Annotated in this window: 41 protein-coding genes and 4 tRNA genes (1 of these 45 only partly in view); 16 read left to right on the forward strand and 29 right to left on the reverse strand. The window is 31.8% G+C overall.

Annotated features, from left to right (window positions below):
* Both JI750_RS19680 and JI750_RS19685 read left to right on the forward strand, forming a co-directional pair.
* A protein-coding gene (locus JI750_RS19680) for a TetR family transcriptional regulator C-terminal domain-containing protein (protein WP_202006138.1) crosses the window boundary here: on the forward strand, positions 1 to 210 show its final stretch. The gene continues 450 nt to the left of window position 1, outside the view; only the last 210 of its 660 coding nucleotides appear in the window; its start codon lies beyond the left edge, outside the window; it ends in the stop codon at positions 208 to 210.
* A complete protein-coding gene (locus JI750_RS19685) occupies positions 210 to 1,514 on the forward strand; it encodes an ABC1 kinase family protein (RefSeq protein WP_202006139.1) in 1,305 nt (434 codons plus the stop codon). Before JI750_RS19680 ends, JI750_RS19685 begins: the two co-directional genes overlap by 1 nt.
* An 80-nt stretch (positions 1,515 to 1,594) precedes the next feature.
* Here JI750_RS19685 and JI750_RS19690 read toward each other — a convergent pair whose 3' ends face one another.
* From JI750_RS19690 to JI750_RS19725, 8 genes are all read right to left on the reverse strand, one after another.
* Positions 1,595 to 2,890, reverse strand: coding sequence for a cryptochrome/photolyase family protein (locus JI750_RS19690; RefSeq protein ID WP_202006140.1), 1,296 nt, complete (start codon positions 2,888 to 2,890; stop codon positions 1,595 to 1,597).
* An 89-nt stretch (positions 2,891 to 2,979) separates the two neighbouring features.
* On the reverse strand, positions 2,980 to 3,447 hold the full coding sequence (locus JI750_RS19695) for an SRPBCC family protein (protein WP_202006141.1): 468 nt from the start codon (positions 3,445 to 3,447) through the stop codon (positions 2,980 to 2,982).
* Between the two features lie 42 nt (positions 3,448 to 3,489).
* Positions 3,490 to 3,930, reverse strand: a complete 441-nt coding sequence (locus JI750_RS19700; RefSeq protein ID WP_202006142.1) for a sterol desaturase family protein — start codon at positions 3,928 to 3,930, stop codon at positions 3,490 to 3,492.
* Positions 3,931 to 4,189: 259 nt separating this feature from the next.
* The gene (locus tag JI750_RS19705) at positions 4,190 to 5,029 is read right to left on the reverse strand and encodes a phytoene/squalene synthase family protein (RefSeq protein WP_202006143.1); all 840 of its coding nucleotides are present in this window, start codon (positions 5,027 to 5,029) and stop codon (positions 4,190 to 4,192) included.
* Positions 5,030 to 5,031: 2 nt separating this feature from the next.
* Positions 5,032 to 6,498 carry a bifunctional phytoene desaturase/3,4-desaturase gene (gene crtID / locus JI750_RS19710; RefSeq protein WP_202006144.1) on the reverse strand — a complete coding sequence of 489 codons (1,467 nt, stop codon included), beginning with the start codon at positions 6,496 to 6,498 and terminating at the stop codon, positions 5,032 to 5,034.
* A gap of 39 nt (positions 6,499 to 6,537) precedes the next feature.
* The gene (locus tag JI750_RS19715; protein WP_202006145.1) at positions 6,538 to 7,437 is read right to left on the reverse strand and encodes a MerR family transcriptional regulator; all 900 of its coding nucleotides are present in this window, start codon (positions 7,435 to 7,437) and stop codon (positions 6,538 to 6,540) included.
* A gap of 210 nt (positions 7,438 to 7,647) precedes the next feature.
* Positions 7,648 to 8,148: a tetratricopeptide repeat protein gene (locus JI750_RS19720; RefSeq protein ID WP_236673107.1), complete on the reverse strand. Its 501-nt coding sequence runs from the start codon at positions 8,146 to 8,148 to the stop codon at positions 7,648 to 7,650.
* A 198-nt stretch (positions 8,149 to 8,346) separates the two neighbouring features.
* A tRNA-Lys gene (locus JI750_RS19725) sits at positions 8,347 to 8,419 on the reverse strand.
* Between the two features lie 575 nt (positions 8,420 to 8,994).
* On the opposite strand from JI750_RS19725, the gene JI750_RS19730 reads away from it, so the two are divergent.
* Positions 8,995 to 9,546, forward strand: coding sequence for a GNAT family N-acetyltransferase (locus JI750_RS19730; RefSeq protein WP_202006146.1), 552 nt, complete (start codon positions 8,995 to 8,997; stop codon positions 9,544 to 9,546).
* 76 nt (positions 9,547 to 9,622) lie between these two features.
* On the opposite strand, the gene JI750_RS19735 is transcribed toward JI750_RS19730, so the two are convergent.
* From JI750_RS19735 to JI750_RS19745, 3 genes are all read right to left on the reverse strand, one after another.
* Positions 9,623 to 9,705: transfer RNA gene (locus JI750_RS19735), tRNA-Leu, on the reverse strand.
* A 42-nt stretch (positions 9,706 to 9,747) separates the two neighbouring features.
* Positions 9,748 to 9,820 (reverse strand) — tRNA-Lys (locus JI750_RS19740).
* Positions 9,821 to 9,860: 40 nt separating this feature from the next.
* Positions 9,861 to 9,933 (reverse strand) — tRNA-Lys (locus tag JI750_RS19745).
* A 126-nt stretch (positions 9,934 to 10,059) separates the two neighbouring features.
* Between JI750_RS19745 and JI750_RS19750 the strand changes: the two genes are divergently transcribed.
* Positions 10,060 to 10,578, forward strand: coding sequence for a shikimate kinase (locus JI750_RS19750; protein WP_202006147.1), 519 nt, complete (start codon positions 10,060 to 10,062; stop codon positions 10,576 to 10,578).
* Here the strand turns inward: JI750_RS19750 and JI750_RS19755 are convergent.
* Together JI750_RS19755 and JI750_RS19760 are read right to left on the reverse strand one after the other, a co-directional pair.
* Positions 10,570 to 11,070 (reverse strand): phosphoribosyltransferase domain-containing protein, encoded by a 501-nt coding sequence (locus JI750_RS19755; protein ID WP_202006148.1) that lies wholly within the window; start codon positions 11,068 to 11,070, stop codon positions 10,570 to 10,572. The two genes, JI750_RS19750 and JI750_RS19755, sit on opposite strands and share 9 nt — an antisense overlap.
* A 136-nt stretch (positions 11,071 to 11,206) precedes the next feature.
* Positions 11,207 to 11,605 (reverse strand): RNA-binding S4 domain-containing protein, encoded by a 399-nt coding sequence (locus JI750_RS19760; protein ID WP_202006149.1) that lies wholly within the window; start codon positions 11,603 to 11,605, stop codon positions 11,207 to 11,209.
* Positions 11,606 to 11,684: 79 nt separating this feature from the next.
* Between JI750_RS19760 and bamM the strand changes: the two genes are divergently transcribed.
* On the forward strand, positions 11,685 to 12,776 hold the full coding sequence (gene bamM / locus JI750_RS19765) for a BamM family beta-barrel-assembly machinery protein (protein WP_202006150.1): 1,092 nt from the start codon (positions 11,685 to 11,687) through the stop codon (positions 12,774 to 12,776).
* A gap of 241 nt (positions 12,777 to 13,017) precedes the next feature.
* Positions 13,018 to 13,974 carry a hypothetical protein gene (locus JI750_RS19770; RefSeq protein ID WP_202006151.1) on the forward strand — a complete coding sequence of 319 codons (957 nt, stop codon included), beginning with the start codon at positions 13,018 to 13,020 and terminating at the stop codon, positions 13,972 to 13,974.
* Positions 13,975 to 14,051: 77 nt separating this feature from the next.
* On the opposite strand, the gene JI750_RS19775 is transcribed toward JI750_RS19770, so the two are convergent.
* The 3 genes from JI750_RS19775 to JI750_RS19785 all read right to left on the reverse strand — a co-directional run bounded on the left by JI750_RS19775 (position 14,052) and on the right by JI750_RS19785 (position 16,480).
* Positions 14,052 to 15,005 carry a transketolase family protein gene (locus JI750_RS19775; RefSeq protein ID WP_202006152.1) on the reverse strand — a complete coding sequence of 318 codons (954 nt, stop codon included), beginning with the start codon at positions 15,003 to 15,005 and terminating at the stop codon, positions 14,052 to 14,054.
* 76 nt (positions 15,006 to 15,081) lie between these two features.
* Positions 15,082 to 15,933 carry a transketolase gene (locus JI750_RS19780; protein ID WP_202006153.1) on the reverse strand — a complete coding sequence of 284 codons (852 nt, stop codon included), beginning with the start codon at positions 15,931 to 15,933 and terminating at the stop codon, positions 15,082 to 15,084.
* Positions 15,934 to 16,183: 250 nt separating this feature from the next.
* A complete protein-coding gene (locus tag JI750_RS19785; protein WP_202006154.1) occupies positions 16,184 to 16,480 on the reverse strand; it encodes a hypothetical protein in 297 nt (98 codons plus the stop codon).
* A 253-nt stretch (positions 16,481 to 16,733) separates the two neighbouring features.
* Between JI750_RS19785 and tgt the strand changes: the two genes are divergently transcribed.
* The 10 genes from tgt to JI750_RS19835 all read left to right on the forward strand — a co-directional run bounded on the left by tgt (position 16,734) and on the right by JI750_RS19835 (position 27,004).
* Positions 16,734 to 17,864: a tRNA guanosine(34) transglycosylase Tgt gene (gene tgt, locus JI750_RS19790; protein WP_109190358.1), complete on the forward strand. Its 1,131-nt coding sequence runs from the start codon at positions 16,734 to 16,736 to the stop codon at positions 17,862 to 17,864.
* A gap of 98 nt (positions 17,865 to 17,962) precedes the next feature.
* Positions 17,963 to 19,051, forward strand: a complete 1,089-nt coding sequence (locus JI750_RS19795) for an LptF/LptG family permease (RefSeq protein ID WP_202006155.1) — start codon at positions 17,963 to 17,965, stop codon at positions 19,049 to 19,051.
* Positions 19,038 to 19,928 carry a DMT family transporter gene (locus tag JI750_RS19800; protein WP_202006156.1) on the forward strand — a complete coding sequence of 297 codons (891 nt, stop codon included), beginning with the start codon at positions 19,038 to 19,040 and terminating at the stop codon, positions 19,926 to 19,928. Before JI750_RS19795 ends, JI750_RS19800 begins: the two co-directional genes overlap by 14 nt.
* A gap of 112 nt (positions 19,929 to 20,040) precedes the next feature.
* The gene (locus JI750_RS19805; protein ID WP_202006157.1) at positions 20,041 to 20,994 is read left to right on the forward strand and encodes an acetyl-CoA carboxylase carboxyltransferase subunit alpha; all 954 of its coding nucleotides are present in this window, start codon (positions 20,041 to 20,043) and stop codon (positions 20,992 to 20,994) included.
* Between the two features lie 140 nt (positions 20,995 to 21,134).
* The gene (gene dnaB / locus JI750_RS19810; RefSeq protein WP_177212315.1) at positions 21,135 to 22,679 is read left to right on the forward strand and encodes a replicative DNA helicase; all 1,545 of its coding nucleotides are present in this window, start codon (positions 21,135 to 21,137) and stop codon (positions 22,677 to 22,679) included.
* A 135-nt stretch (positions 22,680 to 22,814) separates the two neighbouring features.
* Positions 22,815 to 23,183 (forward strand): hypothetical protein, encoded by a 369-nt coding sequence (locus tag JI750_RS19815; RefSeq protein WP_202006158.1) that lies wholly within the window; start codon positions 22,815 to 22,817, stop codon positions 23,181 to 23,183.
* 2 nt (positions 23,184 to 23,185) lie between these two features.
* Positions 23,186 to 23,815 carry a hypothetical protein gene (locus JI750_RS19820; RefSeq protein ID WP_202006159.1) on the forward strand — a complete coding sequence of 210 codons (630 nt, stop codon included), beginning with the start codon at positions 23,186 to 23,188 and terminating at the stop codon, positions 23,813 to 23,815.
* 15 nt (positions 23,816 to 23,830) lie between these two features.
* Positions 23,831 to 24,622, forward strand: a complete 792-nt coding sequence (locus JI750_RS19825) for a sensor histidine kinase (RefSeq protein WP_202006160.1) — start codon at positions 23,831 to 23,833, stop codon at positions 24,620 to 24,622.
* Positions 24,623 to 24,738: 116 nt separating this feature from the next.
* Positions 24,739 to 25,404, forward strand: coding sequence for a response regulator transcription factor (locus JI750_RS19830; RefSeq protein ID WP_202006161.1), 666 nt, complete (start codon positions 24,739 to 24,741; stop codon positions 25,402 to 25,404).
* 340 nt (positions 25,405 to 25,744) lie between these two features.
* The gene (locus JI750_RS19835) at positions 25,745 to 27,004 is read left to right on the forward strand and encodes an asparagine synthetase B (protein ID WP_202006162.1); all 1,260 of its coding nucleotides are present in this window, start codon (positions 25,745 to 25,747) and stop codon (positions 27,002 to 27,004) included.
* Position 27,005: 1 nt separating this feature from the next.
* Here the strand turns inward: JI750_RS19835 and JI750_RS19840 are convergent, their stop codons facing one another.
* The 13 genes from JI750_RS19840 to thrS all read right to left on the reverse strand — a co-directional run bounded on the left by JI750_RS19840 (position 27,006) and on the right by thrS (position 40,604).
* Positions 27,006 to 27,809: an endonuclease/exonuclease/phosphatase family protein gene (locus tag JI750_RS19840; protein WP_202006163.1), complete on the reverse strand. Its 804-nt coding sequence runs from the start codon at positions 27,807 to 27,809 to the stop codon at positions 27,006 to 27,008.
* Between the two features lie 66 nt (positions 27,810 to 27,875).
* Complete coding sequence (locus tag JI750_RS19845; RefSeq protein WP_202006164.1) at positions 27,876 to 28,043, reverse strand: hypothetical protein; 168 nt, start codon at positions 28,041 to 28,043, stop codon at positions 27,876 to 27,878.
* A 146-nt stretch (positions 28,044 to 28,189) separates the two neighbouring features.
* Complete coding sequence (locus tag JI750_RS19850) at positions 28,190 to 28,858, reverse strand: response regulator (RefSeq protein ID WP_202006165.1); 669 nt, start codon at positions 28,856 to 28,858, stop codon at positions 28,190 to 28,192.
* A gap of 8 nt (positions 28,859 to 28,866) precedes the next feature.
* Complete coding sequence (locus tag JI750_RS19855) at positions 28,867 to 30,672, reverse strand: tetratricopeptide repeat-containing sensor histidine kinase (protein WP_202006166.1); 1,806 nt, start codon at positions 30,670 to 30,672, stop codon at positions 28,867 to 28,869.
* The gene (locus tag JI750_RS19860; RefSeq protein ID WP_202006167.1) at positions 30,672 to 32,423 is read right to left on the reverse strand and encodes an ATP-binding protein; all 1,752 of its coding nucleotides are present in this window, start codon (positions 32,421 to 32,423) and stop codon (positions 30,672 to 30,674) included. The genes JI750_RS19855 and JI750_RS19860 overlap by 1 nt, the downstream gene beginning before the upstream one ends.
* A gap of 27 nt (positions 32,424 to 32,450) precedes the next feature.
* Positions 32,451 to 34,199, reverse strand: coding sequence for an ATP-binding protein (locus tag JI750_RS19865; protein ID WP_202006168.1), 1,749 nt, complete (start codon positions 34,197 to 34,199; stop codon positions 32,451 to 32,453).
* Between the two features lie 2 nt (positions 34,200 to 34,201).
* Entirely contained in the window at positions 34,202 to 35,929 is a 1,728-nt protein-coding gene (locus tag JI750_RS19870; protein WP_202006169.1) for a tetratricopeptide repeat-containing sensor histidine kinase, read from the reverse strand.
* A 169-nt stretch (positions 35,930 to 36,098) separates the two neighbouring features.
* Positions 36,099 to 36,533 (reverse strand): carboxymuconolactone decarboxylase family protein, encoded by a 435-nt coding sequence (locus tag JI750_RS19875; protein WP_202006170.1) that lies wholly within the window; start codon positions 36,531 to 36,533, stop codon positions 36,099 to 36,101.
* A 79-nt stretch (positions 36,534 to 36,612) separates the two neighbouring features.
* Entirely contained in the window at positions 36,613 to 37,185 is a 573-nt protein-coding gene (locus tag JI750_RS19880) for a Crp/Fnr family transcriptional regulator (protein ID WP_202006171.1), read from the reverse strand.
* A gap of 143 nt (positions 37,186 to 37,328) precedes the next feature.
* Complete coding sequence (rplT, locus tag JI750_RS19885) at positions 37,329 to 37,673, reverse strand: 50S ribosomal protein L20 (RefSeq protein ID WP_008464948.1); 345 nt, start codon at positions 37,671 to 37,673, stop codon at positions 37,329 to 37,331.
* A 100-nt stretch (positions 37,674 to 37,773) separates the two neighbouring features.
* A complete protein-coding gene (rpmI, locus tag JI750_RS19890; RefSeq protein WP_026727505.1) occupies positions 37,774 to 37,971 on the reverse strand; it encodes a 50S ribosomal protein L35 in 198 nt (65 codons plus the stop codon).
* Between the two features lie 115 nt (positions 37,972 to 38,086).
* Positions 38,087 to 38,641, reverse strand: a complete 555-nt coding sequence (gene infC / locus JI750_RS19895) for a translation initiation factor IF-3 (RefSeq protein WP_095931668.1) — start codon at positions 38,639 to 38,641, stop codon at positions 38,087 to 38,089.
* Between the two features lie 16 nt (positions 38,642 to 38,657).
* The gene (gene thrS, locus JI750_RS19900; RefSeq protein WP_202006172.1) at positions 38,658 to 40,604 is read right to left on the reverse strand and encodes a threonine--tRNA ligase; all 1,947 of its coding nucleotides are present in this window, start codon (positions 40,602 to 40,604) and stop codon (positions 38,658 to 38,660) included.
* Between the last annotated feature and the right edge of the window lie 671 nt (positions 40,605 to 41,275).

The raw sequence follows: 41,275 nt of genomic DNA on the forward strand, positions 1-41,275 counted from the left end.
CAAGAAAAAGCTATTCAAGAATCTTCTTGGTTGCAATTAATGCTAACCATTAAATTCTGGATGGAAGATGAATCTCCTGCTTTTGAGAAAACAGATATTTTTATTGAAAAATCAGTAAATGCTTCATTCGAATTGATGAATGTCGCACCAATGAATCATCTGATAGATTTTGGAAAATTTTTGTTCAAAGAAAAAGTATACAGCAGATAATGAAAACAATAGACTATATCCCAACTTCTAAAATTGAAAGGGCGGGAAAATTGGTTCAAACTGGTGCTAAAATTGGCGTAAACTATGTAAAACATTATGCCGAAAAAATGGTAAACCCAGATTTAACCCGTGATAAACTAAACGAGAACAATGCTGAAGATATTTACGACGGACTAAAAAGCTTAAAAGGTAGTGCCTTAAAAGTGGCTCAAATGCTGAGTATGGACAAGAATTTTCTGCCTCAAGCTTATGTTGAGAAATTTTCTTTGTCACAGTTTTCTGTTCCGCCGCTTTCTGCTCCATTAGTTTTAAAAACTTTCAAAAGTAATTTTGGAAAAACACCATATGAGATTTTTGACGAATTCAATCCAAATTCTGTAAATGCGGCTAGCATTGGTCAGGTGCACTTGGCAAAGAAAGGCGATAAAAAACTGGCGGTAAAAATTCAATATCCAGGAGTTGCCAATAGCATTTCGTCAGATTTGGCTTTGGTTAAGCCTATTGCGATAAGAATGTTTAATCTGCAGGGAAAAGATTCTGATAAATATTTCAAAGAAGTTGAAGATAAACTGATAGAAGAAACAAACTATTTGTTAGAATTAAAACAAAGTCAGGAAGTTGTTGATGCTTGCAGTAAAATTGAAAATATCAATTTCCCAAATTACTATCCTGAGTTTTCATCAGAGAAAATCATAACAATGGATTGGATGACGGGAATTCATCTTTCTGAATTTACAGCCATAAATAAAGATCAAGAAGCGGGTGATAAATTGGGTCAGGCACTTTGGGACTTTTATATGTATCAAATTCATGTTTTAAGGAAAGTACACGCAGATCCACATCCAGGCAATTTTTTGGTTGATAACCAAAACCAATTGATCGCTCTAGATTTTGGCTGTATGAAACAAATTCCAAATGATTTCTATACTCCATATTTTGAGTTGATCAATAAAAATGTGATTACTGATGAAAAGCTTTTCAACCAGAAATTATTCGAATTAGAAATTCTTCGTCAAGATGATACGCCAGAAGAAATAGAATATTTCACCGAAATGTTTCATGATTTGCTCTCGCTTTTTACAAAACCTTTTCAAAACGAAACTTTCGATTTTGCCGATGAAGAATTTTTCAATGCAATCGCACAATTAGGAAAACGATTCTCAGAAGATACCAACTTGAAAAAAATGAACGGTAATCGAGGATCTAAACATTTTATTTACATGAACCGTACTTTCTTTGGTTTGTACAATTTAATGTTTGATTTGAAAGCGAAAATTGTCGTTGATAATTATCTGAAATACTAATTTCAAAATTTTTAATATTTAAATTCCAAATTCCAATTGAATCAGACATTGGAATTTGGAATTTTTTAAAATAGGGTATTTTATTTAATGATTCCCTTCTTATAAGTAGCAATCGCTCGATCTCTCGCAAAAGCATGATCAACCATCGGTTCGTTATAGCCTAAATCAAATTCAGGAATCCATTTACGGATGTATTCTCCTTTTGGGTCAAACTTTTTTTGCTGGATTTCAGGATTAAAAACTCTGAAATAAGGTGCAGCATCGCATCCTGTTCCTGCCGCCCATTGCCAGTTTCCTACGTTTGAAGCTAATTCAAAATCTAAAAGTTTTTCTGCAAAATAAGCTTCGCCCCATTGCCAATTGATAAGTAAATGCTTGCATAAAAAACTCGCCACAACCATACGCACGCGATTGTGCATATATCCGGTTTCGTTTAACTGTCTCATTCCCGCATCAACCATAGGATATCCTGTTGTTCCAGCACACCAACGTTTGAAATCCTCTTCGTTATTTCGCCATTGAATTCCGTCATAATTAGATTTGAAATTATGATTGACACAATTCGAGAAACTAAACAGAATCTGAATAAAGAATTCTCTCCATATTAATTCGCTTAAAAAAGTCTGATTTTTTCGGTTTGCCCAATTTACCAATTTTCGAATGCTTACCGTCCCGAAACGTAAATGTGGAGAAAGATAAGAAGTGCTGTCTAAAGCAGGAAAATCTCTGGTTTCTTTATAATTGGCAATTTGTGTTAAGTTATGCGGAAGAACTTTTATAGAACTTCTTTCGAAACCTATTTCAGCTAAATCTGGAAACTTGAATTTATTTTTAGCAAAATTAGATTGATGTGAAGTAGAATCATGTTCTGCGGCAGAACCTAAAAAATTATACTTTTCTAGCCATTTGTTTTTATATGGAGTGTAAACCGTATATGGCAGTCCATCAGCTTTTGTGATTTCTTTTTCTTCAAAAATGACATGGTCTTTATAAAAGAAAGTTTCAATGTTGTTTTCTTTTAATAAAGCAGTTATTGCCGTATCGCGTTTGATTGCAAAAGGTTCGTAATCTTTATTAAAGAAAACCGATTGAATATCAAATTCTTCAATAAGCGATTTCCAAACGTCTGTAGTTTTTCCTTTTTTAATCAAGATAGAAGAATCAAGTTTATTCAATTCTGAGTTTATCTTTTCTAATGAATCGTAAATGAAAGTTACTCTGGCGTCGTTTTTTGGAAGATGTTCTAAAATTTCATAATCAAAAATAAAAAGAGGTACGACAGGAAAATCTGATTGCAAAGCATGAAATAATCCTGTATTGTCTTCTAAACGCAAATCACGTCTAAACCAGAATAAAGTAACTTTTTGTTTTGTCATTGGTTTGTCTTATATAAAGTAATTTTAAAGAGCCTTTGCAAATAAAAAATTGCGGCTTAGCGTCTTCGCGAGATTCAAAAATCTGTGGCTTATTTTTTAGAATTGAATAATTCTTCGATTTTATTAAATCTATAATCGAAAATACTTTTAAGTTTGTTTTTTACGACTAATCTATTCATGATTCGACCTAAGATTCCGAATGGGAGAGCGTAATGGACAATATCTGTCATTTTGGTTCCTCCGTCTGGTGTCGGTTCAAAGAAATGTTTGTGATGCCAAATTTTATAAGGCCCGAATTGCTGAATGTCTACAAAATACTCATTTTCTTTACAAGCCGTAATTTCGGTTACCCAAGAGACTTTGATTCCTAAAAGAGGTTTTAAGGTGTAGGTAATGATTTGTCCTTGATACATGCGCTTGCCATCGTAATCCTGAATTTGGAAATTCATATTATCGAGCGTAATGGTCTGCAAATTTTTTGGACTTGAGAAAAAATCCCAGCAATCTTCTACACTTGCATTGATATGTTGTACGGTAACTATTTTGTATAATTTCATAATGACAATCTTTCTTTGAACTACTCAAATGCCCAAATAATGCTACATTTTATAATATTTGAATGGTACGAACAACATTCCGAAACATTCTCCCTTTTCTTTTTGTAAATGTTTGTGGTGTATTTTATGAGCTTTTCTGAGTCCGATGAGGTATTTGTTTTTAGTGTTTTTAAACCATTTAAATCGCTGATGGATTAAAACATCGTGAATTAAAAAATAACAAGCGCCATAAAGGGTAATTCCGCATGCAATAAAAAATAAATAATTAAATCCGCCTTCAACGCCAAAATAGAACAATATAATGCTCGGAGTGGCAAAAATGACGAAGAAAATATCGTTGCGTTCAAAGGTGTTTTCGTATTTGGGCTGATGATGATCGGCATGAAAATACCACATAAAGCCATGCATAACATATTTGTGCGTCAGCCAAGTTACACATTCCATAAAAAGAAAAACGCCTAAAAAGATTAAAAAAGAAAGCATTTTATAAATGTTTAGATTTAAAATTATCGTTTTATTGTTTTTGAGTTTAGCTTTAGATTATAAAAGATTGACTCAAAAAGATTCACTATTTGGTTTTAAGTCTGCGATTCTCTCAATCTTGTCATTTCGACGAAGGAGAAATCTTCGCAAGTAGCTCCTCAACAGTATGCCAATCTTTGTGGAGTTTCTCGCGGTTCTTCGACTTCGTTCAGAAAGACAAACCGTTGGTTTAATGATAACAACTGAACGATGAACGAATTTATACCAACTTCAATTTATAAGTCACAAATGACTGAGCCAAAAGTCCCGCTTTGGTATAATTAGAAACCCGAATTCTCGAATTTCCAATTTCGTAATATGGTGTGTTTTTTAGTTTTTTGAGTAATTTTTTGTAATAAACATAAGCGGTGTAAACTCCAAATTTGGCTTCGATAGGCAACTTTACAATTCCTTGATAAGCAATTCTAAAATCTTCTTCAATTTCTTTGATAATCTGATTTTTTGAATCTTCGTTGAAATTGTTCAGATTTACGCCTGGAAAATATGCTCTGTTCAAGATCGTGTTATCGTCTTTTAAATCTCTTAGGAAATTTACTTTCTGAAAAGCCGATCCCAAACGCATGGCTTCATTTTTCAATTGCTCGTATTTATGTTCTTTTCCAGAAACAAAAACTTTTAAGCACATTAAGCCTACAACATCTGCAGAACCGTAAATGTAATCGATGTATTCGGTTTGAGTCTGATAATTGGATTTTATAAGATCCATTTTCATGCTTTTTAGAAAAGCCTGAACTAAATCGTCGGTGATGTTATATTCTTTTACAGTTTGTTGAAACGAATTCAAAATCGGATTTAAGCTAATGCCTAATTGCATTGCTTTGTAATATTCTTTTTCAAAATCTTCAATAAGATATTCTTTTTCATAATCATGAAAGGAATCTACAATTTCGTCAGCAAAACGAACGAATCCGTAAATACTGTAAATGGCATCGCGAATGCTCGGTGAAAGCATTTTTACGGCTAGCGAAAATGAAGTACTGTAATTTTTGGTTACCAGTTTGCTGCATTTGAAAGAAACGGCGTCGAATAGTGATTTCATTTTTAAGATCTAAAAGATTTTTGAATTAATTCAGCTGCTAGTTTTCCTGAAATTAAAGCAGGCGGAACACCTGGGCCAGGAACAGTTAATTGTCCTGTAAAATATAAATTCTTGACTTTTTTGCTTTTTAATTTCGGTCTTAAAAAAGCCGTTTGCAATAAAGTATTGGCCATTCCGTAAGCATTTCCTTTGTAGGCGTTATAATCGGTTACAAAGTCATTTTTACAGAATGATCTCTTAAAGATAATGCTATTTTTAATCTTTTGCTTTGTAAGTGATTCGAAACGAGCGATGATTTTTTCAAAATATTCTTCTCGTAAGATTTCGTTATCTTCTATTCCGGGTGCTAACGGAATTAAGAAAAATCCAGATTCCATTCCGTCTGGTGCTGCAGTCGCATCTGTTTTGGATGGGAAATTGGCATAGAACAATGGAGCTTCAGGCCATTTTGGATTATCGTAAATATCTGCAGCATGCTGATTGAAATCGACATCAAAAAATAAAGCATGATGCGAAATGTTTTCTATTTTTTTATTGATGCCAACAAAAAATAGGAGAGAAGATGGAGCGAAAACTCTATTTTTCCAATATTTTTCAGAATATGCTCGGTGTTGTTTTTCGAGTAAAGTTTCGGAATGATGATAATCGGCACCGCTTAAAACAATGTCAGCTTTTAGGATTTCACCATTAATTACGATTCCTGTTGCAATTTTATTTTCAACGATTATTTTATCAATTGGAGAATTAGTTTTAATGGTAACGCCAAGTTCCAGAGCCAATTTTTCGATTCCGCGAATAACATCAAACATTCCAGTTTTAGGATGCCAAGTTCCTAAACCAAAATCAGCATAATTCATAAAATTATAAAACGAAGGCGTTTTAGTTGGTTTTGCCCCAAGAAATAAAACCGGAAATTCTAGAATCTGAATTAATCTTTCATTTTTGAAATTTTTCCGAATATCTGTGCTTACATTCTTAAAAAACTGATTAAGCTTTAATGCAGTTTCTTTAGTAATTAATTCAAGAGGAGAAATCCCTGGACGATAAACCAAATTTTTAATTGCAATGTCATAGTTGCTTTTGGCTTGATCAATAAAGTTTTGCAGTTTTTGACCGCTTCCTTTTTCGATGGTCTCGAAAGTGTATTTTATTTCTTCAAGATTATCATAAATACTGATAAAATCATCCATTCCAAAATAAACTCTATAGGCCGGATTTAATTTTATCAGTTCGTAGTAATCGGAAGGTTTTTTATTGAAATCTTGAAAAAAGCGTTCAAAAACATCTGGCATCCAATACCAGCTTGGCCCCATGTCAAAAGTAAAACCATCTTCTTTAAATTGCCTAGCGCGCCCACCAATTGTACTGTTTTTTTCGTAAACAGTAACTTTATTTCCTTGTTGAGCAAGGTAACATGCGGCCGCCAAAGAAGAGAAGCCTGAGCCTATTATTTGGATAGTTTTTCTCATTTGTTTAACAAATATAATAAAAACTTAAACAAAAATAAATTAAAGCATGTTAATAGTTTCTTCCATCGAATCAAAAACTCGAATTCTGTCTGTTAGAACTTTCTCGTCTATGTATTCAACCATTTTACCCATAAGCCAGATTTCGTTGTTTTTCTGTAATAATTTCTGCCCCATAGATTTTACATATTGATTAATCACGCTTCGATCCGGCTGAACAGTCATAAAAGAAATAAATGTAATGTTTTCAAAATGTTTGGTTAGATCCTGTAGGTTTTCAATTGGCATACTTTCTCCTAGATAAATGGTTTTGTAACCTTTATCAAGGATTTCGTATTGCAGGTATAATAATCCGATTTGGTGAATTTCATTTAACGGAAGCGATAGAACAAAAATTCTATCGGTTTTGATGGGTTTTCTAATTTGAAGACTTTCCGTATAAATCAATATTTTCTGCTTTATTAAATGACTCATGAAATGCTCATTTGCAGGAGTAATTGTTTCAGACTGCCATAATAATCCCAACTCTTTTAAAAGAGGCAAAAAATGTTCTTTAAAAACTTCTTTAAACGTTTTTTCGGTAATAAGCCAATCAAATGTGTTGAAGAATAATTCTTGGTCAAAGTTCATCATCGCCATTTTGAAAGAAGTGATGGCGTAGTTTTGAGAATTTTTCTTTGAAATTATTTCGCGTACCAGTTGCGGTATCTTTTCTTCAGGATATGTTGCAATTTTAGAAATCTTATAGCCGTATTCGTGCAGCAACGTAATGTTTAAAAGTTTCTGCAGGTTTTGAAGATTGTAAAATCTGATATTGGTATCAGTTCGCATAGGTTCAAGGATGTTGTATCTCTTTTCCCAGATGCGTATGGTATGCGCTTTTATTCCAGATAAGTTCTCAAGATCTTTAATGCTGAAAACAGTTTTTATATTGTTTATCATTTTTTGCGATTAAGTCAACAAATGTAAAATAAAATCTTAGATTCGGCCTTAAAACTACATTAAAAAGATAGAGAATTAGGGGTTTACGTATTTAAAATATATTTTTTACCTAAAATCAGGTATATAATTCTTAAGAAATATATTACTTTGATAAAAAAGAACGGTCTGCATACTTTTAATATGCAGACCGTTTTAAGTTTTTGAGTTTTGTTATTTACAAAAAGTAGCTTTGTTTTTTATAGCACTCTGACTTCCAAGTTCAATTGCTTTAGAAAAATCTTTGCAAGAGTTTTTCTTGTCGCCGATTTTGTTATAAGCTAATCCTCTTAGATTGTAAGCAATGTAATCTTTCGGATTTAAACCTAGAGAAGCTGTGCAATCGTCAATTGTTCCCTGATAGTTTTGTAGTTTGTAATTGACATTTGCTCTACCAGTATAAGCATCTGCATTCATGTCGTCTAACTCGATTGTTTTGCTAAAGTCTGCTTGAGCACCTTTTAAATCATTTAGTTTGAATTTTGCGACGCCACGATTCTGATAAGCTTCAACAAATTTAGAATTCATGCTGATGGCTTTAGTGTAATCGGCGATTGCGCCTTTGGTGTTTCCGGCTTCAGCTTTTTTCATGGCTTTGTCAAAATAGCCAGTTGCAGATTGTGCCCAGATAGAGCAAGTCATCATCATTAATGATGCTAATAGTAGGTTTTTCATAAAACTAATTTGGGATTAGTGATTTTGTTATTCGTCAACGAATTTAAGAAAGTTTTTATCTTGTAGGAGAATTTCTTTATCTAAATGAAGAAATAATAGGAGAAAACAAAAGAAAGATTTTTTAAAGTCCTGTTTTTGAGATTTGAATATTTCTTAAAAACTAAAAAGGCCAAGTAAAATAATTACTTGACCTTCTTGTGACCCGACTGGGGCTCGAACCCAGGACCCCATCATTAAAAGTGATGTGCTCTACCGACTGAGCTATCGAGTCTTCATTTCTTCAATGAGGGTGCAAATATAAGGACTTATTTTAGTTTTTTAGCTCTTTTTTGAAAGGAATTTTAAATTAATTTTAAGAAAAGTTGTAAAACATTATTTTACAGTAAAATAGATATTGTCTTTTCTTTGCAACAATGTAGATGTGAAATTCGAAGCGGTGATTTTTCTTAATTATTTATTTGATTAGCTTTTCAAGTCTTTGCATTATTTCATTTTTTTCTCTCGACATGCGCTCGTACTAAACTATTTTTTCTTCATGAAGAGAGATCAATTTTTTAATCGAATGAAAATTGATTGTTCCATAATGAGTGTTGTTTTCTAAAAGCTTAAAGATAAAGCCGTACAGGTTGAAAAAATATGATTACCAAAGATCCTGCAAATTATTTTTTTTGTTAGATATTATGTCTGTTTTTATTATTATATATTTGATAATAATAAATCCTGATATTTATGAGATATATCTGCTAAATATTGGTTAAATATGACTGATGGCTTTAGTAGTGCTCGCTTGTTAGTGGTAACAAAAAGTCAAAATTTTGCATGAAAAATTAATCAAAAAAATACAGAATGGAATTGAATTTTAAAGATTTTCCCATACTAATAACCGAAAGATTAATATTAAGAAATATTAAAAACACTGATGTTATTTTAATCCATAAATTACATTCTGATACAATTGTAAATGCTTTTGTTGGAAGAGAGAGTTCATCAAGCTTAAAAAAAGCAGAAGAATACATAATTAAAATACAAAATTTAATAGCCAAAAATGAATGCATCTATTGGGTTATAGCCGAAAAAGAAAATAACAATCTAATTGGTTCAATTTGTTTATGGAATTTTGATGTTGAAAATGAAATTGTAGAAATAGGATATGAAATGTTGAGTGAATTTCAAGGTAAAGGAATAATGACCGAAGCAATCAAAAAAATAATAGAATATACATTTGAAAAAATAAAAGCAAAAATAATAACTGCTTTTCCGTCTTCTGATAATATTAATTCTGTATCAATATTAAAAAAAATGAACTTTGAATTGGAGAAGAAAAAATATAATAATACCCATCAGAATATAAAAAATCTGGTAACTTACACTTTAAGAAATGGTCAAATTAAGAACTAGAAGAAAATATTAAAAATTTTCGAACCATAAAAAAAGCCTGCAAAAGATATACTTTGCAGGCTTTTATTTTTTATAGTGACCATGGAGGGATTTGAACCCTCACGCCCTTGCGAGCACCACCCCCTCAAGATGGCGAGTCTACCGTTTCTCCACATGGCCTAAAAAGAAAAAGGCCGAGTAAAATAAATTACCCGACCTTTGTGACCCGACTGGGGCTCGAACCCAGGACCCCATCATTAAAAGTGATGTGCTCTACCGACTGAGCTATCGAGTCATTGCTTTCAAGAAATTTAATTTGTTAATCACAAAATTTGTGACCCGACTGGGGCTCGAACCCAGGACCCCATCATTAAAAGTGATGTGCTCTACCGACTGAGCTATCGAGTCATTTAATTTCTTGAATGCGGGTGCAAATATAAGGAGTTTTTTTTGAAGTTTCCAAGCTATTTTATCATAAATTTGTCTTTTTTTTGGAAAAATCTCCAATTGCTTAGTTTATAAGGTTTTATTAATATGAAAAAAATTGTACTGTTAGGTTACATGGGTTGCGGAAAGTCAACAATTGCCCAAAATTTGTCAAAAATTACAAATATTCCGTTCTTAGATTTGGATAAATGTATCGAAGAAAGAGCAAGTTTATCCATAAATGAGATTTTTGAGAAGCACGGAGAAGTGTATTTTCGAAAATTAGAACACGAAATGTTTGTAGAATTGCTGCAATCTTCTGAAAATAATATTATAGGTTTAGGAGGAGGAACTCCATGTTATGCCAATAATCATGAATTATTAAAAGGAGATGATGTTGTATCTATATATTTAAAAGCATCAATTGATACATTATATAGTAGATTGGTGCATAACAAAAGCAAACGTCCTTTGATTGCTAATATGAATGAGGAGGAAATGAAAGAATTTATCGCGAAACATTTATTCGACAGAAGTTATTATTACAATCAAGCAAAACATAAGGTTTCAGTAGATGATAAATCTGTCGAAGAAACGGTTCAGGATATTTTAGAAATTTTAGCTTAAAAAAGCATAATCGCCGTTTTCTGAATTGAAAACAACTTGAACGTGCTCTAATAATGATGTTGAAAGCGAAATACCTTTGAAATCTGCCTTTACAGGGTATTTTTTATGATTTCGGTCAACAAGTACTGCTGTTTTGAATTTTTTAAGTGGAACGTCTAAAAAATGACGAACAGCATAAATTAATGTCGTGCCTGAGTTTAAGACATCATCAACAAGTACTAGTCCTTTGTTTTTGTATTCTTCAGGGCTTAATGAAGTTTGTATCGCTTCTTGCGGATTTTGTTTGTTTATTTTGACTTCGCAGATAGAAATCTTTAAGGTAGAAATACCGTTTAGTGCCGAAGCAATTTTCTCGGCAAAAACAAATCCGTTAGAAGCAATTCCTGCAATAACAACTTCATCTTCGTCTACAAAAGTCTCGTAAATTTGGTAAGCGATACGTTTTATTTTATGTTCGATTTCTTGATTGGTCAAGATTATATTGCTGCTCATAGTCTATTTTTTTGCTAAGGTAAATAATTTTAAACTCCAATTTTAAAAATTTCAAATTCCAAACTTTGTGAAGCAAGAACGAAATTGTGAAATTCAAATTCATCATATTTGGAATCTTGGATTTGGGATTTGAAATTTAATTTTCATCATGGTCTTCCTCGTCATCATAAAAATCATCTCCGTAATCGTCAATATCTCTTCTGTCTTTTTTGGTTGGACGTCCAGCGCCGGTTCTTCTAGAGTGTTCTTTTGACAGTTTTAGCATTTCCAAATGTGCAAAAGCTTCTGGTGGAGTTTCATTTTTTTGATAAATATCTACCAGCTTTGCTCCGACACGATTTTGCGGAATGTCTAAAACCGTGATGATTTGTGTAATTTGATCTTTTCTAAAAGTAATTCGGTCTGTAGGAAAAACTTCTTTTGACGGTTTTGCAATTTGCCCATTTACAGTAATCTGATTCTTTTTGCAAGCTTCAGTTACCATGTTTCTGGTCTTGTAATAACGAACGCACCACAAGTATTTATCTATTCTCATAATTTTTCTAAAATCCAAGTTAAATTCTTTACAAAAATAAATCAATATTGTATCTTGCGCACCTAAAAAAATGCTAATAATGAATAAATTTAAATATTATTTTGTTTTATTGCTTGCTGGTCTTGCCATCGTTTCTTGTAATAAAAAGGATGATGATGAAGTAGTAGTTGTTCCTGTGAGGGATTATAAAGAGCAGTATAAAGCAGATAATGATTCGATTGAAAAATATTTAAAAAATAATTACATTAAAAACGTAACTGCAGATTTTGATATCACATTTGAGAAAATTACAGATCCAGCAACGCAGGTTTCTATTTGGGACCAGCAAGAATATCCTTTAGAGCATAGAGATGTTTACAATCGTGATGTTACATATAGAGTATACTATTTAACATTGAGAAAGGGTACAGGAGAAGCACCTTGTAATTTTGATAGTGTGTCAGTATCTTATACAGGTAATCTTTTGAACGGAACTCAGTTTGATAGCTCTTACGGTTTAGCTCGTGAGTTTAATCTGGATATATATGCAAATAATATTATTGAAGGATGGGGTGAAATTATGCCTAAGTTTAATGTAGGTACACAAAGTGCTCCTGGCTCAGACGGAACAATTACTTACGATAATTATGGTGCAGGGGTAATGTTTTTGCCTTCTGGTTTAGGGTTTTATGCAAATGTTCAACCAGATATTCCTGCTTATTCACCAATCATGTTTAGTTTTAAATTGTTTGCATTGAAAAGAGCTGACAGTGAATACAATATTTCGAATGGTACAAATATAATTGTCGGAGATGGTGTGCCAACTTACAAGGAAGATATCAATGGTGATGGATATGTTTATGATCATAGAGATAAAGTAAGGTTTCCTAATATGCCAGCGAGTTTAATAGACGATACAGATGGAGACGGAATTCCTGATTTTTATGATTTTGATGATGATGGTGATGGCTATACAACAAGATTTGAAGTTACAAAGCCGGCTGATGCACCTGTAACGGGTATTAGTCTATATTATCCTTATGACCCAATTCCTGATAATCCTGCTACACCAAATGTCGATGAAAGTGAGACATGGGGTATTCCAGCTTTCTCAGCGACAGGGAATCCAGATTATACTAGTCCAGGAAGATTAAGAATTCATGTTGATAAAGACCATCATAGCGCTAAGTAAGATTTAATTATCAATATAAAAAAAACCTCGAAATGTAAATTTCGAGGTTTTTTTTATGTAAAATTCTAAGCTATATGCGTTTGTAAATAATTATTAATGATATGTTAAAGATTGTTTTTAATATACTCTGTATCATTTAGTTGGATTTATTGTAAGAATTATCATTTTGTTTTACGGAATCACGTAAGTAATTTATTTCTTTTGTTTGTAGATTTGAAAGAATAATATTAAAATTTACAAAATGAAAAAATTAATTGCATTATTTTTAGGGCTTACTATTTTGTCATGTAGTAGCGAAGATCAAGTAACTCAAGACACAGTTTCTTCAAAAGAAACTTCAGCTCCAGTTTTAGATGGTAAAATGTTATCATTTAAAAATGAAGAGTCTTTTGTAAAGGAATATTCTAGTTTGGCATTATTAAATAGTGAAGAGCTTAAAAAATGGGCTTCCTCTAAAAAACTAAATTCATTACTCGAATCATCAAATAACTCGGATGGTTTAGAAGAAGATGTTGTGCCAGAATCTAGATTGGTGTATTCTGATGCTTTAAAAACAGTTTTAAACTCTGATGCTAAAGTGAAAATTGGAGATAAAATTGTATGGCTAAATGAACTCACTTTTTACATGCTAACTGAAGAAGATAAAAATAAATCATCTGAAGAACTTTTAAGCCTTAAAAATAAACTTCAAGTTTATGGGCAAATAACAGGGTTTTCAAAATCAAATGAAAGTTTAACTGGTAAAAATTTATTTCCTAACGAAAATAGAATTAAAACTTTTGCATCTGAAGAAATGAATTATAGTGGAAGCAGACTTAGACATGTTGTAGATTTATTTAATGAAACAATTTATCTTAATGATAAACTTCAATCTAGTAAAATGTTTATTCGTTCTATTTTACAATACAGATCATGTTCTACTTGGAGATGTACTTGGAAAGAGGCAGCTAATCAGCGAAATTTGACTAGTGATTTCTCTTCATCACCTGCTAGTGTAGCTTGGTCAGCTCCTCATATATATACTTATACAGCGATAAGTGGAACTCAAACAATTCTACTATCAAGTTGGTCTCAACCACCTACTCCGACTAATCCTGATTTCTGGTATCCGAATTTTGCTATTTCAGGACCATTGGTGTGTACTCTAGTTGTTGTAGCTCCAGCACCTTCAGTATCTATTAATTTGTCTTGGTATTAAGATTGTAATAAAAGCAAAATAAAAAGCCTCGAAATGTAAATTTCGAGGCTTTTTTTATAAAGTAAGAAAACTTAAAATTATTTTCTTTTAATAACTCTTTCTACAGCTTCAACAATTGCTTGATTGTTTAATTTGTATTTCTCCATTAATTGCTCTGGAGTTCCAGATTCTCCAAAACTATCTTTTACCGCTACAAATTCTTGCGGAGTTGGATTGTTTAAAGCTAATACTCCAGAAACACTTTCTCCAAGACCTCCTAGGTAATTGTGTTCTTCTGCGGTAACAACACATTTTGTTTTAGCAACGGATTTTAGAATTGCTTCTTCGTCAAGAGGTTTGATAGTGTGAATATTGATTACTTCAGCAGAAATTCCTTTTTCTTCTAATTTTTCAGCTGCGATAAGAGCTTCCCAAACTAAGTGTCCTGTTGCAATGATAGTAACATCTGTTCCTTCGTTTAACATAATTGCTTTTCCGATTACGAAAGGTTCGTCAGCAGGAGTAAAGTTTGCTACTACTGGACGTCCGAAACGTAAGTAAGCCGGACCGTGATGATCTGCTAATGCAATAGTTGCAGCTTTAGTTTGGTTGTAATCACAAGTGTTGATTACAGTCATACCTGGCAACATTTTCATTAAACCGATATCTTCTAAGATTTGGTGAGTTGCTCCATCTTCTCCTAAAGTTAAACCAGCGTGAGAAGCACAGATTTTTACGTTTTTGTCTGAGTAAGCAACAGATTGACGAATTTGGTCGTAAACTCTTCCTGTAGAGAAGTTGGCAAAAGTTCCTGTAAAAGGAATTTTTCCTCCAATAGTTAAACCAGCAGCGATTCCGATCATGTTTGCTTCAGCAATTCCGATTTGGAAAAAACGTTCTGGGTGGTTTTTCTTGAATTCATCAAATTTTAATGATCCAATTAAGTCAGCACATAATGCAACAACATTTTCGTTTTTTTGACCTAATTCAGTCATTCCCGCTCCAAAACCAGAACGAGTATCTTTACTTCCTGTATTTGTATATTTTTTCATTTTTGTTCTTTTGCTGTACGCAGTAGGCTATATGCAATAGGCTTAAAGCTTCATGCTTATAGCTTAAAGCTATTTTTTAGTAATCAACTTGATCTTTAGAGTAGTTTTGAGCTAATGCATTTGCTAGTTGCTCATCATTTGGAGCCTTACCGTGCCAAGCATGAGTGTGCATCATGAAGTCTACACCGTTACCCATTTCTGTGTGTAACAAGATACAAACAGGTTTTCCTTTTCCTGTTCTTGATTTAGCATCAGTTAAACCAGCAATGATAGCATCAATGTTATTTCCTTCAGTGATTTCCAAAACATCCCAGTCAAAAGCTTCAAATTTTGCGCGTAGGCTTCCCATTGCTAAAACTTCATCAGTTGTTCCGTCGATTTGTTTTCCGTTAACATCAACTGTAGCAATAAGGTTGTCTACTTTTTTAGCAGAAGCATACATAATAGCTTCCCAGTTTTGACCTTCTTGTAACTCTCCGTCTCCGTGTAAAGTATAAACTAAGTGTTTGTCTCCGTTTAATTTTTTTGCTTGAGCTGCTCCTAAAGCCACAGATAAACCTTGTCCTAATGAACCAGATGCCATACGAACTCCAGGTAGACCTTCGTGAGTTGTTGGGTGTCCTTGTAAACGAGAATTTAATAATCTAAAAGTAGCAAGTTCTGAAATGGGAAAGTAACCGCTGCGCGCTAAAACGCTATAGAATACTGGAGAAATATGACCATTTGAAAGGAAAAAGATGTCTTCTCCAATTCCGTCCATATCAAAACCTTCTTTGCGGTCCATAATATTTTGATATAGTGTAACCAAAAATTCAGTACAACCTAAAGAACCACCTGGGTGTCCAGAGTTTACAGCATGTACCATTCTAAGAATATCTCTTCTTACTTGGATCGTTAAATCGCTTAATTGTTGTGTGTTAGGCTTCATTTTATATGTAAAAGTTAAACTGGAGCAAAAGTAATCGTTATTTTGCGGGGAGACAAATGATTTTTTGCTTTAGTTTTATAGCAATTGTTAAATTTTGCTATTTTTTTTACATTATAAAGAAAAATGTAACGGCTGTTTTGCTTTTTAATCTTGTATAAATGTGGTTTTTACAATTTATGTTAAAGCGCAAAAAAAAAGTCTTGCATTTCGCAAGACTTTAGAGTGTGTGTTATATGATAAATAGTAGTGTTTATTCAGTATCACCTTCACTATAATAATTGTTTTCTTCGTCTTCTGATCCTATTTCTTCTTGTTCGTCATCTAGTTCAGCGCCAGGAATATCCAAATCATTTCCAATTTTATCGCTGTTTTGTTTCCATTCATTGTCGTTTTGAGTAATGGTTTGGTCAGTTGAAATATTTTCTGGATCTACATCTTCTGATTTTTCTTCGCGATTGTAAATATCCTCATTTGATGGATAATTTAGATTCTCCAGATTTTTCTCGATTTCATTTTCTTTTGGATTTTTGTCTTCTGAATTTATCATGATGTCAATGTTAAGATTATTAAACAGATAATTTTGTTTTATAAAGTTATAAAATTCTGATAATTTGATCTTTATATTTTTGCAGATAAAAAGTTTTAGCATTTACATTTTTTAAAATCTATCTAAATTTTAAGGTTTAGAATCTAAAATCAAAAATTAAGAAAATATTAGCTAATTTTCTAATTGACAAATTTTCTAATTCATAAAATTTCCCTGAAATTAAACTATCTTTGCGCTCTGAAAAAAGAAACAGATGAAGTTTGATTTATTACAAAAAGATCCGCAGTCTAAGGCAAGAGCGGGAAGTATTACCACAGATCACGGAGTTATAGAAACTCCTATTTTTATGCCAGTTGGAACTGTTGCTTCTGTAAAAGGAGTGCATCAGCGTGAGCTTAAGGAAGAGATTAATCCGGATATTATTCTTGGAAATACCTATCATTTGTATCTGCGTCCGCAGACAGAAATTTTAGAAAAAGCTGGTGGTCTTCATAAGTTCATGAACTGGGATCGTAATATTTTGACAGATTCTGGAGGATATCAGGTATATTCTCTCTCTTCAAACAGAAAAATTAAAGAAGAAGGAGTAAAGTTCAAATCGCATATTGATGGTTCTTATCACTTTTTTACACCAGAAAATGTAATGGAAATTCAGCGCACAATTGGTGCTGATATTATTATGGCATTTGATGAATGTACACCTTATCCTTGTGATTACCGTTATGCACAGCGTTCTATGCATATGACGCATCGTTGGTTAGATAGATGTATCAATCATTTAGAAAAAGTACCTTATAAATATGGTTACGAACAAACATTCTTTCCAATTGTTCAAGGAAGTACTTATAAAGATCTTCGTCGTCAGTCGGCTGAATATATTGCTAATGCAGGACAGCAAGGAAATGCAATTGGAGGGCTTTCTGTAGGAGAGCCAGCTGAAGAAATGTATGCGATGACCGAAGTGGTTTGTGAAATTCTTCCTGAAGATAAACCTCGTTATTTAATGGGTGTTGGAACCCCAATTAATATTTTAGAAAATATTGCGTTAGGAATTGATATGTTTGACTGTGTTATGCCAACTCGTAATGCTAGAAATGGAATGTTGTTTACAGCAAACGGAACTATCAATATCAAGAATAAAAAGTGGGAAGCAGATTTTTCTCCAATTGATGAAATGGGACACACTTTTGTTGATACAGAATATACAAAAGCATATTTACGCCACTTGTTTGCGGCTAATGAATATTTAGGAAAGCAAATTGCAACCATTCATAATCTTGGTTTTTACATGTGGTTGGTTCGTGAAGCTAGAAAACATATCTTAGCGGGCGATTTTAGACCATGGAAAGAAATGATGGTTAAAAATATGAGTCAGCGTCTTTAAGAATTTAAAGTTTCAAGTTTCAGGTTTCAAGTTCTCTGCAGAAAGAAATCCAACAACTTGAAACCTGAAACTAAAAAAACTTGAAACAATAAAACTATATGCTTTCAATAATAGATAAATACATCTTAAAAAGATATCTGGGAACTTTCTCTGTGATGTTGCTTTTATTTGCACCAATCGGAATTGTAATTGACGTTTCTGAAAAAGTAAATAAAATGCTCGAAAACAAGATTCCGTTTGGAGATATTGCTTTCTATTATTATAATTTTACAATCTACTTTATTAATTCGCTGTTTCCGATATTTTTGTTTTTATCGGTAATTTGGTTTACTTCAAAGCTGGCAAATAATACAGAGATTATTGCGATTTTAAGTTCAGGAATTTCATTTACGCGTTTCTTAAGACCTTATATTATTGGTGCAACTATTGTCTCAATTTTTGTATTGCTTATGGGATTTTTTATTGTTCCTGCAGCCAGTGAGGGCTACAATAATTTTAGATATACTTATCTGAAAGGAAACGGAAAAGAACTCATGCGAGGTGAAAACACCAATGTTTTCAGACAAATCAACGATCATGATTTTATTTTTGTAAACAGTTTTAATGAAGAATCAAAAACAGCTTTCAATTTTTCATTAGAGCATTTTGAAAAAGAAAAACTAACTTATAAAATTACTGCAAGCCGTATTAAATGGGATCCAAAAAAGAAGATTTACGTTTTATACGATTATACTAAAAGAACAGTAGGAGAGTTAAACGACGTATTAGAAAAAGCTCCTGAAAAAAACGTTGCTTTCAAATTTGAATTGGCAGATTTAACGCCAGTAGTTTATATTGCCGAAACATTGACTTTAGGCAAATTGATAGATTTTATTGAAAAAGAAAGAAAAAGAGGTTCAGGAAATATTAATACCTATTTGGTTGTTCTTTATAAAAAATACAGCATACCAGTTTCAGCATTTATTTTAACGATTATCGCGGTTTCGGTTTCTTCTATGAAACGCCGTGGCGGAATGGGAATGAACCTTGCTATCGGAATTGCGATTGCATTTTCATTTGTATTCTTTGATAAAATCTTTGGTACACTTGCCGAAAAATCTACATTTTCACCTTTATTAGCTGTTTGGTTCCCGAATATTGTTTTCGGAATTTTAGCAGTTTACTTATTACGTAATGCGAAACGATAATTTAAAAAGTTATTTAAATCTTCACTTAATTGTTTTTATCTGGGGTTTTACAGCCATTTTGGGCGCTTTAATTACAATTGATGCCGAAAATCTGGTTTGGTACAGAATGTTAATTGCAATGATTTTTCTTGGCGGATTTATTGCGTTTAAAAAACAGTCTTTTCAAGTCCCGATAAAAGAATTTTTCAAATTAATTTTTGTCGGATTATTGATTGCGCTTCATTGGATTTTCTTTTTTAAAGCAATTCATGTTTCCAACGTTTCAATTACACTTTCCATATTTTCATTAGGAGCATTTTTTGCCTCTTTGTTAGAACCATTATTTTACGGAAGAAAAGTGCTTTGGTATGAAGTTCTTTTCGGACTTGTAATAATTGCTGGTTTAGGACTTATTCTTCAGGTTGAAATAAAATATCTCGAAGGCGTTTATTATGCCTTAGCTGCAATCATTTTAGGTGTTTTATTTACTTTGATGAATGGGAAATTGATTTCAGATCACGAACCTTCAGTAATTACATTTTATGAATTTGGAGCGGGAGTTTTCTTTATTACGATTTATTTTTTATTTCAAGGGAAATTCACAGCCGATTTCTTCCAAATGTCTTTAAATAACTGGGTTTTATTATTGATTTTAGCTTCAATCTGTACAGCTTACGCCTTTACAGCATCAGTAAAAGTAATGCAGAGATTGACACCTTATACTGTAATGTTAACCACCAATTTAGAGCCAGTTTACGGAATAGTTTTAGCTTATTTCATATTAGGAGGAAAAGAAAAAATGAGCGTTGAATTTTATATAGGGGCTGTCATTATTATTATAACAGTTATTCTAAATGGTGTTTTCAAGCATTATCAGAACAAGAAAGAAAACTTGTAATAGTTTCCTTATTTTTAAATTGCATTTTTATACTTTAAATAACAATTAACTTCGCCAATGATATAATATTTTTATATTTGCGGTTCGATTTACAAACAAAATTCAAAAATCCATGGAATATTTAGATTTTGAGCTTCCAATTAAAGAACTTGAAGAACAGTTAGAAAAGTGCGTTATTATTGGAAAAGAATCTGACGTTGACGTAACGCCGACGTGCAAGGAAATCAACAAAAAATTAGTAGAGACTAAAAAAGAAATATATAAAAACCTTACGGCTTGGCAGAGAGTACAATTGTCAAGACATCCAAATAGACCTTATACTTTAGACTACATTAGAGCAATCTGTGGAGACACTTTCTTAGAACTTCATGGAGACAGAGGTTTTAAAGATGACAAAGCAATGGTTGGTGGTCTTGGTAAAATAAACGGACAGTCGTTTATGATTATCGGTCAGCAAAAAGGTTTTAATACAAAAACACGTCAATACCGTAATTTCGGTATGGCTAACCCAGAAGGATACCGTAAAGCTTTGCGTTTAATGAAAATGGCTGAGAAATTCGGAATTCCAGTTTTAACTTTGGTAGATACTCCGGGTGCATATCCAGGACTTGAAGCTGAGGAAAGAGGACAAGGAGAAGCTATTGCTAGAAATATCTTCGAAATGGTTCGTCTGCAAGTGCCAATCATTACGATTATTGTAGGTGAAGGTGCTTCTGGTGGAGCTTTAGGAATTGGTGTTGGAGATCGTGTTTATATGTTAGAAAATACTTGGTATTCTGTAATTTCTCCAGAATCTTGCTCTTCTATTTTATGGAAAAGCTGGGAGTACAAAGAACGTGCAGCAGAAGCTTTAAAACTGACTTCTTCTGACATGAAAAAACAAAAACTTGTTGATGATGTAATTCCTGAACCACTAGGTGGAGCGCATTATGACCGTGAAACAACTTTTAAAACTGTTGCAGAATACATCACTAAAGGATATAATGAATTGAAAGACTTATCAACAGCTGACCTAATTGCCCAAAGAATGGACAAATACAGTAATATGGGCGAGTATAAAGAGTAAATTCATAAAAAAAGACTTAAAATCCGAAGCCTTACAGTTTCGGATTTTTTTTTGGTTATGAACAAATCAGAATTATTTATAAACAATTATTAGTTATAACTAGATAGCAGATTTTTTTTAAATTTTGCTACTTTCGCTATATGGAAAATTTCAAAAACTTAAACCCTGTTAAGGTCGACAAAACCACAATTATCAACTTAGAAAAAGGAAAGTTGCCACCTCAAGCTCTTGATTTGGAAGAAGCTGTGTTAGGTGCGATGATGATTGATAAAAAAGGGGTAGATGATGTAATTGATATTTTGCAGGCTGAAGCTTTTTACAAAGATGCACACAAACATATTTTTGAAGCGATTTTGCAACTTTTTACTGAAACTCAGCCAATCGATATCTTAACAGTTTCGACTCAGTTAAAGAAAAATGGAAAGTTGGATTTGGCAGGTGGAGATTTTTATTTGATTCAGCTTACGCAGAAAATTGCTTCTTCAGCGCATATTGAATTTCACTCGCGTATTATTCTTCAGAAATTTATTCAAAGAAGTTTGATTAGAATTTCTTCAGAAATTATTGAAGCATCATATGATGAAAGTGCAGACGTTTTTGATTTATTGGATCAAGCTGAATCTAAATTATACGAAGTTACACAAGGAAATATCAAGCGTAGTTCCGAAACTGCTCAGAGTTTAGTTTTACAAGCTAAGAAGAAAATTGAGGAGATTTCTAAAAAAGAAGGATTAAGTGGGGTAGAAACTGGTTTTCATAATTTGGATAAGCTAACGTCTGGATGGCAGCCTAGTGATTTAATTATTATTGCGGCCAGACCAGCGATGGGAAAGACGGCATTTGTACTTTCTATGGCAAGAAATATTGCTATTCAATATGGACATGGAGTAGCTTTGTTCTCTCTAGAGATGGCATCTGTTCAGTTAATTACAAGGCTTATTTCTTCTGAAACAGGATTGTCTTCAGAAAAATTGCGTACAGGTAAATTAGAAGCTCATGAATGGACAATGTTGAGTACTAAAGTAAAAGATTTAGAGAAAGCGCCTTTATTTATTGATGATACACCATCACTTTCTATTTTCGATTTAAGAGCAAAATGCCGTCGTTTAGCTTCGCAGCATGGTATTAAAATTATCATTATAGATTATTTGCAGTTGATGACAGCGGGAGGAAATGCTAAAGGAGGAGGAAATCGTGAGCAGGAAATTTCAACAATTTCTCGAAACTTAAAAGCTTTGGCAAAAGAACTTAACGTTCCGGTTATTGCACTTTCTCAGTTGTCGCGTGCTGTTGAGACGCGTGGTTCTAGTAAAAGACCTTTGCTTTCGGATCTTCGTGAATCTGGAGCAATTGAGCAGGATGCCGATATCGTTTCGTTCTTATACCGACCAGAATATTATAAAATTGAGGAATGGGATGATGAAGAAGCTTCGCCAACTGCTGGCCAGGCCGAAATTATGATCGCTAAACACCGTAATGGTGGTATTGAAAATATTCGTTTGAAATTTTTAGGTCACTTAGGAAAATTTGATAATCTTGATGAATTTTCTGGCAGCTACGATGATTTGCCTTCAAAAATGAATCACGATGATAATCCGTTTATTACTAATAATTTGCCTTCAGCTAATGAAGCCTTCGGAAGTAATTTAAATGACGACGATGACGACAGCGATGTTCCATTTTAAAAGTTAAAAAGCCTTATTATTAAGGCTTTTTTTATGTTTAAGTGTTAATTTTCTAATAAAAATCAGTAGTTTAGCTGAACCAATTACAAACTATTAGTTTTTTTAAATCATTAACCAATAAACAAATTTTAAATTATGAGTGAAGAATTAAATTCAGAAAGTATTAAAATTTCTTTGTCTGAAGGTATTACATGGGCAGATAATTACCGTAAGGATAGAGGAATTGAAGAAGGAAAAAGAAAAAAAGTTGACGGTTTCTTAATTCCATTAGAAACTTTAAAATTAGTATTAGATCAGGATATTCAAGCTGTTCGTGCTTATAACGGAATTAATAATTATGGAGAACAGACTTTAATATTTGTTGGTGCAAAATGGGATCCTGAAAAGAAAATTTATGTTGATGTTTTCAGAAATGACGGATTATTAACTGGTGGAGATGTTGTTTATGATGGTGCTCGCCCAGTTCCTCCTTATGGTGACCCAGATAGCCCATTAAACCCATAAGAATGTTTGATTTTTTTATATACTTAGGCTATTTTGTTTTAACGATAGACCTAATTTTATATACATATAGCTTTTTTCGAAAGAAAAAAGCTAATGTTTTTTTTGTAAGTTACCTTGCATTTTCTTTTGTAATGCAATTTTCAATGGAAGTTATGTATCATCTTCGCATGAATAATTTATTTCTAGTGAATATTTTTATCATCGGGCAAATGATTCTATTGGGGTTATTCTATAAATCTATTTTTAATTTAAAAAGGCAAAAGAACTTTGTGCTGATTAGTATTGTCGTAGCACTATTAATACTCGCGGTTCAATTTATAATAGACTGGAATCAGTTTTTACGTTTCAATTTGTTCGAAATAACTTTGACTTCTCTATTAGTTGTAATTTTTGCCTTAATTCATTTTTACAACATGCTTACAGAAAGCAAAGAATACTATTACATTAGTATTGCTGTTGTGTTCTATTTGTTGACCAGTACAGTATTGTTTTTAATTGGTAATTTAACTCACAACCTAAGTAAAGAGTTTAAATTTTTAAGCTGGCAGTTAAATTCTATTTTGCTAGTTATGTATTATGGATTTATTTTGTATGATTGGAAAAAGAATTTATCAAAGGATGTTGCTAATTAATGTTGCTATATAAAGATGACTGTACATGCATTGCCAGAAAAAGAGATTGTTGCAATTATTTTGTATATCTCTATGTTTCTTATGATTCTAGCAGTTGTATTAATCGTATTTTTTTACTTTTCTAGAAAAAAAATTATTCAAAAAGAATTAGAGAAAATAGATTTAATACTTCAATATCAAAAAGAACAACTACATGCCATTATTGTAACACAGGAAGAGGAACGTAAAAGAATTGCACAAGATTTGCATGATGATATTAGTTCAAAATTAAATATAGTTTCCTTAAACAGCCATTTGCTTACAGCGCCAAACTTAACTGAAGCTGAAACTGCAGAAATTACAGAAAATATAATCGCTTTGACAACAAAGGCATTAGATAATTCTAGAAAGATTGCTCATAATTTGTTGCCGCCAGTTTTTGAGAAATTCGGATTACATGCTGGTATAGAAGAATTATGTGAAGAATTTGAAAGCAGTAAGTCGGTAAAAACGCATTACAAGAACGAAATTGATTTTGATGAAAAAGATATAGATAGACATTTACATGTTTTCAGAATTTTGCAGGAACTTATGAATAATTCGATTCGTCATGGAAAAGCAACAGAAATATGGATCTCGTTTGCTAGTATAAACGGAATTAATACTTGCGATTATAAAGATAATGGTGTTGGTTTTGATAGTTCAAATGCAGAAAATCAGAAAGGTTTAGGAATGAAAAATATAGACAGCCGAATATCATTTTTACAGGGAACAATAGAAATTAACTCTGAAATTAATAAGGGTATTGTTGTGAATTTTACTTTTTAGGTAAAAATATATGTTTTATTAAGGTTTTTGGTTCAATAAAATGGGGTATTTAGACTTTTTCTAGATCATATTTTGTAATTTCGATAAACCAAATTAAACGACCAAAAACAAATAAGATGAATGCTGCTATAAAAATTGCCCTAGTCGACGATGAAATTTTGTTTCGAAAAGGAATTTCTTTTTTACTACAGAGAGAAGAAAATATAGACGTTATTTTTGAAGCTTCAAACGGAGAAGAACTTATTTCTCAATTAAGCGAGAGAGAAATCAAGCCAGATATAATAATAATGGATTTAAAGATGCCGGTCTTAAACGGAGTCGAAGCCACTAAAATTATAAAAAAACTCTTTCCAGATATTAAGATTATTGCATTGACCAGTTACGATACCAAATCTTTTATAGCAAATATGATTCAAGTTGGTGCCGTAGCGTACTTAATTAAAAATACGACTCCAAAAGATTTAATTCATACAATCAACGAAGTAGCAAAAAAAGGATTCTATTATAACGAAAATGTTTTAAAAACAATACAAGAAACAATAGTTTCTCCTAAAAATTCAAGGGGCGGTTTAGAGACAAATTTTCTTTCGCCTCGTGAAATTGAAATTTTGCAATTAATTTGCCAGCAGAAAACTACCGCAGAGATTGCAGAACATCTTTTTTTAAGCCCAAGAACCATAGAAGGACACAGAAATAACTTATTACTTAAAACAGAATCAAGAAATATCGCTGGCTTGGTTGTTTATGCTATCCAAAATGAATTAGCTGTTTTAACAATTTAAAATTATGCTGTCAAAAATTGAATTGACAATACATAATACAGTATAATTGTTATCACTAGAACACATAAACCTATTTTCTGAATGATATTCAGACCCTTTTGTTGGTTATTACTTTCATTAAACTTCATAGTTGGTTATTTTTACAGCGATTAGTTTTATGAACTTGGGATAGCAAATGTATGTAGAATATTCTTCCTAATTATAGGTGTTTTTACCTGTTTTTTAATTGGTAAAAGTTCTTTTTCACGGTTTTTTATTTAACATTCTGTTATGTTAGAAAAGGTTGTAAGCATTCTTTTTTTGTTGTAGCCTTTTATATCTTTACTAAAATAATTTTCTGATGAATAAAAGTTTATTCTACATTTTTATACTATTCGCTACATTTAATGCAAGAGCATCATTTATCTTACTTCCGATGGATGAATCTACGCAGCAAAATCATTTAAAAGCATACGGAATTACTTATTGGTGTTTGAGCAGAGATTATAAAGCAAGTTGGCTTTTAAATTATCGTGGTGGTTCTTTTTTACTTCCTGATGCAGATGAAATTAGAAAAGAATGTAAGATAAGAGGAGTTAGTTTTGAAGTTATTTCAGATAGTGAACAAACCTCTATTTTAAATGAAATTTCGAGCCCTTCCCAAAATATGGAATCTGTGATTTTGGAAAAAGCGCCTAAAATTGCTGTATATACTCCAAAAGGAAAACAACCATGGGATGATGCTGTAACTTTGGTTCTAACTTATGCCGAAATTCCTTTTACTCCAATTTATGATGAAGAAGTTTTAAGTGATCAGTTACTAATGTACGATTGGCTTCATTTGCATCACGAAGATTTTACTGGACAATATGGGAAATTTTATGCGGCTTATAAAAATACGCCTTGGTATATTGACCAAAAAAGAGATGCAGAAGCTTTGGCAGCAAAATTAGGATATGCAAAAGTGTCTCAGGAAAAAGGAGCAGTTGCCAAAAAAATTAGAGATTTTGTAATTGGTGGCGGTTTTATGTTTGCAATGTGTTCGGCAACAGATAGTTTTGATATTGCACTTGCTGCAGATGGCGTAGATATTTGTGAAACTATGTTTGACGGAGATCCGAGCGAATCTAATTATCAGTCAAAATTAAACTATAACAACTCTTTTGCTTTCAAAAATTTCACTTTAGAAAGAAGACCTGAAGTTTATGAGTTTTCGGATATAGATATGACGACGAAAAGACGGATTATAATGGAGAAAGATTATTTTACATTAATGGAGTTCTCTGCAAAATGGGATCCAATTCCGAGCATGTTATGCCAAAACCACACACAATTAGTGAAAGGTTTTATGGGGCAAACAACGTCATTTGATACCTCATTGATTAAATCAAATATTTTGATTATGGGTACATGCGAACTAAATGGCGAGTCTAGATATATTCACGGAGAAAAAGGCAAGGGAATGTTTACTTTTTTTGGCGGACATGATCCAGAAGATTTTCAACATCAGGTAGGAGACCCGCCAACAGTTTTAGACTTACATCCTAATTCGCCGGGATACAGATTAATTTTGAATAATGTTTTGTTTCCTGCTGCACGAAAAAAGAAGCTTAAAACGTAAATTAGTTTAAAGAAAACTCAAACCAAATCGGAATATGGTCGGATATTTTTCTTGCACTCTGTAAGGAGTCAAAATCTTCGTAAAATTTGATAATACCAGAATTAATGACTTTTAGGTTTGATGTTTTATAAAAAATATTGTCAAATTCAGATGCAAGACAAATATTGTTTTTGCATTTATGTTTAAGAGTTGTCTTTTGGTTTTTTAATATAGAACTATACCCCATTTTTTTTAACGGATTAAAAACAGAGTGTTTTTCGGGACAATTAAAGTCGCCTAAGAAAACGAGATTTAAAGATGGATATTCGTTTGGTAAAAACTTGAAATATTTGATTTCGGTTTCAGGTTGCTTCTTTTGTGTTATAGCATGAAAATTGACGAGAGTAACAGTTTTTCTGTCAATTTCAAACGTGGCAAAATAAGGTTCACGGTCAATTTCTGTGTTAAATTTTTTCTCTAGCCAAGGTTTGTTTTTTAATTTGACCTTGTGGGTTTTCCAAATAAATGCATAGCGCTCGGTTTTGTAACTGCTGCTAGAAGTTGGATCGCTTATTATGTAGTCCCACTTATTCCCTTTTTGATTAAGTAATTCTGTAAGCTTTGCAACAGTTTGAGCGCCGCCGTTTCCAGCAACAACTTCTTGAATAGCAATTATATCGTATGTGGAAACTGTTTTTGCAATATGATTTAGATGGACGTCTGATTTGGATTTTCCAAAGTTTTCAATATTCCATGACAAAACTTTGGTTTGTGCAAAAGATAAAAATGTAAATAATAGTAAGACTAGGCGGAGAGTTTTTTTCATGTACAATTAATGAAGCTGATATGAATCTTCCTTTCCAGCAATAATTAAGCCCTTCTTGAAAATTAATTAATGTTTTTTATATCGATTTTTTAAAGCTGTTCCAATAATTATAATTTGCAATACTAATAATGCTGGAATAAATATTATTTTCCAATCAATTTCAAGCCAGCCGGTTTTTTCAGAAATAATAGCAAAACTTAAAGATAAAAAAAGACAGAGTAACATTGTTTTCATAATAATTTTATTTTGTGTAGTATTAATTTTTGAGAATATAATACTAGCTTTACTTTTTGGTTTCATTGGGTTAATTAATAGAGTATCACAAATGTAGCAGTATCAGATGTGCAATCCTTACGGGAAACCGTAAAGCATTATAAAAATTACACCAATCCGAAATCTTTTGCTATTGCAATCAAATGCACATTATTGTTAGCCTTAAAATATATTTTTAGTTTATTGATTCTTTTTTCTATACTGCTTGTTCCGTTAGGAGTTATAGATAAATCTTTAAACTCTTTTGAAATACTTTCTAAAATATATCCTTGAGATAAAAGTTTTAAAATCGAAATATCATACGATTCAATTTCAATTAATGCTTTATCATTGAAATTAAAAGATAGATCTGAAGAAAGTATTTTTTCTTCGTTGTTAAATGTGCTTTTAATGGCATTTCTTAACTCAGAAATACTATTTCTTCCTTTAGAAACATAAGCATTGATCCCTAACTCGTTAAAAAGAGTTTTAATTCTGTAGCTTTTGTCTTCTATTGAAAAAACAATCTTTTTAATGTTTGGCTGAACTTTGTTTATAGCTTCAATAAGTTCATCACCAGTATTTAAATCTACTTTTCTATGATCAGATTTAAATGATAAATCTGTAATCAATAAATCATAAGGTTCTTTGTCTGCCATTGCCTTTTTTACTTTAAGCAAACCTTCATCGCAATACTTTACATGATGGATTACGGGAACTTTAAGCTCTTCAAGTACTTGAACAACTGCAATGCTGATACTATCTAAATCTTCGGCAACTAAAACTTTTTTAAACATATATTGGGTTATATAGGAAATTTGAAACTTATTTTAAAACCACTTTCTGAATTTGAGTCAAAATTAAATGTTCCTTTTATTGTTTCAATACGGTTTTCCACATTTTGTAGTCTTTTTTCTAAAATACCGTATTTTTGCCTGATTTTATGGCCATTATCAGCGTACAGTATTACAATATTTTCTTCTTCTTTTTTAAATATTAGACTTATTAATGTGGCATCGTTAAGTGTTTTCATTTGGTTAAAAATTTCCTGGATAGCACGAAAAACAACAATTTTTTTTGCTCGATCAGTTTTAGCCCATGAGAAAGTATTTAAACCATTTATTATAATGTTTAAATTTGGAGAAATGTATTCTGAAATCATTTCTTTTAAAGCACTTTCAAAATTTTCATCAGTGAGTATTTCACTATTTTCTCTAGATATATTTCTTGTTGTTAAATAAATGTTGTTTAAATGGGATAACAGTTTTTCTTTGTTTTCTTCTTTTTCTAAATCGCTCTTTGCCGTAAACAGTAAAATCTTATCGATGTCTTTTTCTAGCTCATGCTCTAATTTTTCGGAAATACGTTTTTCATTTTTAAAGATTTCATTGGTTCTTTCTCTTTTTCCTTTTTTGGTTATATAAAAAACTATAAAGACTAGACTTATAGCGCTAATAGAAATTACAACATAAGAAATAAAGCTTCTGTTTTTGTGTCTTTGAAGCTGTAATTCATGTTCTGCTTTTTGATTTTTAAGCTCTAGGTTTTCTTCTTTATCTTTCTTTGAATTATAAATAATATCGGCAAATTGATTTTTTGCTCTTTCTCTGGCAGTCATTAGACTATCTGTTTTTCTTATATAAATTTTCAAATGGTTTTTTAAACTTTCCGTATTGTCAATATTTTCGTCATTTTCTGCTTTGATCAAACAGCCTAACATACTAATCTCGTAAGGTTTAGAATTTGACTTTTTAGCATAATAATAAGCTTTCTCAATATTCTTTTTTTTGAGTTCAGGATTATTGTATATTTTATAATATTTATAAAAGGCATAATAGCAGGTAATTAGTTCATAGTCATCATTTAAAGTAAGTGCTACTTTTAGACTTTCATTAAAGCAGTTAAAAGCTTCTTGCTTATGGCCTCCAAGATAAAGGTAGGAAAGTCCCAAATTATATAATTTAGCGGTACGTTGAAAACCAGTATTTGAAGGAGTAATTTTGTCTTCGATGTTCAGCCAAGCTATCGGTTCTAGTAGATCTACAGCCTCCTGATATTTTCCTTGTTGCATGTAAACAAATGCAATTTCAGATATTATACGTGATTTTCTAAATGTAGAGAAGGCCTTTTTTAATGCTTTTTTATGATAATATAATGCTTTTTCATAGTCATAAGTAGAATGATAATTATAAGCCATAAATGTATAAGCATTAACGGCATACTTAACATTAGTTGTCTTGTCTAAGTACGGAAAAGCTTTTACGAGTGTATTTTCTACTTCATAATAATCACCATGTCTTTGTAAGATTTCTGCAATATAGTTTATAGATTCCACATAATAATCGGCATAATTCTCTTTTGGTTCACATAGTAATCGAGTTTTATTAAAATAAAAATAGGCACTGTCACCTTTTCCAGTGTCCCAAAAAGCATGTGCCTTTTCCAATGTTTGTTTTATTTCTGGTAAACGATTGGTTTTGATAGGACTTAAAGGTAGTTTTTTAGTGTCCGAAAATTGCATAGAAAAAAGGGCAATTAAAATTGCACAACAGAGTAGCAAACAAAAAAGAATGTATTTTTTTTGAATAAAATAGAGTAAGTCTCTAATCATTACAGCGGAAATTTAATTAAAACTTTAAAGCCTTGATTTTGGTTTAAAGAGACATTAAAAATCCCTTTTACCAATTTAAGACGGTTTTCAATATTAGCAAATCTCTTGTTTAAATTATTTTGATTTTGAATTTCGGTACTGTTATCAGCATACGTAATTATGATATTTTTCTCGTCTTCTTTAAATGTTATACTTACGAGCGAAGAATTATTAAACATTTTTGTTTGATCAAAAATTTCCTGCACTACTCGGAAAACCGTAATTTTTTTTACACGATCAATTTTTACCCAAGAAAATGTACTTAAGCCGTTTATCATGATATTTAAATTTGATGTTGTATATCCAGAAATCATTTCTTTAAGAACTTTTTTAAAATTTTCATCGGTAAGTATTTCACTGTTTTCTCTGGATATATTTCTTGTCTTTGAATAGATGTTGTTTAAATGAGTTAAAAATTGTTCTTTATTTTCTTCTTTTTCAAGGTTGCTATTTTTTGAAAATGATAAAATCATGTCAATATCTTTTTCAAGTTCAAACTGCAATTTTTCAGAAATTCGCATTTCATTTTTAAAGACTTCATTTGCTCTGTCTCTTTTTCCTTTCTTGGTTATATAAAGAACAATAAAAACTAGACTTATAACGCTAATGGAAATAACAACATAAGAAATATAGCTCCTGTTTTTTTGTCTTTGCATCTCTAATTCATGTTCTGCTTTTTCATTTTTTAGTTCTAAATTTTCGTCTTTATCTTTTTTGAAATTATATTTTATGTTAGCAGACTGCTCTTTCTGTGTTAATTGAATTTTATTAATGCTGTCTGTAAATTGAATATAAATCTTAGAATATTTCTTCAACTCATTTCTTCTACTGCTATTTATTAAAATTTTTAAAGCATTTTTTTTTTGCGAATAAGCATTTATTTTGCAAGAGTATTTATAAGCTATTTCGGCATATTTTTTTGCCAAAGTAAGATTAGATTTTAAATAAAATTGAGAAATACCTGAATAGCTGTGCGATAAATTTGATACATCATTTAATTCTAGTCTAATTTTAAGGGCTTCTTGGTAGTATTGTAGCGCTCTAGAATCTCCTAAATTAGCATAACAAATACCAATATTGTCCTTCATTATTGCATAATCTTGCAATTCAAAATCTTTGAATGTATTTGTTTTTTTCTTATTTCCATAATATCCGTAAGTGGTTAGTTTTTTATAGATTTTGATTGCTTTTTTATAATGCTTCTGACGCATATAAACTAGTGCTATATTAGCTAATGCATTTGTTTTTCTTCTTGCGCTAGTTTTTAGATTGTATGCTTTTTTAGCATATATTAGTGCATTGTCATAATCGTTTGTTGCTAAATAATTCTCAACAAAAATTTTATATGTCTCCCAAGCAAACCTTGGTTTTTTAAGGTATTTAAGATGTGGTAATACTTTTGTAGCTATAGCTTCACTTTCTAAATAATTGCCTTTGAATTCTTGTATAAGTGCTATAGATATTAATGCATCAACATAATCAACTCTATTTTTTACAGAATCAGATATGGTTATTACTTTTTCATAAATTTGTAAGGCATTTGAAAATTCGGATTTATCAAAATAAGCATCACCAATTATTGTAAGCCTTCTAACCTCCGCCGTATTATCAGTCTTTTTTTCAATAACTTGGTTTTCCTTTTCGCAAGAAATTGGAATTACAAGTAAAAAAAATATGGAAACCAAAATTTTAATTAAATTAAAGATTTTCATTTGAAGACTTTATGGTTAAAATATTATTTATATTGGAAATTTAATTAAAACCTTAAAGCCTTGATTTTGGTTTAAAGAGACATTAAAAGTGCCTTTTATCAATTTTAAACGGTTTTCAATATTAGCAAATCTTTCGTTTAAATTATTTTGATTGTGGATTTCGCTACTATTATCTGCGTATGTTATTATAATTTCTCCTTGATCTATTTTAAATGTTATACTTGCAAGAGAGGAATTACGATTTTTTACTTGATTGAAAATTTCCTGAACAACGCGAAAAACAGTGATTTTTTTTACACGATCAATTTTGGACCAAGAAAATGTACTTAAACCATTTACAATGATGTTTAATTTTGAGCTAGAATACCCGGAAATCATTTCTTTAAGAACTTTTTCGAAATTTTCATCTGTAAGTATTTCGCTGTTTTCTCTGGATATGTTTCTTGTCTTCGAATAGATATTGTTTAGATGAGATAGAAACTTTTCTTTATTGTCATGACTTAGTTCATTTTTTTTTGCGAAAGAAAGAGTTTCGTAAATGTCATACGAGAGTTCAGTGTGAAGTTTTCTAGCTATTTGGGTCTCACTTTTATATACAGCATCTATTTTTTCTCTTCGCCCTTTTGAGACTAAATAATAAAATAAAAATAGTAATGATGTAAGACTGAAAGCAATAATGACGTATAAAATAAAATTTCTGTTTTTTTCTCTCTCTAATTCAAGTTCGTTTTCAATTTTATCTGTTTTTAGTTGTAAATTTTCTTCTTTATCTTTTTTGGAAAGATATTTCATGTTTGAAAATTGATTTTTTGCACGCCTTCTTCCTTCAGTAATGCTATCAATTATTTTAATGTAGTCATGTGAATATTTTTTGAGCGCATTTCCTTCACTTGTTCGTATTAATTGGGCTAGAGAATTTACTCTGTTTCTGGCTGATTTTACTAGGTAAGCTTGTTCATATGATTTTTTCGCGTAGATAAGTGCTAGCTTGGGATTGCTTTCTTGATAAAACTCTGAGAATAAGCGATAAATATGATATAGAGAATACTTATTATTTACTTTGAGATTAATCTTTAAACTTTCCCTATAATAGTTAATTGCTATAGACTGTTTTAGCTTAAAATAACAATATCCAAGGTTTACAAGTACATCCGCATGAAATTGTTTGCCAAATTGAGGCCACTTCTTAAATACTATTTTTTCGGAAGTTAATGGTTTTAGAATTTCGATAGCTGTTTTGTATTTTTTTTGATCCATGAAAACTGTGGCTATGTCTTTTAAAATCACTGCCTTTTTGAATGATGTAGCTGGCAATTTTAGTGCCTTTTTGTGATATAATAGTGCGTTTTCAAAATCATAAGTGTTATGATAGTTATATGCCATGAATGAGTATACATTACGGGCATATATTGGTTCTTTTATTTTGCTTAAATAGGGGAGAGTTCTTGTTAGTAATTCTTCGCTCGTTGCATAATCACTGTCAATAGTAAGGATGTCGGCAATAGAAGAAAGAACATAGACGTATTGGACATAGTTTACATCTGGATTGGACAGAGCCAGTGCTTTGTTGAAATAAAGTAGCGAACTGTCAATTTTGTTATGATCATAAAATGTATCTGCTTTAGCTATAAATTTTTCAATTTCTGCAGAATATTTCTTTTTCTGTATTTTTTTAGTTGTTTTAGTTTCGCATGCATGCATTAAAAAAATAATTCCAAAAAATAGAAGAAACATTTTTAATTTATAAAAAAGTATAAAGGGGAAAGTTGTTCGCATTTTTAAGATGGAAATTTAAATGTAGCTTTGAATCCTTTATTTGGTAAAGAATCAAATGAAATTTCCCCTCTTATTTTCAAAATACGACTTTCGATGTTGTGTAGTCCATTCTTAAAAGTTATTTTTTTAGAATCAATGCCTTTTCCATTGTCATTATAGTTTACAATAATATGTTTCTCTACTTTTTTAAAACTGATACTTACTAATGTTGCGTTGCTATGTTTTTTCATGTTCACAAGTAACTCCTGAAGTATTCTGTAAATAGCTTCTTTTTTGTTTTGGTCGATGGAATCCCACGAAACTATATTGAGACCATTAAGCATAAGATTTATATCTGGAGTACTAAATTCAGAAATCATTTGCTTTAAGTGTAAAACGTAATTTTGATCGGCAGGAATTGGATTGTTTTCTTTCGAAATGTCTCTTGTTCTTGTATAAATTGCATCTAGATTGCGCATCAATTGTTCTTTGTTTTCTGCAATTGAAAGATTTTTATTTTCGGTAAACGCAATCGTGTGATAAATGTCATTGGCTAATTCATCATGTAATTTTTTAGCAATTCGAGTTTCGCTTCTATATGTTGCTTCAATTTTTTCTTTATTAACTTTTGATGTCAAATAGTAATATATAATAAAAATGATGATTATACTTAAAATAATAATAAGATAGGAGATTATATTTCTGTTTTTTTGTTTTTCTATCTGAAGTTCTTTTTGCGCTTTTTGAGTTCTAAGCTTTAAGTTCTCTTCTTTTTCACTTTTTGAATCATATTTGATCTTTGCAAATTTATTTTTAGCTCGTTGTCTAACCTCAAAAGCACTGTCAACCAATGCAACATATAATAAAGAATTTTTCTTTAGCTCTGGCCCATTACTGTTTTTTATAATTAATGCTAGTGCGTTAAGACGATCTTCCATAGCGTTGGCTTTTGTATAACTTTCATAACTCAACTGAGCATGTTTTTTGGCTAGAACAAAATTCTTGGTCTCATCATAGTATTTTGCAATATGCAAATTACTAGCACCAATTCCTGAAACATTTTTGAGCCCTTTTCTAATTTCTAGAGCATGATTCAGATATTGAATTCCTCTTGGATCATTCATCTTGTTATAGCATAGACCAATATTGTTTATATTTTTTGCATTATGTTCTGGTTTCTGTTGTAGTTCTTTTTGGGCAGATAAACGTAAGAAGATTTGTAATGCATCATTGTATTTTTGCTGTTCTAACAAAACAGATCCGATATTACTTTTTGTTAATGACTTTCTAGGTTCATCTACTTTTAGGCCTAATGCTTTGTTATAATAAAGTAAAGCATCATTGAGATTATAAGTACGAAGATAGTTTGTGGCTAAAGTTGTGTAGATATTCCAAACATTTGTTTGATCTTTTATTGACTTCAAATAAGGAATTGCATCGGTTATGGTAGTTTCGCTTCCAATATAATCAGCATGATTAAGTTGGATATCTGCCATGCAGTTTAGAATACTCACATAACTATCTGGATCTTTTTTTGGATCGCAAAGCAACTTTGCCTTGTTGTAGTAAAAAAAAGCACTATCAGTATCACTATAATTTTGGCGAAAAACTTCAGCCTTATCTATGTTTTTTTGAATTTCTAACTTGTTATTTAGTTCTTTCAAATTATCGTTATTGTCTTTCTGACAAGAAAAAAGAACTAATAAAAGAGCGGTAATAGAGGTAACTAAATGTATTCTTTTTGGTATCATGCGCCAAAAATAAAAAATATGAATTCCTATGAAAGAGTATAAATACCTGTTTTTGCAAAAAAAGCATTTTTTTTATTTTCGGGTATTCATTTACAATAATATACAAACAAACCCTCAGAGTGAGGGTTGTTAAAATTTTAAAATGTTGTAAAGCTTATCTTTATAAAATTTAAATGGCTCTCATTCCAGTAGTAATTGCGAGTCTATTCCAAGAATTAATTGTAATAATTGCTAAAATGATTTCGGCAAGGTATTTTTCATCAAATAATTGAGCGGCATTTTGGTATACTTCATCAGAAACATGATTGCTGATTAAAGTTACTTGTTCTGTCAAAGCTAAGATCGCTTTTTCTTCTTCGGTATAAACATCAGCTTCGCGCCATGCGCTTATTAAGTAAATTCTTTGTTCAGAAATGCCGTATTTTCTAGCATCTGCAGTATGCATATTGATACAGTAGGCGCAGCCATTAATTTGTGAAGCACGGATTTTAATTAATTCCTTGTGTATAGGAGTTAATGAAGTAGATGAGATATATTTTTCTAGATTTAATAAAGCATTATAAGCTTCTGGAGCAACATTCGGGATAACGATTCTTGATTTCATTTTTTTATGTTTTAAAAGTTCATTACAAAGGTCAGTAATGTATACTTTCAAAAACTTGAACTACTTCAAGAAATTCAAATTAGACTTTTCCCGCTCTTATTTTACTCATAAATTCTGCAGAAAAATCCAGATAGGAGGCAAGCATGTATTGTGGAACACGTTGAACAAATTCTGGAAAATGGTCATTAAAGTGATGGTACCTTTCTTCTGCCGACATTGTAAACAAGAATTTGATGCGCATTTGCATAGCGCCAAAACTTTTTTGCATAACTATTCTAAAATACCTTTCTAGATTTGGTATTTCAATTAGCAGTGATTCTAAAACAGTTTTGTCAATAGCAATAACTTCTGAGTTTTCAATGGCCTGCAAATAAAAGTTTGATGGTATGTGATTGTGATAACTCAAATAATCCGTAATCCACCAGTTTTCAATACCAAATTGCAATGTTTGTTCAGCTCCTTTAGGGTTGATGATATATTGTCTCATACAGCCTTTAACAACAAAATACATTGTATTGCAAATTTGGCCTTCTTTGAGGATATGTTCTTTCTTTTTTATTTTAGAAATTTCTAGGCATGATTCTAATTTATCAATATCCGAAGGTTCAAGGGAAATGAATTGTTTTATATGATGAATTAGTGAGTTTTGCATTTTAAATAAAATTACTTTGAGTAAATTTAATTTATTATTTAGTCATTTTGTAATAAGTAGCTATAAAAACAAAAAACCATTCGAATAAACGAATGGTTTTTTTATAATAAGTAAGTAATCTTAAATTGAGTTTATAAAACGTTTTATTTTACTTTATTAAGAATAGCTTTGAAAGCTTCTGGGTGATTCATAGCTAAATCTGCAAGAACTTTACGGTTCAATTCGATTCCGTTAGCTTTAACTTTCCCCATGAATTGAGAATAAGACATTCCTTCTAATCTAGCTCCAGCGTTGATACGTTGAATCCATAATGAACGGAAATTTCTTTTGTTTTGTTTTCTATCGCGGTAAGCGTAGCTCATCGCTTTCTCTACTGCATTCTTAGCAACTGTCCAAACGTTTTTACGTCTTCCAAAGAAACCTTTGGCTTGCTTCATTATTTTTTTTCTTCTTGCTCTTTTAGCAACTGAATTTACCGATCTTGGCATAATTTTAATGTGTTTTTGTAGCAGGCGTCCTGAATTGAATCAAAGGAACTTAAAGCCATACTCCAAGGTTATATAAATAATTTTTTAACCTAAAGAATTATTAGATAATTCTTAATTGTTGTTTGATGCTTTTCATATCTGTTTGGTGAACTAGCGCTGAGTGTGTCAAAGCTAATTTACGTTTTTTAGATTTTTTAGTCAAGATGTGACTTTTAAAAGCATGCTTTCTTTTAATCTTTCCAGAGCCAGTAACTTTAAAACGTTTCTTAGCGCTAGATTTTGTTTTCATTTTAGGCATTTTTCCTAGTGTTTTAATTTATTCTTACTTACTTATATCTTTAGTCTAAAAGTTCAAAAGTCAAAAGTCAAAAGTCAGTTTATGACTTTCGACTTTAAGACTTTAAGCTTTTGACTTATTTCTTTTTCTTAGGAGCAATGAACATAATCATTCTCTTTCCTTCCAAAACAGGCATAGCTTCAACTTTACCATGTTCCTCTAAATCTTGAGCAAGACGTAATAATAGAATTTGACCTTGATCTTTATAAATGATAGAACGTCCTTTGAAGAAAACGAAAGCTTTTAATTTAGCTCCTTCTTTTAAGAATTTTTCAGCGTTCTTTCTTTTAAATTCATAATCATGCTCGTCTGTTTGAGGACCAAATCGAATTTCCTTTACTACAACTTGAGAAGATTTAGCTTTCAAAGCTTTATCTCTTTTCTTTTGTTCGTAAACAAATTTCTTGTAATCCATGATTTTACAAACCGGTGGTTCCGCATTTGGCGAAATTTCAACTAAATCCAATTCAAATTGGTCAGCTAAACGTAACGCGTCAGCGATTTTAAAAACCCCAGGTTCAATGTTTTCACCTACAAGACGTACTTCAGGAACACGAATAAGATTGTTTATTCTGTGCGCATCTTTCTTTTCTACTCGAGGTTGAAAACCTCTGTTACTTTTTATTGCTATGACTTTCTAATTTAAGTTAAACTGTAAATACTTTTAATGTCTTTTTTATTTCTTCGTCTACAATCGCAGCAAATTCCTCGATTGAAACTGTAATGTTACCTTTTCCTTCTTGTCCGTGGCGGCGAATAGAAATCGTTCCGTTTTTCTCTTCTTCCTCACCAACGATAAGCATAAATGGAATTTTCTGCATTTCTGCATCTCTAATTTTCTTACCGATAGTTTCGTTTCGGTTGTCAATTAGGGCGCGAATTTCGTGATTTTCTAGCAAATCTAAAACTTTTTTAGCATAATTTTCGTATTTCTCGCTCAAAGACAAGATAATAGCTTGCTCAGGCATTAGCCAAAGTGGGAAATTTCCTGCTGTGTGTTCAAGTAAAATTGCTATAAAACGTTCCATTGATCCAAATGGAGCTCTGTGAATCATAACAGGGCGATGTAATTCATTATCAGCACCTTTGTAAGTCAAATCAAAACGCTCAGGAAGGTTGTAATCTACTTGAATTGTTCCTAATTGCCATTGTCTTCCTAAAGCGTCTTTAACCATGAAATCCAGTTTCGGGCCGTAAAATGCTGCTTCGCCATATTCTACTACTGTATTAAGACCTTTGTCTTTTGCTGCGTTGATAATAGCGTTTTCTGCCTTTTCCCAGTTTTCATCAGTACCAATGTATTTTTCTCTGTCTTCCTGGTCTCTTAATGAAATCTGAGCCGTAAAGTTTTCAAAACCTAAAGAACCAAATACATATAATACAAGGTCAATTACTTTTTTGAACTCTTCGTCCAATTGTTCTGGAGTACAGAAAATATGTGCATCATCCTGAGTAAATCCTCTAACGCGAGTTAAACCGTGCAATTCTCCAGATTGCTCATATCTATAAACAGTACCAAATTCAGCATAACGCTTAGGTAGATCTTTGTATGACCAAGGTCTTACATTGTAAATCTCACAGTGGTGAGGACAGTTCATTGGTTTTAATAAAAACTCTTCGCCTTCCGCTGGAGTATGGATTGGCTGGAAACTATCGGCGCCATATTTTGCATAGTGGCCAGAAGTAACATATAATTCCTTTTGTCCAATATGTGGGCTAACAACTTGCTCGTAACCAGCTTTCTTTTGAGCTCGCTTTAAAAATTGCTCTAAACGCTCTCTCAATGCAGCCCCTTTTGGCAACCATAAAGGCAAACCTTGACCCACTTTTTGAGAGAAAGCAAACAATTCAAGTTCTTTTCCTAATTTACGATGATCACGACGTTTGGCTTCTTCAAGGAGTTCAAGATATTCAGTCAAATCTTTTTGCTTAGGGAAAGAAGTTCCGTAAACACGAGTCAACTGCTTGTTTTTCTCATCACCTCTCCAGTAAGCGCCGGCAACGCTCATGATTTTTACCGCTTTGATAATTCCAGTGTTTGGAATATGTCCACCACGGCATAAATCAGTAAAAGTAGAATGGTCGCAGAAAGTAATAGTTCCGTCTTCAAGATTTGAAATCAATTCAGTTTTGTAAACGTTATCTTTATACATTTCTAAAGCTTCTGCTTTAGTTACTGGACGCATTTTAAAATCAAACTTTCCTCTTGCGATTTCAAGAATACGGTCTTCGATTTTTTTAAAATCAGCTTCAGAAATTTTCTGATCTTCAAAATCTACATCATAATAGAAACCATTAGCAATTGCAGGTCCTAGAGTTAGTTTAATTCCAGGATACAATTCCTCAAGAGCTTGAGCCATTACGTGCGAAGTCGAATGCCAGAAAGCTTTTTTACCTTCAGCATCATTCCAAGTATATAATATAAGATTACCGTCGGTCGTTAATGGAGTCTCGGTTTCAATAGTTGTACCATTAAAAGATGCTGAAATCACGTTTCTAGCAAAACCTTCGCTAATGTTTTTAGCGACCTCCATTGGAGTTACGCCTGAAGCGAACTCTCTAATTGACCCATCGGGTAAAGTAATCTTGATCATTGTTTATAATTTTGTGAATGCAAATATACATGATTACAAAAATACATACAATATATATGTAGAAGTTTACTCCATTATATATAAGTATAGTTTTGTTGTGCCTTAATGGTGAGTCGGTCAGTTTGCCAACCCTGTTGGATTTGTTTTTTTGTGCATATATAATATAAGTGTGTTTTGTCCGGCTGATCTGAGTGGAGCGCATCCAGTTTTGGAATTTGTAATTTAAAAGATTGAGGTTTTGCTGTTTATTAGGAGCTTAATCCCGCTATGCGCTTCAATCTTTTTGTGCCGAACCCCGGCACAAAAAGGATTTCCGCTCCTATCGGGGCTAGAGCATAGGTTTCCAAAAGAAGCTTTCGGGCGGAAAGCCGCCTTTAAAATGGTGGAGAATCATATAAAAAGAAGCTGAAAATCTTAAAACCCTGCAAAATCGGGAATCCGGAAGCGCCAAAAAATGCCAAAAACGCGGCCGTACGAAGAAAAACCTTACGCAAGACTGAAAAATCTTAAAATGTAAAGCATCCGTTATCAGTGCGTTAAGAAATAACTTGAAAAAAGATTTAAAAAAGCGGATAAAAAGTATTGCAGAAGCGGAAAAAGGTTCTACTTTTGCACCCGCAACAGCGAAAAACGCTCTTAGACATTCCGGCAGCTTTATGATAATTGAGGGA

It is taken from the genome of Flavobacterium tagetis (genome assembly GCF_016735615.1).
Lineage (GTDB): Bacteria > Bacteroidota > Bacteroidia > Flavobacteriales > Flavobacteriaceae > Flavobacterium > Flavobacterium tagetis.

Coding starts and splice junctions, on each gene's coding strand:
- JI750_RS19685 (WP_202006139.1), top strand. CDS start 210: ATGAAAACAATAGACTATATCCCAACTTCTAAAATTGAAAGGGCGGGA.
- JI750_RS19690 (WP_202006140.1), bottom strand. CDS start 2,890: ATGACAAAACAAAAAGTTACTTTATTCTGGTTTAGACGTGATTTGCGT.
- JI750_RS19695 (WP_202006141.1), bottom strand. CDS start 3,447: ATGAAATTATACAAAATAGTTACCGTACAACATATCAATGCAAGTGTA.
- JI750_RS19700 (WP_202006142.1), bottom strand. CDS start 3,930: ATGCTTTCTTTTTTAATCTTTTTAGGCGTTTTTCTTTTTATGGAATGT.
- JI750_RS19705 (WP_202006143.1), bottom strand. CDS start 5,029: ATGAAATCACTATTCGACGCCGTTTCTTTCAAATGCAGCAAACTGGTA.
- crtID (WP_202006144.1), bottom strand. CDS start 6,498: ATGAGAAAAACTATCCAAATAATAGGCTCAGGCTTCTCTTCTTTGGCG.
- JI750_RS19715 (WP_202006145.1), bottom strand. CDS start 7,437: ATGATAAACAATATAAAAACTGTTTTCAGCATTAAAGATCTTGAGAAC.
- JI750_RS19720 (WP_236673107.1), bottom strand. CDS start 8,148: ATGAAAAACCTACTATTAGCATCATTAATGATGATGACTTGCTCTATC.
- JI750_RS19730 (WP_202006146.1), top strand. CDS start 8,995: ATGGAATTGAATTTTAAAGATTTTCCCATACTAATAACCGAAAGATTA.
- JI750_RS19750 (WP_202006147.1), top strand. CDS start 10,060: ATGAAAAAAATTGTACTGTTAGGTTACATGGGTTGCGGAAAGTCAACA.
- JI750_RS19755 (WP_202006148.1), bottom strand. CDS start 11,070: ATGAGCAGCAATATAATCTTGACCAATCAAGAAATCGAACATAAAATA.
- JI750_RS19760 (WP_202006149.1), bottom strand. CDS start 11,605: ATGAGAATAGATAAATACTTGTGGTGCGTTCGTTATTACAAGACCAGA.
- bamM (WP_202006150.1), top strand. CDS start 11,685: ATGAATAAATTTAAATATTATTTTGTTTTATTGCTTGCTGGTCTTGCC.
- JI750_RS19770 (WP_202006151.1), top strand. CDS start 13,018: ATGAAAAAATTAATTGCATTATTTTTAGGGCTTACTATTTTGTCATGT.
- JI750_RS19775 (WP_202006152.1), bottom strand. CDS start 15,005: ATGAAAAAATATACAAATACAGGAAGTAAAGATACTCGTTCTGGTTTT.
- JI750_RS19780 (WP_202006153.1), bottom strand. CDS start 15,933: ATGAAGCCTAACACACAACAATTAAGCGATTTAACGATCCAAGTAAGA.
- JI750_RS19785 (WP_202006154.1), bottom strand. CDS start 16,480: ATGATAAATTCAGAAGACAAAAATCCAAAAGAAAATGAAATCGAGAAA.
- tgt (WP_109190358.1), top strand. CDS start 16,734: ATGAAGTTTGATTTATTACAAAAAGATCCGCAGTCTAAGGCAAGAGCG.
- JI750_RS19795 (WP_202006155.1), top strand. CDS start 17,963: ATGCTTTCAATAATAGATAAATACATCTTAAAAAGATATCTGGGAACT.
- JI750_RS19800 (WP_202006156.1), top strand. CDS start 19,038: ATGCGAAACGATAATTTAAAAAGTTATTTAAATCTTCACTTAATTGTT.
- JI750_RS19805 (WP_202006157.1), top strand. CDS start 20,041: ATGGAATATTTAGATTTTGAGCTTCCAATTAAAGAACTTGAAGAACAG.
- dnaB (WP_177212315.1), top strand. CDS start 21,135: ATGGAAAATTTCAAAAACTTAAACCCTGTTAAGGTCGACAAAACCACA.
- JI750_RS19815 (WP_202006158.1), top strand. CDS start 22,815: ATGAGTGAAGAATTAAATTCAGAAAGTATTAAAATTTCTTTGTCTGAA.
- JI750_RS19820 (WP_202006159.1), top strand. CDS start 23,186: ATGTTTGATTTTTTTATATACTTAGGCTATTTTGTTTTAACGATAGAC.
- JI750_RS19825 (WP_202006160.1), top strand. CDS start 23,831: ATGACTGTACATGCATTGCCAGAAAAAGAGATTGTTGCAATTATTTTG.
- JI750_RS19830 (WP_202006161.1), top strand. CDS start 24,739: ATGAATGCTGCTATAAAAATTGCCCTAGTCGACGATGAAATTTTGTTT.
- JI750_RS19835 (WP_202006162.1), top strand. CDS start 25,745: ATGAATAAAAGTTTATTCTACATTTTTATACTATTCGCTACATTTAAT.
- JI750_RS19840 (WP_202006163.1), bottom strand. CDS start 27,809: ATGAAAAAAACTCTCCGCCTAGTCTTACTATTATTTACATTTTTATCT.
- JI750_RS19845 (WP_202006164.1), bottom strand. CDS start 28,043: ATGAAAACAATGTTACTCTGTCTTTTTTTATCTTTAAGTTTTGCTATT.
- JI750_RS19850 (WP_202006165.1), bottom strand. CDS start 28,858: ATGTTTAAAAAAGTTTTAGTTGCCGAAGATTTAGATAGTATCAGCATT.
- JI750_RS19855 (WP_202006166.1), bottom strand. CDS start 30,672: ATGATTAGAGACTTACTCTATTTTATTCAAAAAAAATACATTCTTTTT.
- JI750_RS19860 (WP_202006167.1), bottom strand. CDS start 32,423: ATGAAAATCTTTAATTTAATTAAAATTTTGGTTTCCATATTTTTTTTA.
- JI750_RS19865 (WP_202006168.1), bottom strand. CDS start 34,199: ATGCGAACAACTTTCCCCTTTATACTTTTTTATAAATTAAAAATGTTT.
- JI750_RS19870 (WP_202006169.1), bottom strand. CDS start 35,929: ATGATACCAAAAAGAATACATTTAGTTACCTCTATTACCGCTCTTTTA.
- JI750_RS19875 (WP_202006170.1), bottom strand. CDS start 36,533: ATGAAATCAAGAATCGTTATCCCGAATGTTGCTCCAGAAGCTTATAAT.
- JI750_RS19880 (WP_202006171.1), bottom strand. CDS start 37,185: ATGCAAAACTCACTAATTCATCATATAAAACAATTCATTTCCCTTGAA.
- rplT (WP_008464948.1), bottom strand. CDS start 37,673: ATGCCAAGATCGGTAAATTCAGTTGCTAAAAGAGCAAGAAGAAAAAAA.
- rpmI (WP_026727505.1), bottom strand. CDS start 37,971: ATGCCTAAAATGAAAACAAAATCTAGCGCTAAGAAACGTTTTAAAGTT.
- thrS (WP_202006172.1), bottom strand. CDS start 40,604: ATGATCAAGATTACTTTACCCGATGGGTCAATTAGAGAGTTCGCTTCA.